General features: G+C 34.4%; 49 protein-coding genes and 1 tRNA gene (1 of these 50 running past the window's edge). 15 read left to right on the forward strand and 35 right to left on the reverse strand.

Translation table 11 applies throughout. The annotated features are described in order from the left end of the window. The first annotated feature begins 160 nt into the window (after positions 1-160). On the forward strand, positions 161-2,533 hold the full coding sequence (locus DYH56_RS07930; RefSeq protein WP_114642313.1) for an EAL domain-containing protein: 2,373 nt from the start codon (positions 161-163) through the stop codon (positions 2,531-2,533). 145 nt (positions 2,534-2,678) lie between these two features. Here DYH56_RS07930 and megL read toward each other — a convergent pair whose 3' ends face one another. The 6 genes from megL to DYH56_RS07960 all read right to left on the reverse strand — a co-directional run bounded on the left by megL (position 2,679) and on the right by DYH56_RS07960 (position 8,604). After that, positions 2,679-3,869, reverse strand: coding sequence for a methionine gamma-lyase (gene megL / locus DYH56_RS07935; protein WP_114642314.1), 1,191 nt, complete (start codon positions 3,867-3,869; stop codon positions 2,679-2,681). A gap of 170 nt (positions 3,870-4,039) precedes the next feature. After that, on the reverse strand, positions 4,040-5,395 hold the full coding sequence (locus DYH56_RS07940; protein ID WP_114642315.1) for a Na+/H+ antiporter NhaC family protein: 1,356 nt from the start codon (positions 5,393-5,395) through the stop codon (positions 4,040-4,042). 232 nt (positions 5,396-5,627) lie between these two features. Beyond that, positions 5,628-6,032, reverse strand: coding sequence for a PhnA protein (locus DYH56_RS07945; protein ID WP_114642316.1), 405 nt, complete (start codon positions 6,030-6,032; stop codon positions 5,628-5,630). 15 nt (positions 6,033-6,047) lie between these two features. Further along, positions 6,048-7,160 (reverse strand): MFS transporter, encoded by a 1,113-nt coding sequence (locus tag DYH56_RS07950; protein ID WP_158539096.1) that lies wholly within the window; start codon positions 7,158-7,160, stop codon positions 6,048-6,050. Positions 7,161-7,362: 202 nt separating this feature from the next. After that, the gene (locus DYH56_RS07955; RefSeq protein WP_199532995.1) at positions 7,363-7,884 is read right to left on the reverse strand and encodes a transposase; all 522 of its coding nucleotides are present in this window, start codon (positions 7,882-7,884) and stop codon (positions 7,363-7,365) included. Positions 7,885-7,965: 81 nt separating this feature from the next. Further along, the gene (locus tag DYH56_RS07960; protein ID WP_114642319.1) at positions 7,966-8,604 is read right to left on the reverse strand and encodes a Crp/Fnr family transcriptional regulator; all 639 of its coding nucleotides are present in this window, start codon (positions 8,602-8,604) and stop codon (positions 7,966-7,968) included. A gap of 225 nt (positions 8,605-8,829) precedes the next feature. Here DYH56_RS07960 and DYH56_RS07965 point away from each other — a divergent pair, with 225 nt between their 5' ends. After that, entirely contained in the window at positions 8,830-9,465 is a 636-nt protein-coding gene (locus DYH56_RS07965) for an outer membrane beta-barrel protein (RefSeq protein ID WP_114642320.1), read from the forward strand. A 61-nt stretch (positions 9,466-9,526) separates the two neighbouring features. Here DYH56_RS07965 and DYH56_RS07970 read toward each other — a convergent pair whose 3' ends face one another. The 13 genes from DYH56_RS07970 to mutL all read right to left on the reverse strand — a co-directional run bounded on the left by DYH56_RS07970 (position 9,527) and on the right by mutL (position 23,147). After that, on the reverse strand, positions 9,527-10,264 hold the full coding sequence (locus tag DYH56_RS07970; protein WP_114642321.1) for a class I SAM-dependent methyltransferase: 738 nt from the start codon (positions 10,262-10,264) through the stop codon (positions 9,527-9,529). Between the two features lie 86 nt (positions 10,265-10,350). Next, complete coding sequence (locus DYH56_RS07975; RefSeq protein WP_114642322.1) at positions 10,351-11,784, reverse strand: alanine/glycine:cation symporter family protein; 1,434 nt, start codon at positions 11,782-11,784, stop codon at positions 10,351-10,353. 219 nt (positions 11,785-12,003) lie between these two features. Beyond that, entirely contained in the window at positions 12,004-13,176 is a 1,173-nt protein-coding gene (locus DYH56_RS07980; protein WP_114642323.1) for a 4Fe-4S binding protein, read from the reverse strand. Positions 13,177-13,290: 114 nt separating this feature from the next. Then, complete coding sequence (locus tag DYH56_RS07985) at positions 13,291-14,019, reverse strand: amino acid ABC transporter ATP-binding protein (RefSeq protein WP_114642382.1); 729 nt, start codon at positions 14,017-14,019, stop codon at positions 13,291-13,293. 25 nt (positions 14,020-14,044) lie between these two features. Next, positions 14,045-14,710: an amino acid ABC transporter permease gene (locus DYH56_RS07990; protein WP_114642324.1), complete on the reverse strand. Its 666-nt coding sequence runs from the start codon at positions 14,708-14,710 to the stop codon at positions 14,045-14,047. A gap of 111 nt (positions 14,711-14,821) precedes the next feature. Further along, positions 14,822-15,592 carry an amino acid ABC transporter substrate-binding protein gene (locus DYH56_RS07995; protein WP_114642325.1) on the reverse strand — a complete coding sequence of 257 codons (771 nt, stop codon included), beginning with the start codon at positions 15,590-15,592 and terminating at the stop codon, positions 14,822-14,824. Positions 15,593-15,607: 15 nt separating this feature from the next. Further along, entirely contained in the window at positions 15,608-16,033 is a 426-nt protein-coding gene (locus tag DYH56_RS08000; RefSeq protein WP_114642326.1) for an RrF2 family transcriptional regulator, read from the reverse strand. Between the two features lie 754 nt (positions 16,034-16,787). Continuing rightward, positions 16,788-18,281, reverse strand: a complete 1,494-nt coding sequence (gene lysS, locus DYH56_RS08005; protein WP_114642327.1) for a lysine--tRNA ligase — start codon at positions 18,279-18,281, stop codon at positions 16,788-16,790. Continuing rightward, positions 18,265-19,809: a tetratricopeptide repeat protein gene (locus DYH56_RS08010; RefSeq protein WP_114642328.1), complete on the reverse strand. Its 1,545-nt coding sequence runs from the start codon at positions 19,807-19,809 to the stop codon at positions 18,265-18,267. Before DYH56_RS08010 ends, lysS begins: the two co-directional genes overlap by 17 nt. A gap of 84 nt (positions 19,810-19,893) precedes the next feature. Then, entirely contained in the window at positions 19,894-20,256 is a 363-nt protein-coding gene (locus tag DYH56_RS08015; protein ID WP_114642329.1) for a DUF1934 family protein, read from the reverse strand. Positions 20,257-20,259: 3 nt separating this feature from the next. Beyond that, positions 20,260-20,649, reverse strand: coding sequence for a hypothetical protein (locus DYH56_RS08020; protein WP_114642330.1), 390 nt, complete (start codon positions 20,647-20,649; stop codon positions 20,260-20,262). A 10-nt stretch (positions 20,650-20,659) separates the two neighbouring features. Further along, positions 20,660-21,130, reverse strand: a complete 471-nt coding sequence (gene rlmH / locus DYH56_RS08025) for a 23S rRNA (pseudouridine(1915)-N(3))-methyltransferase RlmH (protein ID WP_114642331.1) — start codon at positions 21,128-21,130, stop codon at positions 20,660-20,662. 130 nt (positions 21,131-21,260) lie between these two features. Further along, positions 21,261-23,147: a DNA mismatch repair endonuclease MutL gene (mutL, locus tag DYH56_RS08030; protein ID WP_114642332.1), complete on the reverse strand. Its 1,887-nt coding sequence runs from the start codon at positions 23,145-23,147 to the stop codon at positions 21,261-21,263. Positions 23,148-23,450: 303 nt separating this feature from the next. On the opposite strand from mutL, the gene DYH56_RS08035 reads away from it, so the two are divergent. The 5 genes from DYH56_RS08035 (at position 23,451) to DYH56_RS08055 (ending at position 27,712) form a co-directional block, all read left to right on the forward strand. Continuing rightward, positions 23,451-25,316: a transglycosylase SLT domain-containing protein gene (locus DYH56_RS08035; RefSeq protein WP_114642333.1), complete on the forward strand. Its 1,866-nt coding sequence runs from the start codon at positions 23,451-23,453 to the stop codon at positions 25,314-25,316. 140 nt (positions 25,317-25,456) lie between these two features. Continuing rightward, positions 25,457-26,071, forward strand: coding sequence for an ABC transporter ATP-binding protein (locus DYH56_RS08040; protein WP_114642334.1), 615 nt, complete (start codon positions 25,457-25,459; stop codon positions 26,069-26,071). A 4-nt stretch (positions 26,072-26,075) separates the two neighbouring features. Beyond that, entirely contained in the window at positions 26,076-26,852 is a 777-nt protein-coding gene (locus DYH56_RS08045; RefSeq protein WP_114642335.1) for an ABC transporter permease, read from the forward strand. 152 nt (positions 26,853-27,004) lie between these two features. Further along, positions 27,005-27,295 (forward strand): ArsR/SmtB family transcription factor, encoded by a 291-nt coding sequence (locus DYH56_RS08050; protein WP_114642336.1) that lies wholly within the window; start codon positions 27,005-27,007, stop codon positions 27,293-27,295. A 66-nt stretch (positions 27,296-27,361) separates the two neighbouring features. After that, entirely contained in the window at positions 27,362-27,712 is a 351-nt protein-coding gene (locus DYH56_RS08055) for a rhodanese-like domain-containing protein (RefSeq protein ID WP_114642337.1), read from the forward strand. 87 nt (positions 27,713-27,799) lie between these two features. On the opposite strand, the gene DYH56_RS08060 is transcribed toward DYH56_RS08055, so the two are convergent. Continuing rightward, a complete protein-coding gene (locus DYH56_RS08060; RefSeq protein ID WP_114642338.1) occupies positions 27,800-28,549 on the reverse strand; it encodes a nitroreductase family protein in 750 nt (249 codons plus the stop codon). A gap of 214 nt (positions 28,550-28,763) precedes the next feature. Here DYH56_RS08060 and DYH56_RS08065 point away from each other — a divergent pair, with 214 nt between their 5' ends. From DYH56_RS08065 to DYH56_RS08075, 3 genes are all read left to right on the forward strand, one after another. Then, entirely contained in the window at positions 28,764-29,123 is a 360-nt protein-coding gene (locus tag DYH56_RS08065) for a hypothetical protein (RefSeq protein ID WP_114642339.1), read from the forward strand. 439 nt (positions 29,124-29,562) lie between these two features. Further along, positions 29,563-32,133 carry a single-stranded-DNA-specific exonuclease RecJ gene (gene recJ, locus DYH56_RS08070; RefSeq protein ID WP_114642340.1) on the forward strand — a complete coding sequence of 857 codons (2,571 nt, stop codon included), beginning with the start codon at positions 29,563-29,565 and terminating at the stop codon, positions 32,131-32,133. A gap of 180 nt (positions 32,134-32,313) precedes the next feature. Beyond that, a tRNA-Ser gene (locus DYH56_RS08075) sits at positions 32,314-32,401 on the forward strand. A 272-nt stretch (positions 32,402-32,673) separates the two neighbouring features. Here the strand turns inward: DYH56_RS08075 and DYH56_RS08080 are convergent. Beyond that, complete coding sequence (locus DYH56_RS08080) at positions 32,674-33,651, reverse strand: type I phosphomannose isomerase catalytic subunit (RefSeq protein WP_114642341.1); 978 nt, start codon at positions 33,649-33,651, stop codon at positions 32,674-32,676. A 419-nt stretch (positions 33,652-34,070) separates the two neighbouring features. On the opposite strand from DYH56_RS08080, the gene DYH56_RS08085 reads away from it, so the two are divergent. The 3 genes from DYH56_RS08085 to rpsI all read left to right on the forward strand — a co-directional run bounded on the left by DYH56_RS08085 (position 34,071) and on the right by rpsI (position 35,370). Beyond that, positions 34,071-34,256, forward strand: a complete 186-nt coding sequence (locus tag DYH56_RS08085) for a hypothetical protein (protein ID WP_114642342.1) — start codon at positions 34,071-34,073, stop codon at positions 34,254-34,256. Positions 34,257-34,540: 284 nt separating this feature from the next. Continuing rightward, positions 34,541-34,957, forward strand: a complete 417-nt coding sequence (gene rplM / locus DYH56_RS08090; RefSeq protein ID WP_114642383.1) for a 50S ribosomal protein L13 — start codon at positions 34,541-34,543, stop codon at positions 34,955-34,957. A 23-nt stretch (positions 34,958-34,980) separates the two neighbouring features. Beyond that, positions 34,981-35,370, forward strand: a complete 390-nt coding sequence (gene rpsI, locus DYH56_RS08095) for a 30S ribosomal protein S9 (RefSeq protein WP_114642343.1) — start codon at positions 34,981-34,983, stop codon at positions 35,368-35,370. A 134-nt stretch (positions 35,371-35,504) separates the two neighbouring features. Here rpsI and DYH56_RS08100 read toward each other — a convergent pair whose 3' ends face one another. The 10 genes from DYH56_RS08100 to DYH56_RS08150 form a co-directional block, all read right to left on the reverse strand. Then, complete coding sequence (locus DYH56_RS08100) at positions 35,505-35,717, reverse strand: hypothetical protein (protein WP_114642344.1); 213 nt, start codon at positions 35,715-35,717, stop codon at positions 35,505-35,507. Positions 35,718-36,016: 299 nt separating this feature from the next. Beyond that, the gene (locus DYH56_RS08105; RefSeq protein ID WP_158539097.1) at positions 36,017-36,502 is read right to left on the reverse strand and encodes a ferritin-like domain-containing protein; all 486 of its coding nucleotides are present in this window, start codon (positions 36,500-36,502) and stop codon (positions 36,017-36,019) included. Between the two features lie 190 nt (positions 36,503-36,692). Beyond that, positions 36,693-39,278, reverse strand: a complete 2,586-nt coding sequence (gene topA / locus DYH56_RS08115) for a type I DNA topoisomerase (protein ID WP_199532996.1) — start codon at positions 39,276-39,278, stop codon at positions 36,693-36,695. A 27-nt stretch (positions 39,279-39,305) separates the two neighbouring features. After that, positions 39,306-40,361: a DNA-processing protein DprA gene (gene dprA / locus DYH56_RS08120; protein ID WP_233500012.1), complete on the reverse strand. Its 1,056-nt coding sequence runs from the start codon at positions 40,359-40,361 to the stop codon at positions 39,306-39,308. Between the two features lie 199 nt (positions 40,362-40,560). After that, positions 40,561-41,436: a tetratricopeptide repeat protein gene (locus DYH56_RS08125; RefSeq protein ID WP_114642346.1), complete on the reverse strand. Its 876-nt coding sequence runs from the start codon at positions 41,434-41,436 to the stop codon at positions 40,561-40,563. Next, positions 41,433-42,665 (reverse strand): exodeoxyribonuclease VII large subunit, encoded by a 1,233-nt coding sequence (gene xseA / locus DYH56_RS08130; RefSeq protein WP_233500013.1) that lies wholly within the window; start codon positions 42,663-42,665, stop codon positions 41,433-41,435. Before xseA ends, DYH56_RS08125 begins: the two co-directional genes overlap by 4 nt. Before the next feature lie 231 nt (positions 42,666-42,896). After that, entirely contained in the window at positions 42,897-44,357 is a 1,461-nt protein-coding gene (locus DYH56_RS08135; RefSeq protein WP_114642348.1) for a diadenylate cyclase, read from the reverse strand. Then, on the reverse strand, positions 44,354-45,493 hold the full coding sequence (locus DYH56_RS08140; RefSeq protein ID WP_158539098.1) for a GTP pyrophosphokinase: 1,140 nt from the start codon (positions 45,491-45,493) through the stop codon (positions 44,354-44,356). The genes DYH56_RS08135 and DYH56_RS08140 overlap by 4 nt, the downstream gene beginning before the upstream one ends. Before the next feature lie 15 nt (positions 45,494-45,508). Further along, the gene (uvrB, locus tag DYH56_RS08145) at positions 45,509-47,485 is read right to left on the reverse strand and encodes an excinuclease ABC subunit UvrB (RefSeq protein ID WP_114642350.1); all 1,977 of its coding nucleotides are present in this window, start codon (positions 47,483-47,485) and stop codon (positions 45,509-45,511) included. 87 nt (positions 47,486-47,572) lie between these two features. Beyond that, on the reverse strand, positions 47,573-48,460 hold the full coding sequence (locus tag DYH56_RS08150; RefSeq protein ID WP_114642351.1) for a DMT family transporter: 888 nt from the start codon (positions 48,458-48,460) through the stop codon (positions 47,573-47,575). Between the two features lie 431 nt (positions 48,461-48,891). On the opposite strand from DYH56_RS08150, the gene DYH56_RS08155 reads away from it, so the two are divergent. Next, positions 48,892-50,388 carry a sensor domain-containing diguanylate cyclase gene (locus DYH56_RS08155; RefSeq protein ID WP_114642352.1) on the forward strand — a complete coding sequence of 499 codons (1,497 nt, stop codon included), beginning with the start codon at positions 48,892-48,894 and terminating at the stop codon, positions 50,386-50,388. Positions 50,389-50,504: 116 nt separating this feature from the next. Here DYH56_RS08155 and DYH56_RS08160 read toward each other — a convergent pair whose 3' ends face one another. The 3 genes from DYH56_RS08160 to secA all read right to left on the reverse strand — a co-directional run bounded on the left by DYH56_RS08160 (position 50,505) and on the right by secA (position 54,227). Continuing rightward, the gene (locus tag DYH56_RS08160) at positions 50,505-50,702 is read right to left on the reverse strand and encodes a cysteine-rich CWC family protein (protein ID WP_114642353.1); all 198 of its coding nucleotides are present in this window, start codon (positions 50,700-50,702) and stop codon (positions 50,505-50,507) included. 81 nt (positions 50,703-50,783) lie between these two features. Continuing rightward, positions 50,784-51,524, reverse strand: a complete 741-nt coding sequence (locus DYH56_RS08165; RefSeq protein ID WP_114642354.1) for a hypothetical protein — start codon at positions 51,522-51,524, stop codon at positions 50,784-50,786. A 3-nt stretch (positions 51,525-51,527) separates the two neighbouring features. Next, positions 51,528-54,227: a preprotein translocase subunit SecA gene (gene secA / locus DYH56_RS08170; RefSeq protein ID WP_114642355.1), complete on the reverse strand. Its 2,700-nt coding sequence runs from the start codon at positions 54,225-54,227 to the stop codon at positions 51,528-51,530. A 260-nt stretch (positions 54,228-54,487) separates the two neighbouring features. On the opposite strand from secA, the gene DYH56_RS08175 reads away from it, so the two are divergent. Continuing rightward, positions 54,488-56,059 (forward strand): ClC family H(+)/Cl(-) exchange transporter, encoded by a 1,572-nt coding sequence (locus tag DYH56_RS08175; protein WP_114642356.1) that lies wholly within the window; start codon positions 54,488-54,490, stop codon positions 56,057-56,059. Positions 56,060-56,123: 64 nt separating this feature from the next. On the opposite strand, the gene ligA is transcribed toward DYH56_RS08175, so the two are convergent. Further along, positions 56,124-57,671 carry the 3' portion of an NAD-dependent DNA ligase LigA gene (ligA, locus tag DYH56_RS08180; RefSeq protein ID WP_369928337.1) on the reverse strand. The gene runs 486 nt beyond the window's last position, so 1,548 of the gene's 2,034 nt are visible here — the last part of the coding sequence; its start codon lies off the right edge, out of view; it ends in the stop codon at positions 56,124-56,126.

The following is a 57,671-nucleotide window of genomic DNA, read 5'->3' on the forward strand; positions in this document are numbered from 1 at the left end:
TTTATATACATTTTTTTATTCATTTATTTCCTAAAAGTAATTTTTCCTCTAAAAATTCTTTACCACCCAACTAAACTTCTTCTTTTTTACAAATATTCAAATTTATAATTTCCTAGATAATAAAAAATTTCAATTTACCGAAATAGAAAGTTCCGGCAAAATGAAAAAAAGAAAACCCTCCCTTCAATATTACCCCATCTATTATATTGAACCGCTCAAAGGAAACGAAGCTGCCTTGGGATTTGATTTATTTTCTAATAAAAACAGAGGGGAAGCAATTTTAAATTCATTAAAAACCGGAAAAACAACAGGAATATCAAAAATTAAATTAGTTCCAGAAAAGGGGAAAAAAGATGAATTCCTTATTTTAAACCCTGTATATAAATCTGAAAACAATATATTAGGTTTTATTTCAGGAGTTTTTAAAATAGATGATATTATAAATTCTTCTTTAGGTCTCTTGATAAAAAATGACTTGGATTTTCAGATTTATGATGCCACAGAAAATAAAAATATCCCAATTTATACAACTAAAGATTATTTTAAAAGATTGCATTTATACCAGTCTTCAGATCTTTATTTTGAAGATTTTATACATTTCCCAAATCAAAATTGGAGAATCAGGTTTATACCCGGAAAATTATTTTTCTTAAATGAATTTATAAAATGGAATTGGACAATTTTTGTTTTTTTTAACATAATAACTATAATGTTCAGTAGAGCGGTCTATAATAAAATTAAATATACCAATGAAATAGAAAATTTAATGAAGAAATCTGTAGAGGATGGAACAAAATTAAGGCTGTCTGCCCACATTATAGAAAATACACCTGAAGGTGTAATAATTACAGATAAATATAATAAAATTATTTCTGTCAACCATTCATTTTTAAAAACTACCGGGTATAAAAAAAGGGATTTAATTGGATATGACCCTAAAATTTTAAATTCAAATCACCATAACCAGTTTTTCTATAAAGAAATGTGGAATTCTATTAAATATAAAGGGGAGTGGCGGGGGGAAATATGGAACAGAAGAAAAAATGGTGAAATCCACCCTGAATGGCTGAAGATAATAACAATCCGAAATAAGAAAAATAAAAATAATATTGATTATCATGTTGGTATGTTTTCAGATCTTTCAAACCAGGAACACATAAGAAAACAAATTCAGCATTTAGCATATTATGATTCATTAACAGATCTTCCAAACAGAGAATTATTTAATAGCAGAGCAAAAAATTCAATTATAGACGCTGATCTGGAGAAAACAAGTATAGCTTTTATGTTTTTGGATCTAGACAGATTTAAAAATATAAATGATGCTTTAGGGCATTCTTCAGGTGATGAACTTTTAAAAAAAGTTGCTGCATCTCTAAAAGAAATAACCCTTGAAGATGAAATTGTCTCAAGATTCGGCGGGGATGAGTTTGTGATTCTGATACCATCTTTCGATTTTATAGATGATTTAAATAAACGAATAATAAGTATATTAAATATATTTAAATCTGCTTTTATTATTGACGGAAAAGAACTTTTTGTCACTTCCAGTATAGGTGTGAGTCTTTACCCTTTAAACGGTGAATCTTTAGATGAACTTATCAAAAATGCGGATACAGCAATGTATTTTGCCAAAAGATCCGGAAGAAATAATTTTAAATTTTATACAGAAAATATGAATTCTAAATTTATGAAAAATCTTGATCTTGAAAATAAAATGAGACAGGCATTAAAAAATGAGGAGTTTTACCTGGAGTATCAGCCCCAGGTAAATACAGTCACAAAAAAAATTATTTCTTGTGAAGCACTTATTCGTTGGAAAAGCCCTGAATTTGGAACTATTTCACCGGATGATTTTATAAGGATAGCAGAAGACAGCGGACTTATTATTCCTATAACAAGGTGGATCTTAGAAAAAGTTTTTTACGAAATAAAAAAAGTTATTGAAATAGATCCAAATATATATATATCCATTAATATTTCCGGATATCAGATAAAACACAGTAATTTACCTAAAATGATTGAAGATGTTTTGGATCAGGAAAAAATAGATTTAAAACATATAGAACTCGAGTTAACAGAATCTATGCTGATGGATGACATCTTAAAGAATGCAGAAATTATGTCAAAATTAAAAGATTTAAATATTAAATTAGCAATAGATGATTTCGGAACTGGTTATTCATCTTTAAGTTACCTTAAGAAGTTCCCTATAGATAAATTAAAAATAGATAAATCTTTTATAGATGGAATTACAACTAATGAAGAGGATAAGGTAATTGTTAAAACAATAATTTCTATGGCACATAATTTAGGTTTTAAAGTCATAGCGGAAGGTGTAGAAACCAAAGAACAATTTGATTTTTTAAAAACTTATAATTGCGATGAAATTCAAGGATATTATTTTAGTAAACCTGTATCCATAGAAAAAATCATGGAATATTTAGAAGAAAATACATTTAATACCAATTTGATGAATTCTTATTACAATCCTATACATAGTGAAATTGTAAATACTTATAAATCTATTTAATGACATTATGATTTAAATTCCTAGAATTGGTATAATTTATAAAGCAAAAGATCCTATTTTTTATACCAGATACTAGAAAAAAAAGATGATTTCCGTATTATACGGAAGTCATCTTTTTTGATTTATAACTTATTGTCCTACTATTTTATAATTTTTCTAACCCCTGCTTTAAATCATCTATAATATCATTTACACCTTCTAAACCTACAGATATTCTAACTAATCCCTCAGTTATTCCTGATGCTGCTCTCTCCTCTACTGTATATGGAGAATGAGTCATAGATGCCGGGTGCTGGATTAAAGTTTCTGTATCCCCTAAACTTACTGCCAGAGTGCATAATTCCAAGCTGTTTAATAATTTTTTTCCTGCTTCCAATCCGCCTTTTACGTCAAATGCTATTATTCCTCCGAATCCATTCATTTGCTCCTTTGCAATTTCATGTCCTTCATGAGATTCAAGTCCTGGATAGTATACCTTTTCTATCATAGGATGAGCATCTAAGAATCTAGCTATCTCACCTGCATTACTGCAGTGTCTTTCCATTCTAAGTTCTAAAGTCTTCATTCCTCTTATCATAAGGAAAGCGTCTTGCGGGCTGAGAACAGAACCAGTCATATCCTTTACACCTACTAATCTTATCTGGGTTACTGTCTCTAAGTCTCCTGCTACAAATCCTGCTACTACGTCTCCATGACCGTTTAAATATTTAGTAGCTGAATGAACTACTAAGTCGGCTCCTAATTTTATAGGATTTTGAAGATATGGTGTTGCAAATGTATTGTCTACTATTACCTTAGTTCCTTCATTTTCATGAGCTATTTCACAAACAGCCTTTACATCCACAACTTTTAAATTAGGGTTTGCAGGTGTTTCTAAATAAACTATTCTAGTGTTAGATTTCATAGCTTTTTTTACTGCTTCCAAATCAGAAGTATCCACAAATTCTACATCTATTCCAAATTTAGTTAATCCATGACATAAGAATGCGTATGTACACCCGTATAAAGTTTTGTCCGCCAACACATGATCTCCAGCTTTAAGCAGTGTCCACATAGTAGAAGAGATAGCTCCCATTCCTGAACTAGTTGCTAACGCCGCTTCTGCTCCCTCTAATAATGCTAATTTTCCTTCTACAACACTTGATGTAGGATTTCCTAATCTTGAATAAATATATCCTGCTTCCTCTAAAGCAAATCTTTTACCACCTTGTTCTGCACTGTCAAATACAAATGTAGAACTTTGGTATATTGGTGTAGTTAACGTTCCGAATGGATTTTTTTCTGCTCCTCCATGTATAGCCTTTGTTCCAAATCCTTTTTCCTGAATCCCTTTCATTTAAAGCCCCCTTATTTCTTGTTTTTTCTTTTTCTTTATACCACTATACACCTTTTGTGCCCAATATGCAACACTTTATTCTAAAAAAACATACTTTTTTTATTAGAAAACATATTTTTTTGTTAAGAAATATAATCATTTGTTAAAAAATGTAACTTTAAAAAAACAGCTTATATCCCCTCTACTTCCGCTTCCCATACCCATGGTTTTTTTCTCATAAGACCATCAGCAAATGGTATATGTATTGAAATTATAACAGATGCGATCAATAACTGCTGGTACCATAGTAAAGGCATAACTTCTAAAGGTGTAACTTTACCTCCTGCAAATCCTACCAAAATTAACATTTGAGCTCCATAAGGAATAAATCCCTGAGCTATACAAGAGAAAATATCCAATATGGCAGCACTTTTTCTTGGGTCAACATCATATTTTCTGCAAAGTTTTTTAGCTATAGAACCATTTATAATTATAGCAACGGTATTGTTGGCAACTGCCATATCTGTAAGTCCTACCAATGCTCCTATCCCTAACTGGGCAGTTTTCGGACCTTTAATACTTTTTTGGATTTTTTCAAGGAGCCACTGAATCCCACCGGCTTTGGTAACCATAGCAGCTAAACCACCTGTAAGAAATGAAAGAAGAAAAATTTCATTCATTCCTACAAACCCATTGTAAACTTCCTTTGAAAAAGTAAGGAGAGTGAAATCTCCATAAACAGCTCCAATTATTCCTGAAAGAGCAATACCTCCAGTTAAAACAACGAAAACATTCATTCCAATCAAAGAAAACGCCAGTACAAAGACATAAGGCAAAATTTTAATCAGATTGAAATCATAGTTTTGAACTTCAGGCAAAATTTCAGGTCTGCCAAAAACAACCAAAAGGATAATAGTAAGAATAGCTGCAGGAGCAGTAATCAAGATATTAACCCTGAACTTATCCTTCATCTCTACCCCCTGCGTTCTGGTAGCTGCAATTGTGGTATCTGAAATTATTGAAAGATTATCTCCAAACATAGCTCCCCCCATAACAGCAGAAAGTACCAAAGGAAGAGAAAGTCCTCCTTTTTCAGCCAGTCCTACGGCAATAGGAGCGATGGCAACAATGGCTCCGACAGAAGTCCCTGTAGCCGTAGAAATAAATCCGGCGATAATAAATAACCCAGCAGCGATATATTGTGCAGGGATATAGGTAAGCCCTAAGTTAACTGTAGAATCCACTCCACCCATAGCTTTTGATACTCCGGCAAAAGCCCCGGCAAGTAAATATATTATACACATTATTATAATATCCTGGTGGCCGCACCCCTTGACAAAAGTACTAAATTTTTCGTTGATCGTGCCTTTAAAAAGAATGAAGGCAGTAACTATCCCGGCAAAAGCCGCAATAGGAGCAGGCAGTTGATAAAATGCTAATTCCACCCCCTGGGATTGAAGGATCAATCCGCTTCCTAAATAAATTCCGATAAAAATAAAAAACGGTACCAATCCCTTAAAACTTCCCTTGATTTTTTCTTCTTTCATTTTCTTCCCCCTATTAATTTTTAATAAACAATAAATAAATTAGAACCTATATAAACTTCATATTTCTATTTCTGCACCTTATGTTTATACAACATTTTTTCAACGAAATCAAATATTTTGTGTGTTTTGTGAACTAAAAAAACCATTATCGAACTAAATTAGCTTTTTATACGGTTTTTTTAATACTTACCAAAGAAAAAAGAGCAGAATCTAAGTTCTGCCCCCTATATTTTTATTTCCTGCTTATCTTCTCCACTAATTCTGCTAACTCCTCATCCATATAGACCATATCCATCAGATCATCTATCCACGAGTATTTTCCTTGGATCTGTTTTATAAGGTCTATTGCTGTGGCTTTTACTATATTTACCTCACTCCAGATTGCATGATTTAAAAATCTTAGGTCGTTTTCATCGGCTTTTTGTAACCTCTCTATGGTATCCATACACGTATCACAGATATGGATACACCTGTCGTAATCAGGTTCTTCCTCTATTTTCCCGACCTCAAATATATTTAATTTTTTCCCTGTTTCCCCACATAATTCACATGTGGATTTAGATCTTCTCACCAGTGTTTTACCGAATAATGATACCTTATTTTTTCTGTCCTTTGCCTCGTCATATCCTCTTGCCATAACTACAATCTCCTTTTATTCTTTTATTTTTTTCCCCCAAAACATCAATATCAGGGCTGTAAATGCCAATATTGTAAAAAATCCATAGATATAAACTGCTGAGGACTGCTCTATGATCACTCCTGAAATATACTGGACAAACATCCCACCCAAGGAACCTGCTGCCATAAAGATAGTTATTGCCGTTCCCAAGGTGTTTTTTTCTACAATATTTCGAACAAATAGATTTGCACCTGCAAAGAATAACCCTACGGAAGCTCCCTGGGATAAAAAAGTTCCTGCTATCACAGATGGTTTAGATAATAAAAAGTATACTCCCCATCTGACAGTTATACACAGCACTGCTAAAGTAACTACAAATTCTACCCCTTTTTTACTTATTAATTTTGTAGACACCCCGATAAAAGGTACTTCGCTGAGAGTCATCAGGAAAATAGTCGTTCCCAATAATGCCATAGAACCACCTATTTCCTTGAAATAGACTCCAAAATAACTGTTATGACCATTATTGGTTCCTAAAAACAACATGGAAACAATTACGAAAACAATATATCTTTTATTGGTTAGAAGTTTTTTTATGTCTACCTTTTCATCCTCTTCATGTGTACTTTTCATCTTCACAGGTATTTTTAAAATAATTACCCCTGTTACAATTGAAACAACTGCTGCTAAATATAAAAATGAAGAAGGCCCGAATATCTCTATAACTTTTCCCGAGACTAAAGCTCCCACAGCAAATCCGATAGAGCCCCATAACCTTATCTTTCCAAAGGCATAATCGGTGGATAAAGACACCGTATCCATAAGGGGCATCTCACAAAAAACTGCTATTGCATAGAGGGAATATAAGGTCAGTATACCCATAAATGAATTTATATAATTCATGAAAAATAGGGTAATAAAAATAACTCCTGTTATTAAAACCAGTATTTCTTTAGATTTTTTTGTCTTATCGTTTATATATCCTAAAACCGGCTGAACAGCCATGGCTAAAAATGATCCTATAGCAAAAATCATCCCTGACTGCCCCCCTGATATATGGATAGTTTCAAAAAATTGGGAGAAATAGAGCATACTGGCTCCCAAGGTAAAGTAGAATGTAAAATAATATAATATGTAGATCGACACTGATTTCCTCCTTGATTTCTTCCCTATATTTCAAATTTATCTTTCTTACAATTATATCATAGAATATGTTATTGCGTAGGGGTAATTCATGAATCCCCCCCTACATCAAATTTGATACCGTATCCCCATTAATAATTTCATCGAATATTTTCTTAATTTTTATCTTTGTATTTCATTTATAAAATTCTGCTTTCCCTAAAATTTACCTACAATTAAACCTGTCTTCCTTCCAATTTCTTGGGTTATTCCTTATATAATCTGATATCCTCGCATATTCTTCCTCATCTCTGATTATATGTTCATAATAATTTCTCTGCCATACCTTGCCGGTATTATTATTTAATATATTTATTTTTTTTGTCGATAACATTTTAAATTTACCGATCAATTTTGGAATTAACATTTTTCGCCGGGATTTCATATCATTTTCCCGTAGGGGTAATTCATGAATTACCCCTACATCAAATTTAATTTCAATAATCCCATGAAAATGATTTGGCATAAGACAATATTTCGATACATTTATATTTTTTGTTTCTAAATCATTCCATTCATTTTCTACAATTTTACCTAATCTGTTTAATATCATATTTCCATTGATTATTTCACCAAATATTCCCCCTCTATTTTGTGTACATATGGTTATAAAATACAATCCATTTTTACTATAATCATAATTTTTTAACCTGATACTCCTTCTTCCATAGGTGCAATTATCTCTCATAATTATCATCCTTATTTTAATATTTTATAGGATCTCCAGAAAGAGCACCCTGCAATAATTTTATTTATATGTATTATCTGCCTAATACATATACTCCTCATAATACCTCTTCAACTTTTCCTCATCCAATATATTTATACAATCTTTATTTTTTTCAATGCACCCTTCATGGACTAACTCACCGGTTAATTTATAGAGCATACTCCTTCCTACATTGAGAACATGGGCAATGTCGTTATACTTTAAAAAATGCATCTTCCCGTCTACCGAATTACTCATAATTATGAATGCAAAGAATACCTTGGCTCCCCCATGGGAACGCATAAAAAATCCCCTTGCTCCCTGCCTTATTACTCCAGAACCTCTTTCTAAAATAAACCTGAGGATCTTAGCATCATTGAACATATGTTCTTCCAAAAATTTCTCATCCAGTACCACTGCCCTGACCTTTTTTGTGGCAGCCACCATCTCCCAATCCCTTATATCTTTTTGCAGGTACATATTTATCCCTATAAATTGATTGGGCTTAAAAAAATAAGGATGGATTATCTTTTCCCCGTCATGATATCTGACAGCATATACCGTTCCCTCAAGAAGATATAGGATTTTACGTTCATCTAAGGCCAATAGGAATTCTCCCCTATGATATTCCCTGATACTTAAATTTTTAATCAAATCTTTAGACAAAATTTTTTCCAAAACCCCAAATTCCCCTTTCATTTATTGACCTCCGACCTGTCATTTTTTTTTAAAATTATACAAACTTAAAAAGCCATAAAAATGTCCACCAATTGGACATTTTTATCTTTATTTAATGGTATTATTTATCTCGTGAAAAAGCAAGGAAGATTTAAATAATAATACTCCCAAAGAAAAGCTCAGAGCTGAGTAAATGAAGTTATTGGGAGATATTATTAAATATAATTATTTTAAGGAGAAAAAAATATGAAAAAAGTATTATTAGGGTTAGCAGCATTATCAGCAGTATCATTTGCTGCACAGGAAGACACATATTTAAACGCAAGATTTGGTGGAGATTTAGGAGCTTCATACACTAAGTATGAATCTGAAGGAACTACTATCTTAAATGATGAAACAGATGGATTCGGCGGAGAATTAGCATTGGAAGGATATAAATCATTAACTGATAATTTTGATCTGGGTTTAGGTCTGGCATATCAATTACATGCAGATAGAGCAGATGCTCCTATACGTACTTCAAGTGTATCAGCAGATTATTACGGAGTAGAATATAATTCAGTACCTGTATATTTAACTGCTAAATATAACTTCAACCTGGATTCAGAGATCAAGCCGTACTTAAAAGCTAACTTGGGTTATTCGTTTAACTTTGATTCTTCTGATATAAAAGTTAAAGGTTCAGTAAATGATAAAGCTAGCACAGATGTAGAAGATGGTCTATACTGGGCTTTAGGCGGAGGTTTAGAGTACAGGAATTTCACTGTAGACCTGATGTATGCTGTTACTACAGCTGAATCTGAGTCTAAAGAAGCTGATATAAAAGAAGATAATGACTATGGAAGAGTTGTTCTTTCAGCTGGTTATAGATTCGATTTATAAAATTTCTTTAAACAAAAGCTCCTTCGTTGATGGAGTTTTTTTATTTGAGATTCTTTTTCTTTTATTTAGGGGAAATTATAAAGAATACATAGCCGTAATATTCCCCGTATTTCTCATAGATCTCTATCTCTTCCCAGTGCATCTCTACTACCATTTTTTCTTTTTCAGATAACTCTCCTTTCTCTAACTCTTTCAACCTGTCAGCCATCTTCTCATAATAATTTTCCGTCCAGTCGGTTGAAGGGAGGATAAAATAATCCTTTACCTCATATCCACCCTCATCTATAATCTTCTTATTTTCAGAAAGCGTCGTTATCTGGGGATACTCTGCCTCCCAGTAGTCCAAAAGTTCCCTGGGGGGATTATCCCGGATCCATGAAATATGAGAAAACCCTATAATCCCCCCCTGTTTTAAAAACGGCTTCCAGTGTTCCAGTCCATTTGCTAACCCCATTATATAGACAGCCCCCTCGCTCCAGATAAGGTCAAAACTGTTGTGAGAAAAGTATTTTTCCAGATTATCCATGGAACAGTTGACGGTCTCAACGCCTGTTTCTCTTTTTATCTTATTTAAATAAATTTCTGCTGTATCCAGAGCTGTAATCTTTCCGTCCACCAAACTCTTCAGTACCCTGGTCTGGAACCCCGATCCGGCTCCTATATCCAGTACATCTATATTTTCTCCTAAAAATTCCCTTGCAGAATTATAGGCTCTTTCGGTGGACAGATCACTTCCGGGGCCGCCCCTGAAATCCCCGTTATGAATCTTAAAAAAGAACTCCATCATCTCTTTATCCATCTTATCCCTCCATTATAGTAAAGTTTTCCCTTATTATTCTTTAATAATTAAAAAATACCTCCCATAGGAAGGTATTTAATATTATTTTATATAGTCTTTAATTTTTGTCCTGCTTTTCTTAATGCTGTTTCAGAACCAGTCCAGCACTCTACACCGTCTAAGTCATCTACTGTTTCAGCTCTTAAGATTGGATCAAGTCCTTGTTTTCTCTGATCTGAGTAATCATCCAATAATCTGAATGCGATTGGACCTAATTTTAAGATTGCATATAGGTTTAATACAGCCATGAATCCCATGAATAAATCCGCTAATCCCCATACAACTTTTAATCCTGCAATTCCTCCTAATAACACCATCATAACAACTGCTGCTCTATACCCTTGCAGCCATAATTTATTTTCAGTCATAAACTCTATATTTGCTTCTCCGTAATAATAGTTTCCGATTACCGAAGAAAATGCGAATAAGAAGATACAACCTGCTATAAATATCCCGCCGAAGTTTCCTATATGCATGCTAAGTGCTGACTGGGTCATTTGGATCCCGTCTCCGCTGAGGGTCTGGTGTCCTGACAGTAAGATAATAAATGCAGTTGCACTACAGATTAATATTGTATCTGTAAATACACCCAAAGCCTGGATTAAACCCTGCTTTACCGGATGTGATACTGTGGCTGTAGCCGCCGCATTAGGAGCACTTCCCATTCCTGCTTCATTGGAGAATAATCCTCTTTTAATACCCTGCATAAGAGCTGCACCTAACGCTCCTCCTGCTGCCGATTTAAAATTAAATGCTCCGTCGATGATCATTCCAAATACTGCCGGTACTTGGGTAATATTCATCACAATAACAACTGTTGCAACAACAACATAACATACTGCCATTACAGGAACTACTTTTTCCACGAAACTCGCTATTCTCTTTACCCCACCAAAGATTATAACCGCAGTCAATACTGCTAATGTAACAGCAACTACAGTTTTGCTTATTCCAAATGATCCGTTAAATGCCATGGCAATTGTGTTGGATTGAACCGAGTTAAAGATAAGTCCGAAACATACTGTGATTAAGATTGAAAACGCTATCCCTAATTTTCTGTTCTTTAAAGCCTTCTCCATATAATATGCCGGCCCGCCTCTGAATGCGTCTCCATCTTTCACCTTATAAAGCTGTGCCAGTGTAGATTCTACAAATGCTGATGCAGAACCAATAAGTGCTAACATCCACATCCAGAATACTGCTCCCGGTCCTCCTGCTGCGATAGCCAGTGCCACCCCTGCCATATTTCCAGTTCCTACTCTGGAAGCTGTACTTATACAAAAAGCCTGAAATGATGTGATACCTTTTTCCTCTTTACTTCCCTTTACTCCGTCTGCTGCTCCTTCAGTTAAAAGTCTTATCATCTCCTTTAGCATTCTGAACTGGGCAAACTTTGTTTTTATGGAAAAATAAATTCCCACTCCTATTAGACCTACTATCAATACATATGACCATAAAATGTTGTTTAAAAAATCTACCATGCTTCATATCCTCCTCGATTCATTTTTTCATTTCATAAGTATAATATATATATTTTCCTTTGTCAATATATGTCATATATGAATTTCGTTGGCTATTCATAGGTAAAAACTATTAATCATTACTGAATACGTATATTCGGATATTAAATTGGTATATTTTTAACTAATTATAGTATATTTTTGAGAGTTTTTAGAAATTTTTAACAAAACATCTATATCTTATTCCGATGGATCTCGATCTTTTCCCTCAGGGAGAAGTCGTGTTATTATTTCATCTATTTTATCATGATCAAAATCAATTCCGGCTGATTTTAGGACCTCTTCACTGCTTTTTATAGTTGTTTCAGGCGGGAGCTCTTCCATACTTACTCCAAGTTCCTTATAAAATTTCTTCAATGGAATATCAAAACCTTGAGCTACCTCCTGTATAGTCATCCATCCCCTGATATTGCCAGGATTTCCTTTGAAAATTCCAGCCAGACTCTTTGGTGTAGTCTGGTATATCCCCAGTCCTTTGGTTATTAGAATTATTCCAAAGAAAATTGCTACACCGATTATTCCTAATTTACCTGAACTGATTTTCTTTTTCATAAGGTTGACTTCCAGAGACTTCTTAGCAGTGGGACAGACTTCTACACAGGTCATACAGCCTATACATTCACCCTTGTCAACTGTATTTACAGATGCAATATCCAGTCCCACCGGACATCCTCTGTCGCACTTATTGCAGTTTATACAGGTATTTTTATCCCTCTCTATTTTTAACAGAGAAAACCTTCCCAAAATCGCATAGTAGGCTCCCAATGGACAGAGATATCTGCAGAATAATCTGTCATAAAAAAGGGAAGACAGAAGCATCCCCATCAATATTCCGAATCCAAGAAGGTATTCGCCTAACAGCTCTTCCCAGCCTGCCGTAATATGACTGTAAGCTACAAAAGGATCCATTGAATTTATCACCAGCTGACCAGTTCTCCAGGTAAAATAAATAATACCAATGAGGACTATATATTTTAAGTATCGGAGGGTACTATCCAAGGATTTAGGTACATTATATCTTTTCTTAAAGATCTTCATTCCAATTTTTCCAAAGATATCCTGCAGGGTACCCAGGGCACAGATCCACCCGCAGAAGATCCTTCCAAGAGTAACTACCAAAAATGTAGATCCTCCTACAAGGATGATATTGGAATAAAATGTCTTCTTGATAAAGTCCCCCCTTGTCACAAGGGAATAAAAACTCTCTATCCCTCCAAATGGACAAAGAGCATGGATTGAAGGTGCACCATTTGGTCCTCCGCCTAATTTCTGATGTAAAATTCCAGCCATTGTTACAAAAAACAACACTCCCAGCTGAACTGCCGGTCTGACTCTTTTTACTTTAATTTTCATTAAAATTCCTCCCCTTTTTGTTTGTTATGGGAATTCTGCCATATCTTTGTGAAAATTGTGTGAAGAAATAAAGAGGAAGCCCTGAGGCTTCCTCTTTTAACGCAGATAAGGATATTAAATTTTTCCTAAAAACATCTCTATCCTCTTATTTTTAGGAGACACTAAAATTTCATCGGGAGTCCCCTGATCTACAATTATTCCATCCTCCATAAAGATTACCCTGTCAGATACCTCCCTGGCAAATTTCATTTCATGGGTCACTATTATCATACTTATGTGCTCTGAAACCAATAGTCTTATGAGGTCTAAAACCTCTCCTACCAGTTCAGGGTCTAAAGCTGATGTAGGTTCATCCAATAATATCAGCTTATTTTCTAAAGCCATGGCCCTTCCTATTCCTATCCTTTGCTGCTGCCCTCCGCTCAATTCTTTAGGATAAAAATTTTCTTTTCCTTCTAATCCTATTTTTTTTATTATCTCTCTGCCTTTTTTTTCAGCTGATTTTTTGTCTATTTTTTTTACTATTATAAGAGCTTCTGTTATATTTTCCAAAGCTGTTTTATTCTTAAATAGATTATAGTTTTGAAATACCATGGATGTTTTTTGTCTGAATGCTACTATATCTCTATTTTTATGATTGCCGGCCTCCTGCATTAAACCATCTATTGTTATAGAACCCTTTGTAGGTTCTTCCAGATAATTTAAACATCTCAAAAAAGTTGATTTCCCGCTTCCGGAAGGTCCTACTATAGATACAATCTCTCCCTTTTTCAGAGAAAAATCTATCCCTTTTAAGACCTCTACTTCTCCAAAATTTTTATGCAATTCTTTTACTTCTAATATATTAGTTCTATTCATAATTTTCCTCCTAATAAGCTCTATTCAACTTGATTTCCAGTGTTTTTTGAATTCTTTCAAGTAAAATCACTAGTCCCCAATAGACTAAAGCCACAGCCAGATAACTCTCTAAGAACCTGTATGAACTGGCTGCTTCTAACTGGGTCTTTGCCATAATATCGGCCAGCCCCAGGGTAAAGGCCAGTGACGAAGATTTTAACAGGTCGATAGAAATATTTACAATGGAAGGAATCGCAACTCTTATCCCCTGAGGTATGACTACCCTTATCATCACTTGGAGGGTGTTCATTCCAACTGAGTACCCTGCCTCTAACTGCCCCCTATCTACCGACGATAGAGCTCCCCTTATAGTTTCAGCCATATAAGCGGAGAAATGTAAACTAAGTCCGAGTACCGTAGCTGTAAAGGCACTCATATTTATAAATATAGGAAATACCTGAGGTAATCCATAATAAATTAAGAATAACTGCACCAGCAATGGTGTTCCTCTGAAAAAAGACACAAATAGTCCTGTTATTTCATATAAAACCTTCACTTTAAAAAATCTAATAACTGCTATTAATATACCCAGTAAAACCGATATAAATGTTGATATAAATGTTATTTTTAATGTTAATCCCAAAGCCTTAAATAAAATTGGGAATAAACTTATCATTGCTTCTACTTTAAAATCCATTTTTTGCCTCTCTTTAGTCTTATTTTAAAAAAAACAGACATTTTAACTTCTAGAGATTTTTTTCCCCCTGTAATTAAAATGCCTATCAATTATCAAACTCTATTTTTCAAATTAATTTGAAGTTATATCCATTCCAAAATACTTATTGGAAATCTCTATAAGAGTCCCGTCTTTTCTCATTTCACTCAAAGCTTCGTTAACTTCAGTCATAACCTTTTGGTTTTTTTCTTTTTTTACAAAAGGAAAAGCATTAGCTATATATTTAGCCGGTTTATCCAGCAGCTCTATTTGAAGATCATTCTTCTTAATCAACTCTATGATTGAAACCTTATCCATCATAAATGTATCGACTCTTCCCAATTCTACGTCTTTAACTAAACTTCCTGAATTGTAAACAACTGTTTCAAAATCTATTTTTGCAGATAACTCCCTGACTATCTCTTCATAGTTTGTCCCTACTTCTGTGGCAACTTTTCTGCCTGCCAGGTCTTCTATCCCTTTAATTCCTTTTGGATTTCCTTTGGCTACAAAGAATTGGGCTCCAGAATAAACATAAGGAACTGAGAAATCATACTTTTCCAACCTTTTATCCGTAATGGTAATTTGATTAGAGATTGTATCTATCTTTCCTGTATCCAGCATCCCGAATAAACCACTAAATTTTGCCTGTTTAAATTCTACTTCTTTTCCCAGCCTTTTCCCGATTTCATTCCATACATCGATATCAAAACCCTTAAGTTCATCGTTTTCTGTATAAGTAAATGGGAAATATCCTCCAGAAGTCCCTACTCTGATAACCTCTTTTTTAGAGCCTTCCTTTCCACAAGCTATAAATAAAGTTCCCAATAATATTCCTAATAATAACATTTTAATTTTATTCATCTTTCCTCCCTTTGATTATATATAATAAATATCCGTACCACCGTCATTGTATTTCTCTTTTAAATCTTCTAAACTTATATTTTCAGTTAGTTCTTTTATTTTTTCATCCATCTTTTCCCACACTTCTTTTTCCAAGACGGATTCCAATGTTTCTAAATTATAGCTGCTGCAACAGCCTGCTTCCCGGGTATTCTCCATTACATCTAAAACATCAGCAACACTTATTTCCTTTGGAGACCTGGCCAGGAGATATCCTCCCTGGGCTCCCTTACTGCTTATGATTAACCCTGACTTTTTTAGGGTTAAAAATATCTGCTCCAGATATCTCTTTGAGATCTCTTCTTTTTCAGAAATTTCTTTGACACTAAATTTTTTTTCCGGATTGCAGGCCATATATACCAAAGCTCTCAAGCTGTATTTAGTTTTTTTTGTAGTTGTCATAGCTCCCCCTTTTATAATACACTTAATACATAGGATTTAAGTGATTTCTTTATAGGTTGATAATAACATAGATTACCAATCCTGTCAACAATTGTTTCTTACCGGACCAGTAAAGTTTTATAATTAAGCCAATTTGCTACCTTATAAGATATTTAATTCTTCATCACAAAGTAAGGGTCAAAGAACTGTTAGTTTATTTTGTAAACATAGATTTTTGAGAAAATCAGATAGAGAGCTACACTAATAAATTCTAAGGGTTCCACCCTTAACTGGCTCTATTTCTTTTAGTGAGTAAAAGAAACAGAGGAAAGAAAAGCTCAAACTTTGAAAATTGTTCCTAAGTAAAATATTAATATACGAGCTTTGAAAGCTACAGTCCTCGCTTAACTGCGGAACTTAATTTGTTGAACGCTCTAGGATATATGAAAGTACAAAGTAATATCACTTTCAAAGTTAAAAAATCAAGAAAAAATAATTTTCTTAAGTGACCTTATTGTTTATAACTCTGAAGTTTATAGTCGTTTAGCTACAACAGTAAATATCTTGCGAGTTTCGTCCTGCTCATCATGTCCGTCAGGCACCCCGATAAGAAACGGGGATCACTGGGCTAACTAACTAAGACAACTTATAAACTTCCGGCTCTTTTTGGATACTTATTTCTAGCTGTTGAGAAAAAGTATCTCGCTCCTTTAGGAGTGAAACATGTTTTCCAAAACAAAAAGAGCATAGATTTCTCTATGCCCTCTTAAAAAGTCTATTTTTTTCTCATTTGCGGGAACATGATTACGTCTCTAATTGACGGTGCTCCTGTTAATAACATTACTAATCTATCGATCCCGATTCCTAATCCTCCTGTTGGCGGAAGACCGTACTCCAACGCATTGATGTAATCTTCATCAATTACGGCATTAGCTTCTTCGTTACCCTTTGTAGCTTCTGCTACTTGCTCTTCAAATCTACCTTTTTGATCTGCAGGATCATTTAACTCTGAGAATGCGTTTCCATATTCCCTTGCATCGATAAACAGCTCAAATCTATCTGTAAATCTGCCATCGTCCTTTGTTCTCTTCGCTAATGGAGAGATCTCTACCGGATGACCCATTACAAATGTAGGCTGTACTATTGTATCCTCACATTTCTGCTCGAAGAATTCATTGATGATATGTCCTACTGTATCCATATGAGGAGCTAAGTGCACTTCATTTGCTTTTGCTAATTCTTTAGCAGCTTCTACACTCATCTCAGGCCAGAAGTCTACACCGGTAACTTCTTTTACGATGTCTACCATGTGTATTCTTTTGAAACCTTCTAATTTTAGTTCTTTACCATTGTATACAACGTCAGTTGTTCCAAGTACTTCTTTTGCACAACTGGTGATAATCTCTTCTGTAATGTCCATCATGTCTTCAAAGTCAGCATATGCCTGGTATAGTTCCATCATTGTAAATTCAGGGTTATGTCTGGTAGATATTCCTTCATTTCTAAAGTTTCTGTTTATTTCGAATACTTTATCAAATCCACCAACAATTAACCTTTTCAGGTATAATTCTGGAGCTATTCTTAAGTATAACTGCATATCTAAAGTGTTATGGTGTGTTACGAAAGGTCTGGCAGAAGCTCCTCCAACGATTGGATGCATCATAGGAGTTTCAACTTCCAAGAAATCCTTTTGTGTTAAGATATTTCTTATATGACTTATAATTTTAGTTCTTTTGATGAATGTATCCTTAACTTCTCTATTCATGATAAGATCTACATATCTTTGTCTATATCTAGTTTCTACATCTGTTAATCCGTGGAATTTATCTGGCAATGGTTTGATATTTTTAGATAAAAATTCAAAGTCAGTCGCTCTTAACGTGAATTCTCCCTTACCTGTTTTAAATACTCCACCTTTGATCCCTATAAAATCTCCAGTTCCAATTTTGCTCATTACTTCAAATGACTCATCTCCAACTACATCTTTCCTGATATAAAATTGGATTCTTCCAGTCTGGTCTTCAATATGACCAAATACTGCATTTTTTCCTGCCGGTCTAAATGCCATGATTCTTCCTGCAGTTTGAAATGTTTCATTATAATTTTCAGGATCTTTATCGAATTCAACCTCTGAATTTATAATATCTTCTACCATATTTAATTTGATGTACTTTCTACCAAATGGTTCGATTCCCATTGCTTTGATCTCTTCTACCTTGTTCCACTTGTCTTGGACAATGTGGTCATTACTTTCAACTATTTGATTCATACTCAACCTCTTTTTCTAATTTATTTTTATTTATTTTTTCTATTTTTAATATGTAGATCCTCCCCCTGTTACTGAGGGTAGTGTTTGGAAACTTTTTAATTAATGTTTTAAAATACCCGGAACTCTCATGATAGTTTTCCAAATTATAGTAGATCATCCCACCTAAATAGTAATAACCTCCAAAAAACTCCTCATCCAAAACTTTAATATCTATGGATTTCAAGTTTTTTTCTGCCAACTCAAATTCATCTAAATTATAATACAGATCCGCCAGCTTATAATAGATATTACTTTTTAAATCCGATGATATATCTTTTTCTAGAGATCGTTTATAATATAGTTCGGCCTCCTGCAGCCTCCCCTCACGGGTATATTTTTCTGCATTTCCAATATATTTTTCAAGTTTTTTTCTCTCTAAATATTTGATTTCTATTTTTTTTATTTTATCTATTTGTTCAGGATCTGCCTCTGATTTCAGGTTCTCATAGCTGACCTTATCTCCTGTTTCCAGATATATCAGAGCTAATTTTTCAAAATTTTCACCTGTTTTATAATAGTTTCTTGCCTTATTGTAATCTTTTAATTGATGATAATAATCCCCTAAATAATTTGTGACTTTTGGAGAAGACTCAATTAAAATTTGAGTTTCAGCTAATTTAACAGCTCCTAAACTATAGTTTTTATAATTTATAGAAGCATCTAAATATTCTGATTCATATTTTTTATCATAGGCAGATAATCTCTCTAAAAACTCAAGGTATTCCTCTGTTTCACCTAATTTTTTTAGGGCATTTAGATATATTTCTATTATCTCTTCCTTTTTTTCATCATCTAACCTATATTTACTCACCAATATTTTTGAGATATTTCTCACTGCATCGTAATTTTTATTTTTTTCATTCAGTTCTAAAGCATAAAAAAGACCCTTTTCTATCTCTTCTGAATCTGGAAAAAAAGTTTTTAAAAGCAGTAAATTTTCATTCAAGAACTTAAAATCACCGTCATTATAGGAATCTTCTATATTTTTCTCTATATCTTCAGGAAATGGCTGATACTTTGCAATTTTCTTAAAAATTATCTCTTTAATCATTTGATTTTTTTCTGTGAAAGATAGCTTATATTCTCCTACACTGGAAAAAGTAATTCTCAGATTCTCTCCTTCTTTTTTTAGATCTACAAGGGAATTTTTATGTGTTTTCTCCACTACTTTTAGTTTTTTTATCTGGGATATGTTTTTAAATTCAATTTTTTCATCTAAACCCAGGCTTATTACCTCCCCATTTGGAATGGTCTCAAAGTCATATTCAACCTTTTTAGCTCCACTAGGTTCAACTTCTCCCAAAAGAAAAGCAATATTTTGTCTATTTATCCCATGGGAATATATTTTTTCATAGCCCCCATAGAATAAAGATAGTTCTTTAATTATTTTTTTATTAACTTCATCTATTTTCTTAGAATTATCTACAGCACCATAAGATCCTATACTAACCCCCAACAAGATGGTTACAAATAATATTAATTTTTTCATCTCATCCTCCAAAGGTTAATTTTAAATAAAAATAGAGCAATCTCTTGCTCTATTATATCAAATTTTTTTTATTTTTACCATAAATTATAGTTCATCTATCTTTAGAGTCAATTCGTTCACCACTTCATTTTCTTCAATTATAGAATATAAAGCACTGATTTTTTTATCTTCTATGGTAAGAGATTTAGTAAAAATTTCAAAATTTCTATTCATATATGATGCCCTGTAGGAAAAAGCAGTCCTTTGATTTGCTTTCAAAAGCTTATTGCTCTTTATATCCCCATCTCTTACTATCTGCACCTTGTCCTTCAAGATAAATATTCTAACCTTTGCATATTCATCGGAGTATGTGTATTTAACACCTATTTTATTGTCTTCTCTAGTTGCATCAAAGGTTGCATCATAATTTTCTCCAAAACTATCTGTTGTTCTTATCCTTAGTTTCATCTGCTATTCTCCCATTAAACCGGATATAAATGAATCTACATCTTCTTCACTTTCAGAATAATCATCATCTTCAAAATATGCTTCTGTATCATCGGAACCAGTAGTTATTTTATCTTCCCTTTCGTAGTATGAGTCATCATCCCAGTCGCCAATATCTGTTCCACCGGCATAATATTCATCCTCCCAGTTATCCATGATATCTGATGCTTCATCCTCTTCATCAACTAGTTCAACTATCTCTTCATCTTCCCTATATATAAAAACATACCTCTTTCCATCTAGGTCTTCTCCTATTAAATATTCATCTCCGAACATCATTATATCCCCTACTACAGATATGTCGCATTCTTCCTCTTCTATCATATATTCAAAATTTTCTCCAACAGCATACATTTTTCCCACCTCACTTATGATATTTACTATTTCCTAATATACTAAACCAACGATAAACCTGCTCAAACAATATAAGTCTCATTAATTGATGAGGGAATGTTAAGTCTGAAAAACTCATCCTTAAATCCACAGCACTCCTGACTTCCTTAGTTACCCCATAGGATCCGCCAATAATAAAGTTAATTGTACTATTTCCGTTGACTGTTATTTGTTCTATTTTTTTAGACATCTCTTCCGATGAAAACTTTTTCCCGCCTATATCCATTAGGATAGAATATCCTCTATTTTTAGAGATAGTCTCTATTATTTGTCCGGCTTCCTTCTCCATGGATTGGTCTCTGTTTTTATCGTTTCCATCTTCTTTTAATTCGATAATTTTTAATTTCGTATAGGCAGACAACCTTTTAGTAAATTCATCTATTCCCATATTAATATATTTTTCTTTTACCTTCCCTACGCAAACAATGTTTACATTTACCATCTTTGTCTCCTTGTTTAGATCTTTGCTCTAATTAATTCTACACAAAAAATGTAATTTTTCCTATCTTAATTTTTGTTTTTTGCCACTCACTACTTTTTAGACGTTAGACAGGTCTTTTTTTCCAAAGATATTATTTCCGATTAAACTTTTTATTCATCTCATCAAAAGTCATCTTTAATATTATCGGCCTGCCATGGGGGCAGGTATATTTCCCAACCTTATGCAGATCCGATATCAAGGTTTCCATCTCCTCCAGGGTCAATTTTTCCCCTGCCTTTATAGCATTTCTGCAAGACATGGATATGATCACTTTTTCCCTGGGGTCACCACCGCCTAAGTTTTCCAGCAGGTACCTGAATGTATCTTCTACACCGACTCTAAAGTTGAATATCGGAACTCCTCTGATTAAAATTTCATTGTCACAAAATTCCTCTACCTCAAAACCAAATTCACTGAACAACTCCAAATTACCCCTGACAATCTCAGTTTCATATCCATTCAACTCCAATTTTATAGGGACTAATAAATTTTGAACAGATATTTTTTTGTTGTAGTGTTTATCCTTTAATTTTTCATATAGGATCCTCTCGTGGACAATATGCTGATCATAGATCTCCAACTCTTCCTCTGTCTCAACCAGGATATACATATTATGGAGTTGGGCTAAAACCCTGTAATCATTTTTAATCTCATTCACTTCTTCTGGATTTTCATGATCTTCATCATTCTGCTTTTCTGCCACAAGGATCTTTTCGATTTCAACGGATTCTTTCCCCTTTTCTGGAGGAATTTCATCTTCCTTTATTTCCAAAGGAGGAACAGAAGGGAGAGTGGCCTCATATTCCTGACTGTACCTGTAAGCCTTAGCAATCCTCTCACTGACCTTATTCTTTAATTTTTCTTCTTTTATCAGGGCAGGCTGCTCCGTTTTTATCACTTTATTTACCCTGGGAGTTATTAAATTTTCCAGCTCTTCAAAATCTAACAGGTTATTTTGGATCGGACTTTGATTTTCATCCCCATCTTCCTCTATTTTTAGTGAGATAGAATTTTTCCTGTCATCTCTGTAGATAGCATCGGTTAAACAATCTAATATTTCCCTGTATACACCATCTTCATCCACAAATTTAATGATTTTTTTAGAGGGATGAACATTGATATCTACTAAATCAGGTGAGATATCAAAAAATATTATTGCAAAGGGATATCTGCCTCTGGTTAATTTAGTATAATAAGCATCTAAAACAGCTTTTTCAATGGTTTTAGATTTGACATATCTGCCGTTTACATAGGTGTATATAGAATCCTTATTTGATTTTAGGAGATTCATATTTCCCCAGTATCCCAGAGAAAATTTTGTTGAATTTTTCAGTGTATTTCTCCCGAATAGTTCTAAGATCGTATTTTCTATCCCACGACCACTGGTTTTTACGACCTCCCTCCCATCTAAAAGCAGAGAAAATGAAACCTCGGTGTTGTAGAGGGCTTCCTTTAAAACAATCTCCCTTATCCGTGCATATTCAGTAGATTTTTTCCTCAAAAATTTAAGTCTTGCCGGAGTATTAAAAAAAAGATCTTTGATGACTATTTCTGTTCCAACCGCTCTGGATATTTCTTCATATTTAGTGACCTTTCCGGCATTTAAATTTATCTTATGTCCGGTTTTGGAATCATTGGTTTTACTGGAAATAATCATCTTGGATATAGATCCTATAGAGGCCAGTGCTTCACCTCTGAATCCATAGCTAGTAAGATTAAAGATATCCCCTTTATCCTTAATCTTGCTAGTAGCATGTCTCTCCACACATAGAAACAAATCTTCTTTTCCCATTCCCATCCCTGTATCAACAAGCCTTACATCTCGACCATTATTTTTTACCTCTACTCTGATAGATCCTGCCCCGGCATCCAGTGAGTTTTCTATCAGTTCCTTTATCATGCTGGCTGGATTCTCTACTACCTCTCCCGCTGCAATTATATTAGATACACTTTCATCCAGTATTCTTATCCTACTCATAATAACATTACCCCTTCTAAAAAATAGCCTTAATATTATAGCAAAATTATAAAATTCTGACTATTTCTTTTTTAGTTTAATTGTTTCATTTTTATATTTAACTTATTATACCCTATTTTTAATCCTTAAAACTAAAAAAATCGGATACTTTTTACAGCCTGCTTTTTATTCGCCGCTTTTATGGTATACTCTAATTAATATCAGCATTCTACCGGTGTTTTCCGGTAATTTAAATCTTGTAAAGACTGGATTAAGGGCTGTAATAATGCAAAAATTCAGATATTAATTAAAAAGGAGAATTCCATGAAAAAAATTATCTTATTATATATATTTATTTTTACTACCCTATTTTCCTCAGATGATATAGGGGGGTACAAAGCCTTTACACAGGCAAAGAATCATTATCTCAATGGAAACTTTGATCAGGCAAAAATAGAGTTTGAAAATTTTATAGAGATCTATAAAGACTCTAAACTGGTTAACTCTCATTATCCCGATTACTATATTGCCATGAACTACTATGAGATTGGGGAATTAAAAAATGCTCTCAAATATTTAGATTCATCTATCTACACTCCTGAATATTTAAAATTTCCAGGGTTTAAAAAATCTAATTATTTTGAATTCAGACGGGGATTTTATTTAGGTGAGATCTATTCCCGGCTGGGTTATTTCACCAATGCACACTACCAGTATCTGACCCTCATAAAGGATTATTATTCACCTGATTTGGAGCCCTTTGAAAAAAAAGCCCTTAATATCCTTGCCTCCAAAAATCCTTATTACAACTATATATTGGAGATAAAATACAAAAACAATTATAAAAATATCGACAAATTAAAAGACGACGATCTAAAGATGATAGGGCATTACCTGTATTCAAAGGGACTCTTTTTAGAATTTTATAAGGCTTATAAAAAATCAATTAATTCTACCTCTAACAATAAAGAGATCGTCATCGGTACCCTGAACATCTTAGAGGAGGCAGACCAATACGACCTTATGATAGACCTTATAAAAAATCAATTCAGTTCCGGTAATACAGATTCCGATTATTATTATTTTTGGGGAAATGCCTTAAAAAAATCCAACAAACCATTGGAGGCTATACAAAAATATAAATTAGTTGATAGATCCCCTTATTTGGAAAAGTCCATCTATTCCATCGGAAGAATTTATTTCATTTTAGAAAATTATGAGGAAGCTATCCTGTGGAGTAAAAAGCTGGATACCGATAAAGCTCACGAACTTCTGACCAGGTCTTATTTCAACTCATCCCAGATGGATCTGTTTAAGGAATCTGCAATTAAGTATATACAGACTTATCCAAATTCCAACCTGGCTGGCTACTATCGAAATATGCTATATAACGAAAGTAAAAACCCAAATTACTTAAATTGGATAATCAAACACAACCTAAACTCCTACTATTATCAAGTGGCTTTCAATATCACTAAGACTGCCAGGGTGTTGGAAGAATATCCTATAAATTATAAGATGCGTGTCTACAAAGATTCTTTAGCTGTTCTGGGCCAGCTGTCTGGATTAGGTGACCCCCAGCTGTTAATTATTGAATCTGATACTCTCAATTTTCCCGAAGATAAGACTTTTGAGACTTTTATTAAAACATCTTATTTAGAAAAAATTAAATTATATGATTTAGCTATGAGATCCTCCCTCTCTGCTGAGGAAGAGTTTTCTAAATATTCAAATCTTTATCCCTATCTATACCCTAGATATTATAACGATCTGGTAAAAAAATACAGTAAAAAATATGACGTGGAAGAGGCTCTTATCTTCAGTCTTATCAGGGAGGGAAGTAAGTTTGAGCCAGGTTTAATTTTTAAGGGTACTTATTTCGGGCTTCTGCAGTTAGATCTTAAAACAGCTAAACTATATGACCCTGACATAACTTTTGAAAAACTTTTAGATCCTGAAGTGAATATCCATATTGGAGTTAAACATCTGGAATATCTTTTGTCTGATTTTAATGACAATATAAGTCTGACCATCGCCGGTTTTTACGACGGGAAAGACCTTGTCTCCAGCTGGAAATTAGATAAGAACGGGGATATCGATGTGGAGCAGATACCATATTCAGATTCACAGGAATTTATAAAGAATGTTATCACCAGCTACTATAAATATAAAAACCTCTATAAAGATTAAAATTTAAAAACTCCTCCCTTTTCAGGAGGAGTTTTTCATCTCCTTGACAAAGTTAAATTTCCGGGCTAAAGTTTCGAGATCGGGAAGGGTTAAGGAAGAAAAGATCCGTGAACTGAGCAAAAATATACAGGAGGGTTCTTATGATAAAGTTAGAAGAAATAAATTTAAAGTTAAAACAGCAGCCGATCTTTATAAATTTAAATCTGCAGATTAAAAAGAATCAAAAAATTCTCCTCAAAATGCCTTCTGGAGCCGGGAAAAGCACCCTTTTAAAGGTAATCATGGGCTATATCCCCATAGACAGCGGGAGAATTCTTATAGATGGAGAGGTTTTAGGGCAGAATAACATCGATACCCTCCGTCAAAAATTTGCCTACATCGGTCAAAATATCCTTTTTACCGAAGACAGCGTAGAAAAATACATCCACCTTATATTTTCATTTCAGAAAAACAAGGGTATCAAGCTGTCTAATTCTTCCCTCTATGAACTCTTGGAAAAGTTTGAGCTGGATAAAAGCATATTAAAAAAATCTCCTTCCCTTTTATCCGGGGGAGAAAAACAGAGGATTGCCCTCATATTGGTTTTACTTTTAGACAGAGAGATCCTCCTCCTGGATGAGGTCACTTCCGGGCTGGATCACGATTTAAAAATAAAAGTTATCGAGATCATAAAAAACTTAAATAAAACCGTTATAGTTTCCTCCCACGACAACCAGTGGCTGGATTATGATGAATTCCAAGTAATGGGGTGGTGATCTTATGAATATATCTTTTTTTAATATTTTCCTATTGCTGGTTCCGCTTTTTTTATTGATTTTGGGATTGAGGTTTTTCAGGGTAAACCTTGTAAAAAAATCCGTCACCTCCATGGGACGGATGATTATCCAGTTGTTTTTAGTGGGGATCTATTTAGAATATATCTTTAAATTTAATAACTGGGCTGTAAACTTTATTTATATCCTCCTGATGATAACGGTGGCATCGGTCTCTGCCATAGATATGGTAAAATTAAGTTATAAAAAATTAATTTTTCCCCTCTTGGGCTCTATATTTTTGTCGTGGACCACAGTCTATACCCTGTACCAGGTTATAATTTTACCTGATACCAATTTTTTTGAGTCCAGATATATCATCCCTGTGAGCGGTATGCTTTTGGGGAATGTACTCAAGGGGCAGATTATATTTTTGAATAACTTTTTTACCCAGATAAAAGATGGGGAAGATTCATATTTTTACCTTCTTTCCATGGGGGCTACAAAGTTTGAGGCACTCCGAGAGTTTTACAGGAGATCTATAATTTCCTCCCTTCAGCCTGATCTTGCCAATATGGCCACCATTGGATTGGTGGCTTTACCGGGGATGATGACAGGACAAATCTTAGCCGGTGCTTCTCCCTTTACAGCTATTAAATACCAGATAAGTATCATGCTTGGGATTTTCTGCATCAGAACTCTCTCCCTCATCCTTACAACCTTTGTTATAAATAAAATTGCCTTTGATGGATTCAGCAGGTTAAAGAGAGATATATTTAGATGAACATCAAACTTAAGATTATCTATTCAGACACAAAATATATACTTAAGATCAAGTATATATTTTGTGTCTTTTAAATAATCACTTGACATTTAGCCGATTAAATCGTATTATTTGAATATACAAATAAATGAATTTTATATAGGGGGTACAATTTGTTATATTACAAAGATGATCCAGAATTATTTGAAAATAAAGCTAGCGTCTTAAAAGCTCTATCTCATCCTATAAGATTATGCATAGTAAAAAATTTAATTGCAGTCAAAAAAGCCAATGTAACTCAAATGCAACATTGTCTTGAGGCACCACAATCTACAATATCGCAGCACTTATCTAAATTAAAGGCTGAAAAAATTATCAAAGGTGAGAGAAAAGGCTTGGAAGTTTATTATTCCATCTCCAATGAAAGGATAATAAAAATCATCGAAGTTCTTTTTCGTAAATAAAAACTATAGATAAAGGGAGTGTAAGTCATGAATATTATAGAAAAAATTAAAACTGGTAATTGACCTATGTTAAAAATCTTAGGTTTAAGATTCGGAAAAAAAGGTAAAACATTCGACATCTCAAAAGACGAAGCTTTGAAATTATTAGAAAGTGACAACACTCTAGTCTTAGATGTCAGAACTCCAAAGGAGATAATCGCCGTTCCTTCTTTAGTTGAAGATGCTATCATGATAGATTATGAAGGTAAAAACTTTGAAAATGAAATAAAAAAATTGGATAAAAATAAAACTTATGTAGTTGTATGTACCCGTGGAAATTACGCTAGGGGTGCTTGCATAACTATGGAAAAAAACGGATTTAAATCTATGAAAAGTCTTAAGGGTGGCCTAAATTCTTTTAATAGCTGCTCTACATGAGGATAGAAATCATCTTCTGGTAGGAGACCTATGCGTTTAGTAAAAAAGATTACTTCTATGTTTAATATATAGAAGTAATCTTTTTTATTATTTCCAATTTTTAAACCACTGATCTACCGATCTTTCAAAGTTTTCCATAAAATCTGAATTTGTTTTTCTCTTATAGAATTCCCCTGCAAAAGATTTTCCCTCATTGGAATCTTTCGTACTAAATTCTTTTTCCTTTAATTCAAACATCGTCTTCAGCTCTGCCTTATCCAGCTTTTTGTATTTTTCATCAAAGACAATAAACTCCCTGTTGAACCTTTCTCTTTTTACCCTCTTATAATCTTTTGGATAATATCCGAAGGTCAGCATCCCTAAAGGTATGGTATAATCCGGCAGATCTAATAATTCTTTATGGTATTCATAATTTTCCAGAATATCTCCTATATAGCAGCTTCCTATCCCTAAACTTTCACCTGCAATCACAGCATTTTCCGAGGCTATCATGGTATCTTCAAAGGCCAGGAGCATCTCTGCATTTCCAGGCCTTCTGCCTTTATCACAATAGACACCTTCATTTTTATAATAACTGTTCCATTTATTAAAATCAGCAACAAAGATCAGGATATCGGAAGCTGTTCCTATAAATGGCTGAGAATCACAGGATATGGCCAGTTTTTTCATGGTTTTCTTATTTTGAATATGAATAATTGAATACATGACCATATTCCCTGCTGTAGGAGCACCGATTGCCGACTCTATTATTTTATCCATATGTTCCGTCGAGATTTTTTTCTTCTCATACCATCTGAGAGATACCCTGTTATTTATAGTTTTTAAAGTTTCATTCATACCCTACCTCCGTTTTCTATTCTATTATAAGTTTACAACTTTTTATTCTCATAACAAAAAATTATACTGATTTTTTTGAAGTAAATATCGGTAATGCTGTTTCAATTATTGGTATCATAAGGAGCAGTTATAACTATCGGTAAATTATTATTTTTGAAGGAAAAATTATTTTCCATTGAATAACCTAAGAAAGTAAATTGGGGAGGTTGTTTTTATGATTGATAAATTAAAAGAAATCAAAAAATTAAGAAAAACAAGGAAATTAGTCGCTGAAGAAGAATTAAAGAGATTAGAAAAAGATTATGAACTTTTAATCTCACTTGCTAAAGTAAGACCAGCAGGATATGTTTTTTCCATAGATGAAAAAGGTTTATCAGATGATGAATTTGAACATAGAATGGAGAAAATAGCCCGAAGAATGGAAAAAATTTTTGATGACATAGGAATAGAATATAAAAAAGAACTTCAACCTAAGGAAAATTTTAAAAGAAAAACAAACCAGTTAGAAAAAGATTTAGAAAAGTTGATTAATCTCGCAGACAATTTCAAACAAAAATCGCAACCAATTTTTTAAAAGATACCAAATAAAAGGATACTAAAAAATCAGTATAATCCCTCTTAAGTAGAAAGCTACGATATAGTAGCTTAGGAGGGATTTTTTTTACAGTTAGGCACGGGTTTAATTCCCGCCACCCATGAAATCCACGACTGCAAATATCGCAGCTTTAATATATAAAAAGAGAGCTAAAGGTAAACTTTATATTAGCACTAATGTTTCAAAATCCTTTTTTTTTTTACTTTTTTTTTGATCCAAAAACATCTTTAAAATATTTTTATCCAGGTCCTAACATAAACTCTCAAAACTAATTTTCCCTATAAAATTTATAATTATGGTAATATATAACTATAAAAAATATTCAAAATATTAGTGCAGGTTCGCGAAAATTCGTGGTTATAGTTTTTTTCTATAACCAAACATTTTTAAATTTATAGAGAGAGTTTGGAGGCAATATATGGAAACAAGATGGATACATAAAGATATACACAATACAAAGAACTTTGAGTCCCTGGGACTCAGCAAGGATTTTCTTAATATCCTGATCAACCGTGGGATAGATACCCATGAAAAGATAGAAAAATTCATCCACCCAAAGATCGAAAATATAGTTTCGCCCTTTGAATTTTCCGATATAAAAAAATCTGCAGATAAGATCATAGAAGTGGGAGAATCTGGAAAAACAATATTTATCTACGGCGACTATGATGTAGACGGAATAACCTCTACTTCCCTCTGTTATCTGGCCCTGAAAGAGCTGGGTTATAAGGTAGATTACTATATCCCTCTGAGGGATGAAGGATACGGATTAAACAAGGAATCTTTATCCCACATCAGGGAACAGGGAGGAGATCTGGTAATTACCGTGGACTGTGGTGTCTCGTCGGTGGAGGAGGTAGAATATGCCAACTCCATAGGACTCACAGTCATCATCACTGACCATCATGACATAAACAATATCCTGCCCCCTGCATATGCTGTGGTAAACCCCAAGAGGGAGGACAACGCCTACAAATTTGAATATCTTGCCGGGGTAGGAACTGCATTTATGCTGATGATGGGACTCTATAAAACTCTAGGCAGAAAGGAGGAGATCTATCAGTATTTGGATATAGTTGCCATGGGTACCATTGCCGATATAGTCCCTCTCAAGGCAGAAAACAGGATTTTTACTAAATTGGGCTTAGAGCAGTTAAAACATACTAATCACTTAGGCTTGCAGATCTTACTCCAGACTATCTTTGATGATTTAGAGGAGAAAAAATTCAATACCTACGATGTAGGATTTATCATAGCACCGATCTTTAATGCTGCCGGCAGATTAGAAGATGCCAAGATGGGAGTTAAACTCCTCATCAGTGATTCCATGGTGGAAGCCCGGGAGATCTCAAAAAAGCTGATAGGCCAGAACTGTGAAAGAAAGGAAGTCCAGGCTGATATTCTGGAAAAAGTAGAAGCCGAAATTGAAAAAAACAGATACTACGAGGATAACGTTATCGTGGTCTCCGGAGTAGGATTTCACCACGGGGTAGTGGGAATCGTAGCTTCTAAAATCGTGGATAAATACTATAAACCCACTATAATTATGGAGGAGAAAGATGGTATTTCAAAGGCTTCGTGCAGGAGTATCGAGGGATATTCAATTATCGAGGGATTAAATTCCATGAAGGAGATATTCATCAAATATGGTGGTCATGCAGGAGCAGCAGGTTTTTCCATAGATGCTGACAGAGTCCATGAATTTAGAGATAAAATAAATAAAGATGCAGGTTCCAAACTATCACATGAAGATTATAAAAAACCCATAAAGATCGACAAGGAAATCAGTTTTACAAAACTCACATATAATTTTAATGATGAATTAGAAAAAGCCGAACCCTATGGTTTTGGGAATGCAACACCCCTCTTTGAAGTAAAAAATGTTATCTTAGACAGGGTCAGACTGATAGGGAAGGATAAAACCCACATCATGTTTGACGCTGTGTCTGCAGACGGCACTGCCTTGAAAAACTGTGTCTGGTTCGGCAGTTCCCATCACTTTGAGAGACTGGTGGAGATGAAATCTGTAGATGTGGCCTTTAAATTAAAGGTGGATACATATATGGACAGGTTCAATGTGAAGATGTTTGTAGAGGATATCAGGGAAGGAAACTCAGAGAATAACCTGTTGAAGGAAAGTATCGACCTGTATGACACAACCTTTCCCATGAAGGAAGTGATCTATACCAAAAGGGATATAGATATCAATTCTCCTACATATCTTGAGTACTCCAACGGGATCACTGTAAACTCAGGAAAATCCATTATAGGGTATCTCCCCCAGCAGACTGAAAATATATTAAAAAATTTAACCTATGACTACAACTTTAAATTTAAAGTGGGTATTACAGAGATCATAAAAAAAGATGAAAACTACAATATCCATATCACCATAGATTACGATCATAATTTTAAAACCAATCATTTTAAAGCCGGAGGGATATTGAAGGATATAAAAACTTTTATCCTGGGAGATTTAGATTATAATCCTCTGCAAAAAGAAGTTCTATCCACTATCTTTAGAAAAAAAGAAAACCCTTTGGTTATCTATTCAGGGAACCGTGGGATGAAAACCATAATTTACACCATGGGGCTTTGGAATAAAGTACACAATAAAAAAACCCTGGTTATTACCGGAGATTCTCTCCCCCATTATTTTTCCGAGTTTTTAGATGTTTCAGATAGATACTTTGGTGGTTATGACTACTACATCTTCTACAATGAGCTTCCTGCCAGCAGGATTGAAGGGGATTTTATGGTTATTACAAGGGAAGATGTCCATGTAGATGGGGCTGTAAAAATAAGTGATAATTTAACCCTGCCTAAAAATATAAATATTTTGGAGGAGTTTGAGGTGGTTAAAACTTATGACAAAACCAAGACTTACTACACTAAAAAACTCCCTGCTAAGAAAAAAGAGCATATTATCGATAACTTAGATAAATTTGAGATGATCTATACCACCGATGATATTTTAAGAGTTCTCTAAAATTAAAAATTCAGAATGGAGAGTATAGAATTAAGAATTTAACCGCGAATGATGCGAATAAAAAATTTGGTACTCTTATATCATTGGTGTAGATTGGTGGGGAAAAGAAAAAAGATTTGATTAAATCGAGCTTTTTTTTCTTGCTTTATCCTATAAAGTATAGTATTATAGTTGAGAAGTGGTGAGATGGTCGAGTGGTCGAAGGCGCATGCCTGGAACGTATGTGTAGAGCAATCTACCGAGGGTTCGAATCCCTCTCTCATCGCCATATATATAAAATCAAGGCTTCCCAGTGGGAAGCCATTTTTTTTACTTTTTTTGTCACTAATTACACCAATTTTTTCAACATTTTTTTGAAACAGCTAACACAGAGTGATATACGATTATTTATTAGCTGATTTATACAGATATAAATTTTTCTATGTATTATAGATTATCAACTTTATCAACTGTACATTGATAATTTTAATCGGTGTTAACTGGTGGCAAAGGATTTTCTTATAGAATTAAATTTTTCTCAGAATTTAGAAGTTTGACTTTCTACAGATAAGTTTTTAATATCTCTAATTTCCCCTCTACTGCCACCTCTAATTTAGGAGGTATATACCATGTATCCCCTTTTTTTATGGGATAACTCACACCATCACAAGTCAGATTCCCCTCTCCTTCCAAGATGGAATAGATCATAAATGAAGCTCTATCTGTATCTTCAAACTTTTCCTCTAACAGAAGTTTATCTATATTAAAATATTTATCCCGGATAATTTCCTGTTTCAATCCCCCGTCTATTTTTATATTCACTCTGTTTTTTTCGCTGCTAATCCGGGGAATATTTTCATAATCTATCACCTCCATGGCTTTATCCAGATGAAGCTCCCGAAGTTTTCCGTCAACTAACCTGTCAAAATCATAGATTCTATAGGTCGTATCCGAATTTTGCTGTACTTCACATATTAGTACACTCCCCTCCAGACTTGCATGGATAAGCCCGGGAGTTATACTTATAAAATCCCCTTTTTTTACCGAAATAACATTAAATAAATTCTTAAAATCTTTATCCTTTGTTTTTTGTGCAAAAATTTCCGGAGTTATCCCTCTTTTTAATCCCATGATTAATCTGGCATCCTCACTGGCTTCCAATATATACCACGATTCAGATTTTCCAGATTCTCCCTCTACTCTCAGGGCATAATCATCGTTTGGATGTACCTGAACAGACAATCTGTCGTTGATATCCAGATATTTTATCAGCAGGGGGAACTTTTTTCCGTATTTAGTATATATATTTTCTCCTGCAAAATCACCTTTATAATCCAAAAACAACTCCTCCAGAGTCTTTCCTTCCAGTCTGCCGTTTTCAACAACACTCATTCCATTTTTATGGGAACTGACTTCCCAGGATTCCCCGTATAACTTTTCTGTTGGCAGGATCATATTTAGTTTTTCACTAAAACTCCTCCCTCCCCATATTTTTTCCTTGAATACTTTTTTAAATTTTAACGGATATAATTTTTCCATAAATTCTCCTTTTTTATTCTATTTATTCCTACCTAAATTTATAAAAAAATAATTTTTATTATTATTTTAGGTGTAGAAGCCCTACGAGCTTTCTTTATAAAATCTTAATTCTTCATAAATATAAGATATCTCTTGATTGATCCGAGGACCTCTTTGATAACTTCTCCTCTTTTTTATCCACTATAATTATACATAAAATATCAAAAATACATTTCAATTTTTTTCAGATCAAGTAATTATAAGGAATTTCAACAATATTTTAATCTGTATTTTCAAAATAAAAACAACTATCCCTTTAATTTTTTTCCTGAAATTTTTGAAAAAGATAGAAAAAGAGGAAAAAAAATAAAATTGCATATTATACTATAGAAAATCTCACGGTGTTAGTTGGAATAATAAAATATAAGGAGGTCTGGTAAATGAGTAATATTAGAAAATCTAAACAAACTATCCTAGGAGTAATAGTTTCTATTATTATTATATTTGCAGTAGCATCTTTTTATATGGGAACGCTTCAAGGAATAATTAACAAATTATCAGAAACAACAAAGTTAAAAACTGAATATAAAACAACTATCGAAGAATTAGAAGAAAGTAATGACTGAAGGAGCTATCCTAGCAGCAACTATCATCGGTGTGCTGAAACCTAAAAAAACAATAAGATAAATCTATTAAAAAAAGGTTATCAACTGAGAACTCACCTCTATTTTATCCTTTTGTAAAAAATTCCTATTGTAATACCATTTGTCAACAAAAAATCATTGACACAATGAGCTAACTGTTATATAATAGCTAAGATAAAGCCCTTTCCCACGAGGAGCCGTTATAAATAGTATTTTATAACATTTATTTCAAGGAGGAACAAAACGTGAAAAATAAATATAGTTTTATGTTAAGAAAAGAAGATGTAGTTAGAGAATGGTTACATTATGACGCTGATGGTGTAGTATTAGGTAGACTAGCTGCTGAAATCGCAAAAAAATTAATGGGAAAAGATAAGGTAACTTACACTCCTCATATCGATGGTGGAGATTACGTAGTAATCACTAACATGGAAAAAATCGCAGTTACAGGAAAAAAATTAACTGACAAAATGTATTATAATCACTCAGGATTCCCAGGTGGATTAAGAGAGAGAAGATTAGAAGAAGTTTTAGCGAAGAACCCTGCAGAAGCTTTATTTTTAGCTGTTAAGAGAATGTTACCTAAGAACAGATTAGGTGCACAACAATTAACTAGATTAAGAATATTTGTTGGATCTGAACATGAGCATGCTGCTCAAAACCCTGAAACTAAATCATTATAATATAAATAGGAGGTAAATTTAAAATGGCTGTACAATTTAGAGGAACTGGAAGAAGAAAAACTTCAGTAGCAAGAGTAATCTTAGTGCCTGGTGAAACAGGTGTTACTATAAATGGAAAAGAAATGAGCGAATATTTCGGAAGAGGAATCTTAGGAGATATCGTAAACCAACCTTTAGTTTTAACTGAAACTGCTGAGAAATTTGGAGTTAAAGTAAACGTAAATGGTGGAGGAACTACTGGTCAAGCAGGAGCTATCAGACATGGTGTTGCTAGAGCATTATTAATGGCTGATGAAACTTTAAAAGGTGCTTTAAGAGAAGCTGGATTCTTAACTAGAGACTCAAGAATGGTTGAAAGAAAGAAATTCGGAAAGAAAAAAGCAAGAAAATCACCTCAATTCTCAAAGAGATAAGGTTATTTCAAAAGAGATATATTTCCACTGTTGTGGAAATACATCTCTTTTTTTTTTACACTCTTCCTTTTTATGGTTTCCCTTCGTAAAGGAAACCGAGGTATAACAATTATTTATAAATTTTAAGGAAGCCATCAATGTTCACATGATTCTCCCTCACTTTCTTTAAAAGCCTGTATCCTTTGTAATTTTTCATAAACTTCTTTCCTAATATAATGAATTATTTCTCCAACTTTTAACATGTATACTTTTTCCTCTAAGCCCACTACTTCTATTTCTTCAAAAGTATGATAATGTTCCCCATAAAAACTTTTTATTTCTCCATGAAAATTTATAAACCGAACCATATTAAACCTCCCTTATTCGCTGTCAAATAAAATAATATATAATAATGTTATTATTTAACTCTATTAAATTTCCTTTTAAAAACATTATTCATTTCATATTTATTAAAAAAAGCCTATACCTTCCGACGGAAGCATAAGCTTTTTAACGCACTAAATTCTAGCGATAGTTTTCCTTTTGACATCGTAATTTTCTTATAATTAGAAGAAAATTTCGTACTCGTCAATCAGTCCACATTTAAAATTAAGTTTTCATTACACTTAATTTTAATAATCGTGGAATCTCCATAACAAGGAAAGAGTTAGTACTTCCTCAACTGTCTTTCAAATGCTCTCAGATGATTTTTCGACCCGTCTCTGAGATGGGTAAATACTTCCCTCACATCAGCAGGCAATTTTTCATCTTTTAGGAACTTCTCATACATGGCTATATTGTCTATCTCTGCCTGCACTCCTATTTCAAAAGTTTCTTTTAAAGTTTTTGGAATTACAAGACTTTTTTCATCCAATTTGTCATAACTGACATTATATTTTTCAATAAGGGGCTGTAATAATTCTATATGAGTTTCCTCAGCTCTTTTAATATTTGAAAATGGTCTGTCGATATTAAAAGTTTTCATTATCTTCTCATATTCTGTTTTTGCAAAAATTTCATCCTCTATTGCATATTTGATCATTTCCTGAACCGTCATATCTCTATCTTTTTCTGCTCCTAGGTGCCCGTAACTTCCAAATGTTAAACTACTCAACACCAACATCATTAGGATTCCTATAAATTTGCTTTTCATCTTCCCCAACCTCCTATAGTAAGGGAAATTCATGAATTACCCCTACATAAATTTAAATCACTTTTTATTTTCAATTATAATTTATCAATTATCAATTGCCTTGCCTCTACTTAACTCTACTCCCAAAATATGAAAATCCTGTGAAGAAAAAACCTCCTGCTTTTTATAAGTAGGAGGTTTTCTAGTTATTTTACTTTTCTTCTTTTTTAGCTGCTGCCTTCTTCTTAGTTGCTGTTTTCTTGGCTGGAGCTTTTTTCTTTGCAGGAGGAGCTACTGAGAGTTCCCCTGTTTCCTTATCTTTCAAGATCTTTCTTGTGTTTTTACAGGTCGGATAGTTACTGCAAGCCAGGAATTTCCCCCTTCTGCTTGCCTTTATCTCAAACTTGCTGCCGCATTTTTCACAGACCCCGGCTTCTGCTATGAGTTTATCTTCCACAGCTTTTATCTCATCTAAAAGATATTTAATTATTATAACTCCGTCTTTTTCCTCTAACTGCCCTTCCTTCACCATCTTTTTTATACTGGCCGGCAGGGGAATTCTGATCCCATCAACAGCAAAGTTTTCACTCTCTAAATATTCTCCATACCTTCCCTTTTTTAAGGTCATCATAGATCCGTCTTCTGTTTTCATATCGGTATCTTTTTCTTCAAAATATTCGTTCATTTCTAACAATTTTTCCTTCAGAGCGATCATCTCTACATCTATCTCTATACTCCCGTCTCTCAGAACACCTATGACAGCACTGGACAATGGCAGTCTTTTGTTATCGGTTTCATAGTTTTCACTCTCTAGATATTCACCGAATCTACCTTTTTTAAGGTTATATCTCACACCTTTGATCACTATATCTGTAGGTATCCCTCTTTTTATCCTCTCTCTCTTCTGTACCGTCTCATTGATAAAGATATGACCGTCTTCCAGCTCCTGCTCATCGATCTCCACTGTTTTTAGCGGGATCCTTCCACTGCAGGTTTCAAAGTGTTCACACTCTAAGTACTTACCAAATCTACCGGTTTTTAAGAGCATCTTCCCTGTACAGCCGTCCACCGGACAGGGCACATCGGATTCAATCCTTCTGTTGGTGATCTTTTCCACCTCTTTATCAAAGTTATCCAAAGCTTTTTTAAAGTCTGTATAAAATTCCTCCAAAACACTGGTCCACTTTACTTCTCCTTCTTCGATGGAATCCAGGGCATCTTCCATGCTGGATGTAAATTCTACTCCCAATATTCTTGGGAAATATTTATTTAATATCTTTTCCACATCATAACCTAACTTAGTAGGCACAAATGATTTACCCATGAACTCCACATATTCCCTTTTCTTTAAGGTTTCTATGATGGATGCATAGGTAGACGGTCTTCCAATCCCGTCAGCTTCCAACTTTCTCACCAGTGAAGATTCGGTAAATCTTTTAGGAGGTTTCGTCTCATCTGCCTTTATATTTAATTTTTCCAGCTTTAACTTGTCTCCCTCTTTAATCACAGGGAAATCAGCTGTTTTTATCTCATCTTCCTCTTTGAATACCTTATAGTATCCGTCAAAGGTTACCCTGTTTACTATCCCTCTGAATTGATATTTATCATATTTACTTATCAGGGTAAATTGGTCATATTCCATGGGAGCCAGCTGGGAGATTATAAACCTTTCCCAAATTAACTTATACAATCTGAATTGATCAGAATTCAGGTATTCTTCGATATTATCCGGTTCCAGATCTATATAGGTAGGTCTCACTGCCTCATGGGCATCCTGGATCTTCTTTTTATCATCTGTTTTTTTCTTTTTTTCCTTCCCTATATATTTTTCCCCATATTTATCTAAAATAAATTCCTTGGCCTGCCCCTGGGCTTCCTCGGATATCCTGGTAGAGTCAGTTCTCATATAGGTAATCAGACCTTTCTGAGTTCCGTCTATCTTCAATCCCTCATATAAACTCTGGGCTACTCTCATGGTTTTAGAAGCTGAAAATCCTAAGTATGATGAGGCCAATTGCTGTAATGTACTTGTTTTTAAGGGCAACGGAGGTTTCTTAGTCTTTTTGGTTATCTCGGTACTGGTCACTTCAAAAGTCGGAAGTATTTCCAGAGATCTCTTTAACTCCTCCATTTTTTCCTCATCCCACATCTTTATTCCCCTGTCGTCCCCTGATTTATAGAGATTTAGGTCTATATTGTCACTGAAGTTCCCGCTTACTTCCCAATATTTTTGGGGAATAAATGCCTTTATCTCATCTTCTAAGTCACAGATTAATTTCAATGATACCGACTGGACCCTTCCTGCACTGGTATTAGAAGAAATTAACTGCCATAAATACGGACTGATAGAATATCCTACTATTCTATCGAGTAATCTCCTTGCCTGTTGTGCATCTACCCTGTCTTGATCTATGGTTCTGGGATTTTTTACTGCTTCTCTTATTGCATTTTTAGTTATCTCGTTAAATTCTATCCTGTTTTTTTCCTTTGGATCTAATTTTAATATATGAGCTATATGCCAGGCTATAGCTTCCCCTTCCCTGTCCGGATCGGCTGCCAGATATATTTTATCGGATTTCTTTGCCAATGCTCTCAAGTTTTTGGTTATTTCACCCTTACCCTTTATTGTGGAATAAGAGGGTGTAAAATCATTTTCTATGTCTATTCCCATCTTTGTCTTGGGAAGGTCTCTTATATGTCCATATGAGGCTGTAACCTCGTAGTTACGTCCTAATATTTTCTTTATAGTGTTTGCCTTTGCCGGCGACTCTACTATAACTAGATTTTTTTTAGCCACTTCTATCACTCCAATATTTTGTCTTTTTCATACTCTTCTATATTTACCACCTGCAACAGCTCTCACAAGTTTTTTTAATTCTAAGTTTGTCAACAATCCCAAAAGTTTACCTATGGGAACCTTAGTCTCACTTATCAGCTCATCCAAACTTTTTTCTACAACCAGTGCGCTGTAAATCATTTCCTCTTCTGCATCTATGTCTATACCGATATTGATTTTATTTTCTCCATCCCAGCCATATTCCTCCAGTATATCTTTCCCGCTGGTAATCAGCTTGCCATAGGAGTCTTTTATGAGATTATTGTTTCCCTCAAAGGACGGGTAGTTTGGGAATCCCGGGATAACAAACACATCCCTTCCTTCCTCAAAAGCCAGTTTAGCAGTTATGAGACTGCCGCCTTTTTTATAACTTTCTATCACTGTCACTCCCCTGGTCAGGCCGACTATTATCCTGTTTCTTCTGGGAAAATTATACCTGTCTGGAGGAGTACCCAACGGGTATTCACTTATCAGTGTCCCTTCCTTGGATATTCTTTCCCATTCATATTTATTTTCCGGAGGGTAGATCACATCCAATCCGCTTCCTACCACAGCTATGGTGTTTCCACCCAGGGTTAAGGCTCTCTTATGAGCGGTTACATCTATTCCAGTGGCCAAACCACTGGTTATAGTAACTCCTGCTCCTACTAAATCTCCCACTAATCCCTTACATGCAGACTCCCCGTAACTAGTCATCTTCCGTGTTCCCACCACTCCTATGTTTTTTTCATAAAAGGCCATCCTCCCCTTCATATATAGAAATACCGGTGGATGGGATATATTTTTTAAATATAACGGATACTCTCTCTCCTTTATAGAAATTGTTTCAATATTTAAATCTAGCATTTTTTCCCTATAAAAATCAAGGTTAATTTTATAAGAATTCAAAACTTTGCTGATATCTTCATCTTTAAACCTCATAATTTCACTGTAAAACACCCTGTCATGGAGGAAGATTTCTTCAAATTCTTCACATAAATTCATCAGTTTAATTATTACACTGTCTCTTACCCCCGCTACTCTCAATTTATACCAAGAATCCAAAATTCTCACCTCCATGACAATTCTAAGTAAATCTAAAATCAAAATCTTTTTTTGACACAGATTACACGGATTTTTAAACTTAAATTTACACAGATCTTTTTTTAAAGTCACAAATTACACGAATTTATAAAGTCAAAACAATTCTTTTCATTTTCAATTATCAATTGTTTTTTCTCTGTTCCTAAAAAAACCATCGTGACTAGTTTCTTCCTAACTTACTGTAGATGTCTCCTAAATTTTCTCTTATCTTCTTAGAATCAGGGAATTTAGTCTGCGCCTTTTCCAAAATATCCTTGGCACTGCTGTATTTATCCTCTGCCATATAGATATTTGCCATGGCTATATAGACATTTTCATCCTCCTGGTATATGAGATATTTCTCCATATTTTCTATGGCCTTGCCGTAGTTTCCTTTCATCTGGTAGGAGATTCCCAATCCGAGATATCCTCTGTAAAAGTCTGGTTTTGCAGATAAAAGCTCATTATAAAACATGATAGCGGCATCATATTTCCCTAAAAATCTGGCAGTTGCACCTGCACCGAAATAATTTCTATAATCCCCACTTTCATCCATTTTAAATACAGTATAAGCTCTTTCAAAAGATTTATCATTCATATATATACTTCCCAGGGTATAGATATCCTCGCTGTTTGTATAATTAGTTTTCTTCAGGTAGGTTTCAAACTCCTCAAAATATTCCTCTTTTTTATCATATCCCCACTTGGAAACATTTTTTTTATCTAAGGTCAGTTTTTTTTGCAGAGCTTTAGTATCTTCAGGATCTAATTTTAAGATCTTTCTATATACTCCCAAGGCTTTATCTGTCTGGTTCAGGCCCTCATATGATCCGGCTATTCCCCAAAGAGATTCTACATCATCTTTTTTCACCTTAAAGGCACTGAGATAAAAACCCAATGAGTCATCGTAATTCTCCTCCAAATAAGAGTTCTCCCCTGCGTCCATATACCTTTCATAGGCCGCAAAACTGTCATCTGTTGTTATAAAATCATCTTGAGCATCTGCATATCCCATTGAGACTATCCCAACAAATAATATTATCAATAATTTTTTCATCTATTTATCTCCTCTACTCTACTGATTACCCTGCCGTCGTGGTAGATAATCTCTATTTTTTCGTCTTTTTCCAACTCTCCTACACTCTTTATAACCTTATTTCCTGCTTTAGTTATGGTATATCCCCTCTTCAATATCCCCTCTGGATTCAATGATCTCAGTTTTTCCATCCTCACTTCTAAAAGGTGTTTTTTTCGGGTTAAATTGCTGGAGATAACTTTTTTTAACCTGTCTTCCCTGTCCATCAAAAGATTATTCTTATCTACAACAGTCTCCAGGTAACTTCTCAAGATATAACTCCTTCTCAAAGTTTCTAATTTTTCCTTCTTATCCCTGAGGTTGGCCAGGAGGTTATTATTTAGTTTCTTCCTCCTGTCCTCCAAGGTTTGGATCAATAGGTCTTTTTTTGGAACGACTAATTCCGCTGCATGGGTAGGTGTGGAAGCCCGGAGGTCTGCTGTCAGATCTGTCAAAAGATTATCTATTTCATGGCCTACAGCTGAAACAATGGGAGTTTTAGTGTTAAAGTATGCCAGGGCCACCTCTTTTTTATTGAATGACCAAAGGTCTTCTACACTTCCACCACCCCGTCCTGCTATGATCAGGTCTATTTCCTCCATCTTATCCAGGGTTTTTATCCCCTTTATGATCTCTTTTTCAGATCCTATCCCCTGAACCTTGGCGGGATAGACATAGATATTTATATTTTCATATCTGAGTTTGGCTGTCTTTATTATATCTTTTACTGCAGCCCCTGTTCCCGAGGTTACTATTCCTATATTTTGAGGCAGTTTTGGGATAGGCAGTTTATATTTTCTATCAAAATAACCGCCTTCAGCCAGCTCTCTTTTGGTTCTTTCCAGCTCCTCAAAGAGTTTTCCCAGACTTCCCTCTTTCTCCACATGGGCTACCAATATTTGATAATTTCCACTGGCTTCATAGAGGGTCACCCTCCCAAAAAGTTTTACCTTATCTCCCTCTTTTAAATCCTCTGGTATTTTTTTTAATTTATACCCAAAAGACACGCATTTTACACTGGCCCTGCTGTCTTTCAGGGTGAAATACAGATGACCGCTCTTATAATAATTTATCCCCGAGATCTCCCCCTTAAGAAAAAAATTATTAAAATTATCGTTCCCCTCTAAATATTCCTTTACCATCTTATTCATTTGAGTTACTGTAAATATCCTGTCCTTCATATATTTCAACCCTCTCTTTTTTTCAATCATAAAACATTTTTTTTTAAAGACTAAACTCTAAATTTTTTCTGACACAGATTACACAGATATAAAAATCTGATGTTTATAATTTTTTAGAACACAGAGATTTACAGAGTTATAAATTAGAGGTTCACAGAGTTTTTCTCTGCGTATCTTTTTACTGTTTCTCTGTGTAACTCTGTGACTTTCACTTTATAAATTATACTTATCAGTTTCTGATTTAAACTGTTATGCAATTTACTAGATCTCCAATACTTTTATCCCATCTTCCCAAAGGGTGATTTTTTTATCTTCAGATACTTTTATAGCCAAGCCGTATTTGGATCCGCTTATTGCTGCTGCCGTCCTGGCTCCCTCTACCTTCTCCTTGCTTCCGTTCATATCTAATTTCACCAGCCTGCCGAATGACAGGAGATTAAATTCACTGTCCAGGGTCACAGCTCCATCTACCTTAGATATCAGTTTCAAATATTCGAAATTATGATTTTTTATCCGGGTAATATTCCCATCTTTTAAAACTGTCCTCCTATATATACTGTCGTCCTCGTTTCCATCTACAAATATTTTTTCCATCTCTTTGTTTTTTACAGTTCTCTCTAGAATTATAAAAAGTCCCCCCTTACCTTCTTCCAGGAGGTTTTTAATAAGGCCGACTAAAACATCTACATTCATTATAATGTTTTTAATTATATCTTTTTTCTCTATTTTATCATTAAAAAGGTGAAATACAAAAGAATCCATATAAAATTTTTCTATAATTAAAAATTTCAATATATGAAAAGATTTTAATTTCCATTTCCCTGCCCTATATGAAAGGTAGTTATCTATGGAATTCTGCAGGTATAATTTTAATTCCTTATCTTTAATTTCCATATAGATATATGGGAAAAACTCCCTTTTCTCTCCGTTATAACTATTAAAAAAAACTTTGGATGAAAGCATCTTCTCATTGGAGTATTCAGCTAATTTTTTTATCTTATCCTCACTGAGCCTGAATCCGGCTTTAAGTTCCGCATCTATACTGTCTTTATCAATATAGTTTAAAATATTTTTAGATAACAGCGATATGAATGAGATTAAATACCCGTTGTTTTGTTTCCTTAATTTTACCAGCAGCCTCTCTTTAAACACCGTGTGTTTTTCTTCGTTTATTCCTAATCCATAACCTCGGAAATCACTGCCTATGATTAAAACCAAATTATCCCCGTTCAGCATCTTCAGGGATAATTTCTCTTTGAATATCTCCTCTATTTTTTTAGGAGTATCAAAGGGAAGAAAGTCCAGCCCCATCTTTTTTAATTCTTCAGGGATAACTTTTCTATTTTTAAAGAGTAAGATATTTAAATTTGAATTCTCACCTTCATAAGTTTCGTTGCAGATTCCCTTTATAACATCCATAAAATTCATCTGTTCATTTGTAACTGTCAGCTTTTCCTTTACCATATGTCCTATTAATTTTTGAGAAAATTCCTCTATCAGATCGGTAAAGTAAACATTGTTATTATCCTCATAGTATTCCTCCAGGATTATATCTATAATCACAAAAATCTCACCTATATGTTCCAGAGTTTTCTTAATGAATTTAGAATTAAACTCTGGTATAAATTCCACATAATTACCCCGGGCTTTCAGCTGTAATTTAACTCCTAAAAATTCATCCAGTCTCTCTAAAAATTCCCCATAATAATCTATCTTTTTCATTTAACCTCCTTTTTAGTCCTGAAAATAATATTCTTCAGTGAATATTTAGCGGGCTTTTTGGATTTATTTTTATATTCCAGATGGTATTTTTCCATCATCTCTGCCATACTCTTTCTCTCATCATCAGTTAATATCTTAAACATCTCTAAAAATTTCAACTTCTCACTGAGAGGCTGTCCTCCTAACAATACATAGGCCATGGAATAAAATATACCCCTTTTCTCCATTGTATTTTCCCCTGTTTCCTGGACTAATTTACTGGATACAAAAATTATTTCTCTTTTTTTAGTCTGCAGTATAGTTTCCAGGTCTCCTATTCTTTTTAATTTAAAATAATCCAATAATTTTATTATCTCTACAGGCGCCTCCATCCTGCTCTCCTCTTTTAAGTTAAGTTCTGCCAAGGTCTTTCTAAAAAGATTATTTAAGATAACATTGTTTTCCATGAAATACTTGATGGTTATATTATTTAACGGGCTGTCACTGGGCATATTTTTCCCCATCTTTATGGAATCATGAACTTTTTCCTCATATTTTATAAGGTCCTGTTTTATATTTACAAATTCCTTATCTGCTAACTCCAGTAAACTTGCCACCCTGGAGAAACTTCTTATCAGTTCATCCGGGATTCCTATCCTGCTTTTATATCCCAAATCATGTTCTATGGTAGCCCAGGTATGCTGCAGCAGACTCCTTATCTGAATTTCAAATCTTATTCCTTTAAACTTTTTATACTTTTCTTCTGGGGGAAATGACACCACATAGTGCAGGGACAGATATCCAAAAGATCTGGGATCCAATGCTTTTCTTTTATCGATGGTATTTTTTTCATCCACCACAAAAAAATCTTTTATTTTTTCAGCTGCTATATCCACCTGGTCTTCCATAAATGTAACTACTCTCACTCCTACGATATCGGTGATGTCGGATAACCTCTGGTATTTCCTCCCCTTATCATGGATTTTTTTACTCAAACTTCCCTTGGTTTTTATCCTGAAATCTGTACTTTGAAGTCTGTATTCTCTATTTTCTATTTCCTTATGAAAGACCTCTTGTATAACCTCTACCATCTCCTTATAGATGGGCAGCATCTTGTCATATTTTTTTAGAAATCTGTCTACTTTTATATTTTTCATCATTCCTCCTAATGCCTATATTTCCAATAATAATTTGTCTAATTTTAACATCTCATCTCTTTTTTTTATAGCTCCCTCAAAATCCAATTCTCCGGCTAATTTCCTTATCTCTACCTTTAATCTTCCTATCTGCTCTATTATATCCTTTTTAGAGCTATATATCATTATTTCATCGTTTATTTCATCCATATCTAGACCATAATCCAGGTTGAGCAGATCTTCAGAGATCTCATTTATAGTGGATCTGGGATCTATATTATTATTTATATTATATTCTATCTGTTTTTCCCTTCTTCTGTCTGTTTCCGAGATGGCTTCCATCATAGATTTTGTCATGATATCTGCATACAAGATAGCTTCTCCCTCTATATTTCTGGCAGCTCTTCCCATTGTCTGTATCAGTGATCTCCTGCTCCTCAGAAAACCTTCCTTATCCGCTTCTAATATAGCTACCAGGGATACCTCTGGAATATCCAGTCCTTCCCGCAATAGATTTATTCCTACCAATACATCAAATTCCTTTTTTCGGAGCCCCCGAATTATCTCAATCCTTTCCAGGGTATCTACCCCGGAATGCATATATTTTACCCTTACTCCCAAATCAAGATAATATTCTGTCAGCTCCTCTGCCATCTTTTTTGTCAGTGTAGTCACTAAAACACATTGTTTTTTTTCTACCCGGATCCGGATTTCTTCCAAGAGATCATCCACCTGGTTTTTAGTCGGCTTTATTATTATCTTGGGTTCTACAATCCCTGTAGGCCGTACCAGTTGTTCTGCAACTGCCTCACTGTTTTCTAATTCAAAGTCTCCAGGGGTGGCCGAAACAAAGACCATCTGCCCTCCTACCTCTCTAAACTCTTCAAATTTCAAGGGTCTGTTATCTAAAGCCGACGGCAGTCTAAACCCGTTTTCCACCAAAGTTGTCTTTCTGGATCTGTCTCCCTTATACATCCCGCCAATTTGGGCTAATCCTATGTGGGATTCATCTATAAATGTAATAAAATTGCTGGGAAAATATTCCATCAGTGTATGAGGTTTATCTCCCTCCTTTTTCCCCGACAGATACCTGGAATAGTTTTCTATCCCCTTACAGTAGCCTATCTCTTTTATCATCTCAAGATCATACTCAGTTCTCTGCCTTATCCTCTGTGCTTCCAGGAGCTTCCCTGATCTTTCAAATTTTTCCACCTGGATATCCAGATCCCTTTTTATCTCCTCCATGATCTCCTCTAGTCTGTCTCCCTCTGTGAGATAGTGGGTAGCCGGCATGATCATTATCCTCTCAATATTTCTTTTGATACTCTGACCTGTCAGGGTATTTATTTCAGAGATACTTTCCAGTTCATCTCCCCAGTATTCCAGCCTGTACCCGCTTTCCTGATAAACAGGGTAGATATCTATAATATCTCCCTTGACCCTGAATTTTCCCCTTTCAAAGGCTACATCATTTCTTTCATACCTTAAATATATTAATTTTTTCATAACGTCATCCCTGCTCATACCGCTTTTAAGATCTATGGCTAAGGTCATCTTTTTATATGTTTCAGGGGATCCTAAACCATAGATAGCCGACACAGAAGCTACTATTATAACATCTTTTCTGGTTAGAAGGGCCGCAGTAGCTGAATGACGCATTTTGTCTATCTCGTCGTTGATAGATGAGTCTTTGTCTATAAACGTGTCTGTAGAGGGAATATAAGCCTCTGGCTGATAATAATCGTAGTAAGATACAAAGTATTCCACTGCATTCTCAGGAAAAAATTTTTTATATTCCGAATATAATTGTGCTGCCAGAGTTTTATTGGGAGCCATGATAAGAGCAGGCCTGTTGGTTTTTTCTATTACATTGGCTATGGTAAATGTTTTCCCAGATCCCGTTACTCCTAATAATGTCTGATCTCTATAATTATTATTTAATCCCTCTACCAGAGTTTTTATAGCACTCGGCTGATCTCCTGTAGGAGTGTATTTTGATACTAATTTAAACATCTTGGCCCCCTATTTTATTTATTCTATATCCTCTTTTATAGAGCAGAGGAATAAAAAAGAGCAGCTTAAGCTACTCTTTTATCTTTCTTATATCTTAACTGTTTTCTTCTTAAATTTCAAAAAATTCCACTTTGTTTCTGCAGTTATTATTGCTATGAAGATAGCAAAGCCTCCAACAATCATATTGACAGTCAACAGCTCTCCCAATAAAACCACTGAAAATAAAGTTCCAAAAACTGCTTCTGTAGATATTATTATTGCTGTCTTTGTAGATGTGGTATGAGCCTGGGCCCAGGTTTGCAGAAAAAACGCCAGCATTGTTGTAACCAGCCCCACATAAAGTACAGCTGCCCAAGTTTGAGCAGTTATCACAGAGGGTAATGTTTCCACACTGAATGCCGTCATAAAGGAGAAGATCGATGCAAAGATCATCTGTAAAAAACAAAGGATAAAAGGTCCTGTTTTATCTACATAATGACCATTTGATACTATGTGTCCTGCAAATAAAAACGCACATACCAGGGACAAAAATTCCCCATAACCAAAATTCATATTATTTCCTGTAGACAGAAATGCTGTTCCTAAAAAACAAATTCCCACTGCTGCAAAAGCATATTTATCAGGTCTTTTCCGAGTCACTGCCCAATATAAAAATGGCACCACTACTACATTTACTCCTGTTAAAAAAGCATTTTTAGATGGTGTTGTATACTGCAGTCCCACAGTCTGTGCTCCAAAAGCCAGATACAATAAGATCCCTACTAAAAAACCTCCCAATATATCTTCCTTTTTCATCTTCTTTATCCTCTTAAAAAAGATTACCCCTAGAGATACTCCTGCTATCAAAAATCTGAATCCCATCATATAAAATGGCGATATCCCTGCATCCAATAAAATTTTGGTCGCTACAAAGCCTGACCCCCATATGATAGATACCAATAATAATGTTGTATCCGCTACTAAACTTTTTTTCATTTTTACCACCTTTCCCTTTTGCATAACCAAAGTGTTAAACTAACCTACAGATATAATGAATTTAAATCTTCATTATATTCATCCTGTTACCATTCATATATTCTACTCCTTCTTCATAAAAAAAGATAATTCATTTTATTCATCCTATATATTATATACCATTCATTCTATTCATCCTGGAAATATTTTGATCTATCCAGAGAAAGAAAACCCTTTTTTAAAAGGTGTAATATTTGTATACTTGTTAATAATTCTATGTTAATATGTTGGTGTAACATGCGTGATATCTCCTTTGGGAATTGTTGTGGTGACAATATTATATCGCGCATGCTATTTTTTTCTGATTTAATTTTTTCATAGATAAGAGGTTTTCTATCATAAGCACTGTAGAGATAAGGCTGAACAAACTACCCAAAAGGAGGATAAAAATAATGTTAAGAACAAAAAGTTTATTTATAGTAACAGTTTCTAGTCTGATAGTCTTTATCTTGATTTTTGTTAATTTGAAAAAATCAATAGAAAAAGATTATGAGCATATAGAAATTGGAATATCTAAATCTGTATATAAATTGATAAACAATGAGTTTAATAGTTCATATTCAAACTTAGAAAAACTTAATCTTGATTGGTCTAAATGGGATGATACCTACGAATTCGTAGATTCAGAGGATCCTGAAATAAGAGAACATTATATAAATAGTAACCTGGTGGATACTCTTTTAGAAGATTTGGATTTAGATCTTGTTATCTTTTTAAATGACAGGGGAAAAATAGTGTACCAGACAAGCTATGATGAGGATTCTAACAGAAACCTTTCTTTAGAAGAGATCTCCGCATTAAAAGATGAGCTACAGTTTCATAATGAAAAAACAGGCATGATAGACAGAAAAAATAATAAGATTTTAGTTTTTTCCAACTTAGAGATAACAGACAGCAACAATTCTAAAAAACCGGTGGGTAACTTAATTATGGGTTATTTTTTAGATGAAAATAAATTAAAAACTTTAGAAGAGAAATTAGGAATTCCATTTAATATCTTAGGAGTTTCTGAAGATTCAAAAAATCCATATGAAATAAAAATCGAAAAAGATACAGTCCTCAACAAGTTCTACATTCCAACTCTTTCTGGTAGAAGCCTTGTCTTAGAAAATCAAAGGGATGCCAATATATTATTTTTAGGGAAGGAAAATATAAAAAAATATATAGTAATGCTGTTAATAAACTTTCTCATTTTGATATTTGTTATTTATATCTTCATGGAAAGATTTATAGTGAAGAGATTAAGGAATATGGAACATTCCGTTAAAGAAATAATAAAACATAAGGATTTGGGGAAACGTCTTGAAATCAGCGGAAAGGATGAAATTGGAAATTTAGGAAAAAATATAAACAACCTTTTAGAGGATATTGAAAGGATGAAAAAAAGACTGTATAGTCTGGCCACCTACGATGTAATGACAGGAATACTCAACAGGCATATCGGGCTGGAAAAATTAGATGAAAAGTTTAAAAATGTTAAGAAAAATAAGGCTAGCCTGGTGATCGTTTTTATCGATATAAATGATCTGAAATATGTAAATGATCAATTTTCCCATGAAGAAGGGGATAAACTGATTAAAAATGTTGTTAAAACTATAGAAGATAGCCTCCAGCCGGAAGATATTTTCCTGCGGTTTGGAGGAGACGAATTTATCCTGGGATTCGACAGATTAAATATCCTGGAAGCAGGGGAATTGTTTAATGAGATCCAAGAAAAATTTGAAGAATACAGTAAAAACAATGTAAAAAAATATAAGATCAGCATAAGTATTGGAATGGTAGAATGCTATGGAGATGATACCTTGGAAGAATATATTAATCTTGCAGATATCCAGATGTACGAGGATAAGAAAAAGAAGAAAAAATTACCAGAACGAATATACATCTAAGCAGAATCACAATAAAAAGAGTTATCTATATGAACTGGAAGCTGTAAATCTGGCACTAAAAAATGGGGAGCTAAATTAATTTAGCTCCCTTTTTGGAATTGGTTTTAACCGTTTTTCTATTTCGCTGCCATAAATTTTTCTACACAGGATCTGCAGAAACAACCACCTGTATTATCTTTTTTGGAGTTTTTTAATTTTTCCAAAACTTCTTTCGGTATCTTTACATCCATACACCAGCAGGTATTGGAATCTCTTTTATTTTCATGGGCACAATTATTCTCTTTCCCGCATATAGGACATATTTTTTTATCCATCTTCTCCTCCTCAACATTTAAATTATCAATTTAATACTAAATTAGGAGATAGATGGTTCTATCTCCTAATTCCATATCTTTTTATTTTCCCCATCTGGATAAACTAGATATCAATTCCGGGAATGCTATTTCCATAGCCTTAGCATTTAAATTATTCAATTCTAAACTCGTTAATTCTTTCTTCTTGGATAATTCTACAAGTTTCACCGTATCCTTTGATATCTCAGCACTATAGATTGATTCTCCGTCAAAAAATTCTTTTCTTTCCAGCCACTTATTCAATAATTTTCTTACCTTTGTTCTATCTTTATCCGTCATCTCATCTTCAGATTTTTTATTTAGTTCCAAGATATAATTTCTTTCTTCTTCTGTGGCAACCACTGTCATGAGATGCTTTGAAGTAGTAGGATAAACAACATTATATCCAATCACCAAATTCTTTACAAGTTCTTTGGTGTCTTTGATATTTTCATCTTTTAACTTATACTTTCTTTCCAGCTTATTAAGATATTTTTTAGTTATTTTATTAAATTTTTCAATATCTTCATCTGTAATCTCTTTCGTTTTTAAACTATTTAAAAAGATTTCATCTTTACCGTCTTTTTTTATAATTTGTCTGGTCGTCAAATAATGAACCGGCTCTTCATTGTTATACCAGTCAGATAAAATAGATTCCCTTATTAATATTTCATCCATTACCTTATATGGTTCTTTTAACGTTTCTGTGGTTATCTTATATTTATTTGTATCTATATTCATAGACGAGCATGCCCCTAAAAATATCACCATTATTACCAATAAAATTTTATTCATTTTTTTCATAGTCTACACCCTTCCGCAACATTTTTTGTATTTCTTTCCAGATCCACAAGGACACAAGTCGTTTCTACCCACTTTGTCAGAAACTCTGGATTCCTTGGCAAGATCCGAATCCCCTTCTAAATCATCATTAGCCTCATATTTTATATTTTTGTTTTGTGCTTCTTTTATCTCCACTTCCTTCTCTTCAGGCACCCTTATCTGCACCTTGAATAAATAAGAAATTGTCTCTTCCTTTATTGTCTTCAACATCTTAGCGTATAGGTCCCCTGAGATTAATTTATATTCTGTCAGCGGGTCTTTTTGACCGTATGATCTGAGGTATATTCCCTCTCTCAAGGCATCTAAAGTTTTTAAATGTTCTCTCCATCTAGAGTCCACTATCTCAAATAATATATATTTTTCTAACTTTCTCATCAATTCAGAACCAAATTGTTCCTCTCTTGCCTTATATTTATCTAATATTTTTTCAGATAAGGAATTAGAATATTCCTCAATAGTCATAGCTTTATACTCATCTTTATCCTCTATTACATAGTCAAACAGTTCCTCGATTCTTTCTATTAAACCATCCATATCCCAGTCTTCTTTGAATTCTCCTACAAATTTTTCGACTACTTCATATGATACGGTGTCATTTAACATCCCAAAGATGGTTTCACTGAGATCATCTTTTTCCAAGGCTGTATTCCTGCTTTCATAGATAGCTTCCCTCTGTTTATTGTTGACATCATCAAACTCCAACAGGTTTTTTCTGATCCCAAAGTTTCTGGCTTCTACTTTTTTCTGTGCATTTTCAATGGCCTTACTTATCATACTATGTACAATAGGCTCCCCTTCCGGCAACCCTAATTTATCCATTACAGCTGCTACTCTTTCCGATCCAAACAATCTCATAAGTTCATCTTCCAACGAAAGATAAAACTCTGTAGCTCCCGGATCTCCCTGTCTACCCGATCTACCTCTTAACTGGTTGTCGATTCTTCTGGATTCATGTCTTTCAGTTCCCAGGATAAATAATCCTCCTGCTTCCAGTACCTTTACTTTTTCTTCTGCACACTGAGCCTTGTATTTTTCAAGTAATTCATTATAATTAGGAGCATCTATCGATCCGACTTCGTCCAAAGTCAGGAATTCCGGGTTACCTCCTAACATGATATCGGTTCCCCTTCCAGCCATGTTTGTAGCTATGGTAATTGATTTATATCTACCAGCCTGGGCTACTATATCCGCTTCCTTCTCATGGAATTTAGCATTCAACACTTCATGGGGTATCTTTCTCTTTTTTAGACGTTCAGATAAAATTTCGGAGCTTTCGATGGAGATTGTTCCCACTAAGGCAGGCTGCCCCTTGGTATAAAGTTCTTCAATTCTGTCTACTATGGCATTTGTTTTCTCATTGTGTGTTTTGTATACTAAATCCGGGTTATCCATTCTCACTATAGGCCTGTTTGTAGGAATTACTACGACTCCTAATTTATATGTATGCATAAATTCTGTAGCTTCTGTCTCGGCTGTACCTGTCATTCCAGATAATTTCTCATACATTCTGAAGTAATTTTGTAATGTTATAGATGCTAAAGTCTGGTTTTCTCCGGCTACCTTTAACCCTTCTTTTGCCTCTAAAGCCTGATGCAGACCATCCGAGTATCTTCTTCCTTCCATGGCTCTTCCTGTGAATTCATCGATAATAATTATTTGACCATCTCTGACCAAATATTCTTTATCTCTATGAAATAATTCCTTAGCTTTTAGAGCCTGCATCATATAATGAGTCAGCTCTACATTTTCAGGGGAGTACAGGTTTTCAATATCTAATTCTTTTTCTATCTTAGCTACTCCTTTTTCTGTCAGAGTTATATTGTTTGATTTTTCATCTACTTCATAATCTTTCCAAACATCATCTGGAATTTCCATCTCTTTTTTCTTCTTTATATCCTTAATTTTTTCTGTTTCATAACTTCTGACTAATTTCTTCGATACTCCATCAAATATTTTATACCATTTTTGAGTATCTGCAGCTGCCCCTGATATGATTAACGGAGTTCTAGCCTCATCTATTAGGATTGAATCCACCTCATCTACAATACAGAAATGAAGGTCTCTCTGAACCCTGTTTTCCACTCTAGACACCATGTTATCTCTCAAATAATCAAAACCAAATTCACTGTTTGTTCCATATGTAATATCAGCTCTGTATGCTGCCCCTCTTTTATCCATAGGCATATTGTTATACAGTACATCTGAAGTTAATCCTAAAAAACTGTATAATCTTCCCATTAATTCCCTGTCACGGGTAGCCAGATAATCATTTACCGTTACCACATGAACACCCTTACCGGTTAATGCATTTAAATATACAGACAGAGTTGCAACTAATGTTTTACCCTCTCCTGTTTTCATCTCTGTTATTTTTCCTTCGTGTAAAACTACTCCACCTATCATTTGTACATCGTAGTGTCTCATTCCAAGGACTCTTATAGCTCCTTCCCTCACTACTGCAAAGGCTTCTACTAAGAGATCGTCTAAAGTTTCCCCCTTATCTAATCTCTCTCTAAATTCTATGGTTTTAGCTTTTAGATCCTCATCTCCTAATTTTTTTATCTCAGGTTCTAAGTTGTTTATCTCGTCTACAATAGCTAAAATCCTTTTTATTTCTCTGTCATTTTTTGTTCCAAAAATTTTCTTTACTAAGTTACCGATCATCTGTAATTACCTCACTCAATTTTTGATTTTTCAAAGCCAAAAAACTTTGATTTCATTATACTATGTCAATTTTAATGATAGCATACAAAAGTATCACCCGTCAATTAAACACAAATAAAAAAAAACGGCCTAACCCTTTAAAAATAAAGGGTAGCAGGCTCAAATCAACAGTTCAAACAAAATTATAAAAAAGGTTGTTAATCCATCTCTTTACCCTGTGTTATAATGTTATATCTTTAAAACTTAAAAGGAGAATCTAAATGAAATTCGATAATCTCGATCAAATAATTAAAAATAAAAATATGAAACTTTACCTGTTAAGTATTTTAATCGGTCTGTTAACAGGATTGGTGGTCGTTGCCTACCGTATTTCCCTTACCTCTATGACCAACCTTAGAATAGATACTTTTTCCAAGATTGCTTCAGGGGATCTTAATTTACTCGGGATAACCGTAATAACTTTTATCCTTATTGCAATTTTGCTCAATAGGTTGATCTCAAAATATCCCATGATAAAGGGGAGCGGTATCCCGCAGATAAAAGGCGTTTTGCTCATGCAGTTTGAGTACAACTGGATCAAAGAACTCATATATAAATTTATTGGGGGAGTTCTAAGTGTTGGAAGCGGACTCTCCCTCGGAAGGGGAGGCCCTTCTATCCAACTGGGATCACAGATTGCATATGGAGTCAGGAAGATCTTTAAAGGTTCCAATGTAAATGAAAAATTTCTTATCAGCAGCGGTATCAGTGCCGGACTTTCTGCAGCTTTCAGCTCCCCCCTTGCCGGTATCATCTTTACCATCGAGGAGATCCACAAATACCTTACCCCTGTACTCCTAATTTGTATCTCCCTGGCCAGTGTTTCTGCTCAGGTTGTCACTCAATTCATCCTGGGAGAAGGCAGGTTATTTGATTTTCAGGGTATCATTCCAAATAGTCTCAGTCAGTTTGAGAATTTTACCTTTGTATTTATATTTGCAATTTTAATCAGTATTTTAGGGGTCTTCTTTACAACCAACCTCCTAAAATTTCAAGAATTTTATTTACAGTTAAAATTTACCCCGCTTTTTAAATCTCTAGTCATCTTCGCTGTCTCTATTACGGTGGGGATCTTTATCTTAGATGTACAGGGGGTAGGTTATAAATTAATATTAAAAACCGGCCATGAAACCTTTTCATTTAAACTCATAGCCGGCTTACTCTTGGGAAAACTGATATTTACCATCCTCAGTAACGGCCCTGGATTTCCAGGGGGATTATTCCTTCCCAGTTTAGTTTTAGGAGCTTTAACTGGAAATTTATTTGGTTTGGGGTTAGAAAATCTTTCGAATGGTTACGAAAACCTCCAGCAGTACTTTATGGTTTTGGGAATGGCTGCATTTTTTACCGCGGTTATGAGAACACCCCTTACGGGGAACATCCTCCTTTTGGAGATGACCGGTTCTTTTGACTATTTATCCAGTCTTATCTTAGTTACCATGGTTTCCTACATAACTACCGAACTGATGGGTATCCGTCCAATCACCAGTGTTCTGTACGAAAATCTAGAAAAAAATAAAGATATCCATCGAAAAGAACTTTCTAAAAACTCCACCATCTTTAGTTCCCCTATTTTAGGCGGTTCATGGCTGGATGAGATGGAAGTCAGTAAGGTTAAGTGGCCACACGATTCCCTCTTAATAAAGATAAAAAGAGAAAGCTACGATATCATTCCAAAGGGCAACACCAAGATACTCAGCGGCGATATCCTTTTTATTCTCACTACCGAAGCCAGGGAAAAGGAATTAAAACCTGTAATTTTTGATTTAGGTACAAGGTCCAGGTCAGATTGAAGTTAAATAAATATACTATTTTTTTAAAAAAAAGGATGCAAATGCATCCTTTTTTTTCTAACATCTACTTTGTCAGCTCCAAAAATTCCTCTTCTGTGAGGATCTTTACGCTGCCCAGCTCCTCAGCTTTTTTCAGCTTACTTCCGGGTTTTTCCCCCACTATGAGATAATCTAATTTTTTAGATACCCCGGACATATTGGTCCCCCCTAATTTTTCCACGATATCCTTGATCTCCTGCCTCTTAAAGTGGATCAGTTTTCCTGTAGCCAGGAAGGTCTTCCCTACAAACTCCTCCAGATGAGACCCTTCATCTACCTCTTCAATCTCAAAATTAACCCCGGCATCCTTTAATTTTTCCAACACTCTCATATTGTCTTCATCTCTAAAATACCCGTATACAGACTGGGCTACCTTCCCTCCTACCCCGTCTATAGCCAGCAGTTCTTCCACTTCCATCTTTGCCAGATTCTCTATGTTTTTACTCTCTTTAGACAGTAAACCTCCTAAAAATTTCCCTACAAATGGAATCCCCAGAGCATAGAGGGTTTTGGAGTAATCTAATTTTTTACTTTCCTCAATGGATATCAGTAATTTTTCTATACTCTTGCTTCCTAAGTTATCTAATTTTTCCAATTCATCTTTTTTCAGGTGGAGTTCATAGAAGTCGCTTATCTCCTTTAAAAAACCTAATTCTATAAATTTTTCCACTATCTTTGATCCGCCGATTATATTCATGGCATCACGGGAGATGAAATACTCCATCTTCCCCTGTAACTTAGCTCTGCAGTGGGGGTTCATACACTTTAAATTTACCAGCCCTTCCTCTTTTTCCAGGATGGAATTGCATACAGGGCAGTTTGTAGGAGGGATTATCTCCTCCTCCGTCCCGTCTCTCAGCTCTTTTACAGGTTTTATAACCTGGGGAATTATCTCAGCGGCTTTTTCAATGAATACTGTATCCCCGATTTTTATATCCTTCCTTATAACCTCGTCATAATTATGAAGACTGGCACGTCTGACCATACTTCCAGATACTTCTACTGCTTCTAATTCCGCTACCGGAGTGACCTTCCCTGTCCTTCCCACCTGCCAGGTTACGTCCTTTAATTTTGTAGTCACCTGTTTAGCAGGGAATTTATAGGAGATAGCCCACCTGGGTGCTTTGGTTGTGGCTCCTAACTCTTCATACAGACTTAGATTATTTACCTTGATTACCAGTCCGTCGGTCTCATAATCTAAATTATTTCTCTCATTTTCCCAGTATTTTATCCTGGTTTCCAAATCTTCTATGGTTTCACACAGATCATAGACCTTTGTAGTTTTGAATCCCAGTCCTTCCAAATATTTTATACTTTCAATATGAGTTTCAAATCCTAATTCTTCACTGTCCGCCAAATAGTATACATAGGCATCCAAATTTCTCTGCCCTACAATGGCAGCATCTTTTTGACGGAGGGTTCCTCCGGCTGCATTTCTAGGATTAGCAAAGACTTCCTCTCCTGATTCCAGTCTTTTTTTATTCAATGATTCAAATTCAGCCAGAGGCAGTACAATCTCTCCCCTGACCTCTACAGATACACTTTCTTTCAGATATTTAGGAATAGATCTTAT

Origin of the sequence: Psychrilyobacter piezotolerans (assembly GCF_003391055.1) — a bacterium.
In the GTDB taxonomy this organism is placed as follows: domain Bacteria; phylum Fusobacteriota; class Fusobacteriia; order Fusobacteriales; family Fusobacteriaceae; genus Psychrilyobacter; species Psychrilyobacter piezotolerans.

Coding starts and splice junctions, on each gene's coding strand:
- DYH56_RS07990 (WP_114642324.1), bottom strand. CDS start 14,710: ATGGATTTTAAAGTAGAAGCAATGATAAGTTTATTCCCAATTTTATTT.
- DYH56_RS08125 (WP_114642346.1), bottom strand. CDS start 41,436: ATGAAAAAATTATTGATAATATTATTTGTTGGGATAGTCTCAATGGGA.
- DYH56_RS07975 (WP_114642322.1), bottom strand. CDS start 11,784: ATGGTAGATTTTTTAAACAACATTTTATGGTCATATGTATTGATAGTA.
- rplM (WP_114642383.1), top strand. CDS start 34,541: ATGTTAAGAAAAGAAGATGTAGTTAGAGAATGGTTACATTATGACGCT.
- DYH56_RS08015 (WP_114642329.1), bottom strand. CDS start 20,256: ATGAAACTAAGGATAAGAACAACAGATAGTTTTGGAGAAAATTATGAT.
- DYH56_RS08000 (WP_114642326.1), bottom strand. CDS start 16,033: ATGACAACTACAAAAAAAACTAAATACAGCTTGAGAGCTTTGGTATAT.
- DYH56_RS08175 (WP_114642356.1), top strand. CDS start 54,488: ATGAAATTCGATAATCTCGATCAAATAATTAAAAATAAAAATATGAAA.
- DYH56_RS08150 (WP_114642351.1), bottom strand. CDS start 48,460: ATGAAAAAAAGTTTAGTAGCGGATACAACATTATTATTGGTATCTATC.
- DYH56_RS08100 (WP_114642344.1), bottom strand. CDS start 35,717: ATGGTTCGGTTTATAAATTTTCATGGAGAAATAAAAAGTTTTTATGGG.
- DYH56_RS07980 (WP_114642323.1), bottom strand. CDS start 13,176: ATGAAAATTAAAGTAAAAAGAGTCAGACCGGCAGTTCAGCTGGGAGTG.
- DYH56_RS08010 (WP_114642328.1), bottom strand. CDS start 19,809: ATGAAAAAATTAATATTATTTGTAACCATCTTGTTGGGGGTTAGTATA.
- DYH56_RS08140 (WP_158539098.1), bottom strand. CDS start 45,493: ATGAAAAATATAAAAGTAGACAGATTTCTAAAAAAATATGACAAGATG.
- DYH56_RS08040 (WP_114642334.1), top strand. CDS start 25,457: ATGATAAAGTTAGAAGAAATAAATTTAAAGTTAAAACAGCAGCCGATC.
- DYH56_RS08155 (WP_114642352.1), top strand. CDS start 48,892: ATGTTAAGAACAAAAAGTTTATTTATAGTAACAGTTTCTAGTCTGATA.
- DYH56_RS08160 (WP_114642353.1), bottom strand. CDS start 50,702: ATGGATAAAAAAATATGTCCTATATGCGGGAAAGAGAATAATTGTGCC.
- secA (WP_114642355.1), bottom strand. CDS start 54,227: ATGATCGGTAACTTAGTAAAGAAAATTTTTGGAACAAAAAATGACAGA.
- DYH56_RS08085 (WP_114642342.1), top strand. CDS start 34,071: ATGAGTAATATTAGAAAATCTAAACAAACTATCCTAGGAGTAATAGTT.
- DYH56_RS08035 (WP_114642333.1), top strand. CDS start 23,451: ATGAAAAAAATTATCTTATTATATATATTTATTTTTACTACCCTATTT.
- DYH56_RS07940 (WP_114642315.1), bottom strand. CDS start 5,395: ATGAAAGAAGAAAAAATCAAGGGAAGTTTTAAGGGATTGGTACCGTTT.
- lysS (WP_114642327.1), bottom strand. CDS start 18,281: ATGAATCAAATAGTTGAAAGTAATGACCACATTGTCCAAGACAAGTGG.
- DYH56_RS08065 (WP_114642339.1), top strand. CDS start 28,764: ATGATTGATAAATTAAAAGAAATCAAAAAATTAAGAAAAACAAGGAAA.
- DYH56_RS08060 (WP_114642338.1), bottom strand. CDS start 28,549: ATGAATGAAACTTTAAAAACTATAAATAACAGGGTATCTCTCAGATGG.
- DYH56_RS07995 (WP_114642325.1), bottom strand. CDS start 15,592: ATGAATAAAATTAAAATGTTATTATTAGGAATATTATTGGGAACTTTA.
- uvrB (WP_114642350.1), bottom strand. CDS start 47,485: ATGTTTAAATTAGTATCAAAATACACTCCTACAGGAGATCAGCCGAGT.
- recJ (WP_114642340.1), top strand. CDS start 29,563: ATGGAAACAAGATGGATACATAAAGATATACACAATACAAAGAACTTT.
- rlmH (WP_114642331.1), bottom strand. CDS start 21,130: ATGGTAAATGTAAACATTGTTTGCGTAGGGAAGGTAAAAGAAAAATAT.
- xseA (WP_233500013.1), bottom strand. CDS start 42,665: ATGATTGAAAAAAAGAGAGGGTTGAAATATATGAAGGACAGGATATTT.
- DYH56_RS08105 (WP_158539097.1), bottom strand. CDS start 36,502: ATGAAAAGCAAATTTATAGGAATCCTAATGATGTTGGTGTTGAGTAGT.
- DYH56_RS08135 (WP_114642348.1), bottom strand. CDS start 44,357: ATGAAAAAGATAGATTATTATGGGGAATTTTTAGAGAGACTGGATGAA.
- DYH56_RS07965 (WP_114642320.1), top strand. CDS start 8,830: ATGAAAAAAGTATTATTAGGGTTAGCAGCATTATCAGCAGTATCATTT.
- DYH56_RS08080 (WP_114642341.1), bottom strand. CDS start 33,651: ATGGAAAAATTATATCCGTTAAAATTTAAAAAAGTATTCAAGGAAAAA.
- rpsI (WP_114642343.1), top strand. CDS start 34,981: ATGGCTGTACAATTTAGAGGAACTGGAAGAAGAAAAACTTCAGTAGCA.
- DYH56_RS07930 (WP_114642313.1), top strand. CDS start 161: ATGAAAAAAAGAAAACCCTCCCTTCAATATTACCCCATCTATTATATT.
- mutL (WP_114642332.1), bottom strand. CDS start 23,147: ATGAGTAGGATAAGAATACTGGATGAAAGTGTATCTAATATAATTGCA.
- DYH56_RS07945 (WP_114642316.1), bottom strand. CDS start 6,032: ATGGCAAGAGGATATGACGAGGCAAAGGACAGAAAAAATAAGGTATCA.
- DYH56_RS07960 (WP_114642319.1), bottom strand. CDS start 8,604: ATGAAAGGGGAATTTGGGGTTTTGGAAAAAATTTTGTCTAAAGATTTG.
- DYH56_RS08020 (WP_114642330.1), bottom strand. CDS start 20,649: ATGTATGCTGTTGGAGAAAATTTTGAATATATGATAGAAGAGGAAGAA.
- DYH56_RS08165 (WP_114642354.1), bottom strand. CDS start 51,524: ATGAAAAAAATGAATAAAATTTTATTGGTAATAATGGTGATATTTTTA.
- DYH56_RS08055 (WP_114642337.1), top strand. CDS start 27,362: ATGTTAAAAATCTTAGGTTTAAGATTCGGAAAAAAAGGTAAAACATTC.
- DYH56_RS07955 (WP_199532995.1), bottom strand. CDS start 7,884: ATGAGAGATAATTGCACCTATGGAAGAAGGAGTATCAGGTTAAAAAAT.
- DYH56_RS08045 (WP_114642335.1), top strand. CDS start 26,076: ATGAATATATCTTTTTTTAATATTTTCCTATTGCTGGTTCCGCTTTTT.
- DYH56_RS07970 (WP_114642321.1), bottom strand. CDS start 10,264: ATGGATAAAGAGATGATGGAGTTCTTTTTTAAGATTCATAACGGGGAT.
- megL (WP_114642314.1), bottom strand. CDS start 3,869: ATGAAAGGGATTCAGGAAAAAGGATTTGGAACAAAGGCTATACATGGA.